The sequence below is a fragment of the Streptomyces sp. NPDC002884 genome, assembly GCF_040295245.1.
Taxonomy (GTDB): domain Bacteria; phylum Actinomycetota; class Actinomycetes; order Streptomycetales; family Streptomycetaceae; genus Streptomyces.
The window spans coordinates 337,728-394,431 of record NZ_JBEOVB010000002.1 but is presented as its reverse complement, the minus strand read 5'-3'; the positions used below and the strand labels follow the sequence as shown (position 1 = coordinate 394,431).

Genomic DNA, 56,704 nt, shown 5'->3' with positions numbered 1-56,704 from the left:
GGCTGCTCCGGCGTCGTGGCCAGTTCGTACCGCACGGGCAGCGAGCGCAGGCCGCGCATGAAGGGCGAGGAGCGCCACGGCAGTTGGTCGACGGGGAGGGCGAGGTCCAGGTGGGTGAACCGCTCGAACAGCCGGCCCACGCCGACCGCCGCGACCGTCGACGCGAGTTCGCGCGCGGGGCACTGGCGAGGGCCCGCGCCCCAGGCCAGATGCGCCCGGGTGCTGACGGTGGTGCCGGACTCCGCGTGGGCGGCGAAGACGGGGTCGGCGTGCGCCGCCGCGGAGGAGACCCACACCGGATCGCCGGCCCGGATCGTGTACTTCCCGAGCCGGGTGTCCTCGGCCGCGAAACGCGGCACGAAGTTCACCAGCGGCGGCTTGCGCATGACCACCCGGTTCATGCTCTCCCGGACCATCCCGGCGGACAGGCTGGCGCGTACGCCGCCCTCGCCCGAGATGACCTCGACCACCGTGTTGGAGATGAGGATGCCGACATGGTCGGAGGTCATGCCCAGCAGCATGAACAACTCGCGGGCGAGCTGGTCGAGCGAGAGTTCGGGATGCGCGGCCAGCAGGTACGAGGGGAAGTCCTCCCCCGGGTTCTCCAGCTTCCCCGCGGCCAGTTCGGCGAGCGCCGCCAGCAGCCGTTCCAGGGCGGGCTCCGCGTCCGGACCCGCGTCCAGTACCCGCCACATGTCCATCAGCGCGTCGTCGCCCTGCGAACCGGGGAAGCCGAGCAGATGGCTGGCCACCATCAGCGGCAGCGGGCGCGAGAACTGGGCGGACAGGTCCGCCCAGCCCGTGCCGCCGGCCTGCCCCACCAGGCTGATCAGTTCGTCGGCGTAGGCGCCGACGGCCGTCTTCAGCCGCTTGGCCTGCGGGTGGCGCGGGTCCTGGAACGGCTTGAGGGCGGCGTCCCACGCCGTCCGCAGCGGCCGGTAGCCGGGTCCGCCCTGGATCAGCACATGGTTGACCTCGAGGGACGGGCCGAGCGGCCAGTCGGCCGGCACCCGGCCCTCCGAGCGGGCCCGCCAGTTCTCCAGCCCCTTGGGCCACCCGGCGTCGTCCTGGAGCACCTCGAGCGACTCGCGGTAGCCCAGGACCAGCCAGGCGGGCACCCCCAGCAGGTCGACCGGCGCGACCGGACCGTGCTGCTGTCTGAGCCGTTCGTACACGAGCGAGGGGCGCGTCTCGTAGTCCCGGGTCAGCAGCGGTTGCGGAGTCATCGACTCCAGCCGCGCGCCGTCCAGGTCCACGGATCCGCCGTCGCCCACCTGCGATTCCATCGCTCTGCCGCCCTCCGACACTCCCCGTACCGGCGCGTCGTCATTCGGTAGCCGGAACCGGTCGGACCCTATCCCAGGACCCCGCCCGCGGTGAACGACGGGGCTCTGTCCCAACTCGGCCGCATCACGGGTCGGTTGACGCCGTCGGCTTCGGACCGTGCGGGTGTGCGCCGCCGTCGGCCTTGTCACGCCAGGACGAACCCGCGTCCCCGAGGACTCAACTCCCGCAAACAGAACGGTGATCCCTCCGGTTCGCTCCCGTGTCGCTGCCATATTCGAGAACCACTTCGGAGGTGGCTGTGACGCGCGAGGCGACAACATCCCTGGCTACGACGACGGCTGCGGCGACAGCGGCCGCGGCTACCGCGGCAAGGACCGCGACAGCGGCGAGCGCGGCGGAGCCCACCGCCGACCGCACGGCCGACCGCATCGCGGACCTGGCCCGCCGCCGGGCGCGGGCGGTGCTGCCGGGCACACCCAGGAGGCCCGGGGCCCTCGGTGCGCGGGCGCGGATCGAACGGTTGCTGGACGAGGGCTCCTTCACCGAGACCGGAGGGTTCGTCCGGGCCCGGTCCACGGGGGACGGCGCCTCCAGGCCCTACGGGGACGGGGTCGTCACCGGGTACGGCACGGTCGACGGACGGCCGGTCTGTGTGTTCGCCCAGGACTCCACGGTCTTCGGCGGCAGCATGGGCGAGGCCTTCGGCGAGAAGACCGTGGCCCTCATGGACCTCGCGCTGAAGACCGGCTGTCCGGTCGTCGGGCTCAACGACTCCGGCGGCGCCCGGATCCAGGAGGGCGTCGCCTCGCTCGCCCTCTACGCCGAGCTGGTGCGCCGCAACGTGCGGGCGTCCGGGGTCGTCCCGCAGATCTCGGTCGTCCTGGGCCCCTGCGCGGGCGGCGCCGCCTACTCGCCGGCCATCACCGACTTCACCGTGATGGTGGACGGCGTCTCGCACATGTTCGTCACCGGGCCCGACGTCATCGAGGCCGTCACCGGCGAGCGCACCACCGCCGAGGAGCTGGGCGGCGCCCGCGCGAGCAACTCCGTGAACGGCAACGCCCACTTCCTGGCCGTCGACGAGGAGGACGCCCTCGACACCGTGCGCGACCTGCTGTCGTACCTGCCCGCCAACAACCTCGGACGGCCACCGGAGTACGCGCCCGCGCCCGCCCCCGACGGGGCCCGGCTCGACACGCTGGTTCCCGACCGGACCGGACAGGCCTACGACATGGGCGACCTCCTGCACACGGTCGTCGACGACGGCGAACTGCTGCAGGTGCAGGAGCTGTTCGCGCCGAACATCATCTGCGCCCTGGCCCGGGTCGAGGGCGCCACCGTCGGGGTCGTCGCCAACCAGCCGGCGCACGCGGCCGGCGTCCTCGACATCGACGCCTCCGAGAAGGCCGCGCGGTTCGTGCGGTTCTGCGACGCGTTCGGCATCCCGCTGCTCACCTTCGCCGACGTCCCCGGCTACCTCTCCGGTGTCGGCCAGGAACAGGCCGGCATCATCCGGCGCGGCGCCAAGCTGCTGTACGCCTACGCCGAGGCGACGGTCCCGAAGATCACGGTGGTGGTGCGCAAGGCGTACGGGGGCGGCTACGCGGTGATGGGCTCCAAACACCTGGGCGCCGACCTCAACCTCGCCTGGCCCACCGCCCGTATCGCCGTCATGGGCGCGGAGGGCGCCGTCGGCGTGCTGCACCGGCGTGAACTCGCCGCGGCCGAGGATCCCGAGGCGCTGCGCGCCCGTCTCGTCGCCGCGTACGAGGCCGCCCACGGATCGCCCTACCCCGCCGCCGAACGCGGGTACGTCGACGCCGTCATCGCCCCCCGGGACACCCGTGCGCACCTGTGCCGTGCCCTGCGCGCGCTGCGCGGGAAGCGCGCCCCGATGCCGGCGCGCCGGCACGGCAACATCCCGCTCTGAACAGCGAAATCCCGCTCTGATCCGCCCGACCCGCCGGCCGAGACCACGCCGTGAGGAGCCACGCCCGATGGACAGCAGCCCCCCGCTCGCGCCCGCGTACCGGACCCTGCCCGAGTATCTGCGGCACTGGGCCGAAACCTCCCCCGACCGCAGGGCGTTCACGTTCGTCGACCACCCCGCCCCGCACTCGCGGGGCGTTCACCGCACGCTGACCTGGCGGAGTCTCGATCTGCGCGTGCGGGCGCTCGCGGCCCGGCTCGCCGAGGAGGCCGCGCCCGGGGCGCGGGTGGCGCTGCTGTGCCCGCAGGGCACGGAGTACGTCACCGCTTTCCTGGCCGCGCTGACCGCCGGGCTGGTCGCCGTACCGCTGTATCCGCCCGGCCTTCCCGGGCACGGCGACCGGCTCGCCGGGGTGCTGGCCGACGCGCGTCCCGCGGTCGTGGTGACCACGCGCCGGGCCATGGCGGAGGTGGCCGGGCTCGCCGCGCACGGGGGCGTGCCGGCCGTCGCGGTGGACCGGGTCCCCGGCCCCGCCGCGGACCGGGTCCCCGGCCCCGCCGCCCGGGACCGGCCGGTGACCGCGCCGGACCCCGGGGCGACCGCCTATCTCCAGTACACCTCCGGATCCACCCGCGCCCCGGCGGGCGTGCGGATCACGCACGCCAACGTGGTCGCCAACGCGCGCCAGGCGCTGGCCGCCTACGGCGCCGACGCGGACCCGGTGACCTGCGTGGGCTGGCTGCCGCTCTACCACGACATGGGGCTCGTGCTGAGCGTCGCGGCTCCCGTCGTACAGGGTCGCCCGTCGGTGCTCATGGACCCGGCCGCGTTCCTGTACGAGCCGGCCCGCTGGCTGCGGCTGCTCGCCGCGCATCCCCGCGCGCTGAGCGCCGCGCCCAACTTCGCCTACGACTACTGCGTCTCCGCCGTCACCGACGCGCAGAAGGCGGAGCTGCGCCTCGACGGGGTCGCCGCTTTGATCAACGGCAGTGAACCGGTCCGGCCCGGCACCGCCGACCGCTTCCACGCGGCGTTCGCCGCCCAGGGCCTCGCCGCGGACGTCCACTGTCCGTCGTACGGGCTCGCCGAGGCCACCGTCTTCGTCAGCGCCGCCCGGCCCGGCGAGCCGCTGCGCCGGTTCGCCCTCGACCGGGACGCCCTCGCCGCCGGGAAGGCCCTGCCCGCGCGGCCCGACGACGCCGACGCCGTGCAACTGGTCGGCTGCGGCACCCCGGCGGGCCAGCAGGTCCGCATCGTCGATCCGGTCTCCTTCGACTCCCTCAGCGAGGGGGAGGTCGGCGAGATCTGGGTGCGGGGCCCCAACGTGGGGCGCGGCTACTGGAACAGCGAGGCCCGGAGCCGGCGCGTCTTCGGCGCCCGGCCGGCCGGCGCCCCGGGCGGCTGGCTGCGCACCGGCGACCTGGGCACGGAGCTGGACGGACAACTGCTCGTCACCGGCCGGCTGAAGGACCTCATCGTCGTCGACGGCCGCAACCACTACCCGCAGGACGTGGAGGCCACCGTCCAGGACGCGCATCCGGCCGTACGGCGCGACCGGCTCGCCGCCTTCGGCGTTCCGGGCGACGAGGACGGCGGGGGCGACGCGGGTGAGCGCGTGGTCGTCGTGGCCGAGCACACCCGCGCCACCCGACTCGACGGGATCGACCTACCGGCCCTGGCGCGGGCCGTGCGCGCGGCCGTCTCCGCCCGGCACGGCCTGCGGCTCGCCGATGTCGTCCTCGTCGCTCCCGGTGCCGTGCCCCGGACGTCCAGCGGCAAGGTGGCGCGCGCCCTCACCCGGGCCCGGTATCTGGAGGGCGTCTTCGGGGCGGGGGCCACGCGATGAGCACCCTCGACGAGGGCGCCCTGCGCCGCCTGATCGCGGACCGGGTCACCGCCTGGAGCGGCACCGCCGGCGACGAACTGCCGGCGGACCTGCCGCTGGCCGACCTCGGCATGTCCTCGCGGGACGCGGTGGGCCTGGCCGGGGAACTGTCCCGGCTCACGGGCCGCGAACTGCCGGCGACCCTGCTCTGGTCGGCGCCCACGCTGGAAGCGCTGCTGGCCCAGCTGCGCGGACCGGCCGCAGGGCATCTGCCCGCGCCGCACCTCGCCGCGACGAACACGGGCCTTCCCCCGACAGCGCTCGACGAGCCCGTCGCCGTCATCGGGGTCGGATGCCGGCTGCCCGGCGGGGTGCGCGGCCCGGCCGACTACTGGCGGCTGCTGGTCGACGGGACCGACGCGATCGGGCCGGTCCCCGCGGACCGGTGGCGGGACTTCACCGCCTTCCCGCCCGCCGACGCGCCCCCGTACGGCGGCTACCTCGACGACATCGCCGGGTTCGACGCCGACTTCTTCCGCATCACACCGCGCGAGGCCACGGTGATGGATCCGCAGCAGCGGATGCTCCTGGAGGTCGTCCACGAGACGCTCGACCACGCCGCCGTCCCGGCCGTCTCCCTCGCCGGCACGGCCACCGGCGTCTTCGTCGGCGTCTGCGCCCCGGAGTACGGACAGCTCACCGGGGCCCGGGCCGCCGCCGTCGACCCCTGGGCCCCGGCGGGCGCGGCGCTCGGGGTGACCGCGGGCCGGCTGGCGTACGTCCTGGACACCCGCGGGCCGAGCATGGCCGTCGACACCGCCTGCTCGTCCTCCCTCGTCGCCGTGCACCACGCCTGCGTCAGCCTGCGCACCGGCGAGAGCGATCTGGCGATCGCGGCCGGGGTCAACCTGCTGCTGTCGCCCGTCGTCGGTGTCGCGTTCGCGCGGGCGGGCGCCCTCGCGCCGGACGGCCGCTGCAAGCCGTTCTCCACGGCGGCCGACGGCATCGGGCGCGGCGAGGGGTGCGCGGCGGTGCTGCTGAAACGGCTGTCCGACGCCGAGCGCGACGGCGACCGCGTCCTCGCGGTCGTGCGGGCCACCGCCGTCAACTCCGACGGCCGCTCCAACGGTCTCCTCGCGCCCAACCCGGCCGCCCAGCAGGCCCTGTTGAGCACCGCCTACGCGCGGGCCGGGCTGGCCCCGGCGCACATCGACCACGTCGAGGCGCACGGCACCGGCACCCCGCTCGGCGACCCGGTCGAGGCGGGCGCGCTCGGCGCGGTCCTGGGCCCGGGCCGCGACCCCGACCAGCCGCTGCTGCTCGGCTCCGCCAAGGGCAACCTCGGGCACCTGGAGTCCGCCGCGGGCATCGCGGGCCTGGTGAAGACGGTCCTCGCACTGCATCACGACCGCATTCCGCCGTCGCTGCACTGCGCGCACGGCACCGCCCTGGACGACGTCCGGCTGCGGGTGGTGACCGAGCCGGAGCCGTGGCCCCGCTACGGCGGCACGGCCGTCGCCGGGGTGTCGGCCTTCGGGTTCGGCGGCACCAACGCCCATGCCGTACTGGAGGAACGGCGTCCCGGCCCGCTGCCGCCGCCCCCGGCCGAGGAGCCGGCCGCCCTGCTGCACCTGCTGTCCGACGTCGACACCGAGCGGGTGAGGGACACCGCGGCCCGGCTCGCCGGCTGGCTCCGCACGCCCGCGGGAAGCGCCGCCCGTCCGGCCGATGTGGCCCGTACGCTCGCCGGACGCACCGGGCGCGGGCCGGTACGGGCCGCCGTCGTCGCCCATGCCCCGGAGGAACTGGCGGACGGGCTGGGCGCGTTGGCGCGGGGCCGGCCGCATGCGCGGGTGCTGACCGGTGACGGTGATCGCCTGGGGCGCGGCCCCGTGTGGGTGTTCTCCGGGTACGGCAGCCAGTGGCCCGGCATGGGGCGCCGTCTGCTGGCCGAGGAACCCGCCTTCGCGGCCGCCGTGGAGCGGCTCGACGCGCAGCTCGCCGACGTCTGCGGCTTCTCGCTGCACGACCGGCTGGCCTGCGGAGCACCGCTCGACCGGGTGGAGATCGCCCAACCGGTGCTGTTCGGGATGCAGTTGGCGCTGGCCGACTTGTGGCGTGCGTACGGCGTCGAGCCGGTGGCCGTGATCGGTCACTCCCTGGGCGAGGTGGCTGCCGCCGTCTGCGCGGGCGCCCTGGACGTGCCGGACGCGGCCCGGGTCGTCGCCGTGCGGGCCCGGCTGCTGAGCGGGCTGCACGGCGGCGCGATGGCCGTCGTCGATCTGGACGACGGCGAACTGGCCGGCCTGGGGGGCGAGTTCCCGGGCGTCCGGGTCGCCGTCCACTCCTCGCCCCGGCAGAAGGTCGTCACCGGGGACGAGGACTCGGTGACCCGGCTCGTGCGCCGCCTCGGGGAACAGGGCCGCGCAGCCCGGGCCATGCGGGTCGTCGGCGCGGGACACTCGCCCCAGGTGGACCCGCTGCTGCCGGAACTGACCGACGCCCTCCTGGACATCCGGGGCCGGCCCGCGCGCATCCCCGTCTACTCCACCGTCCTCGACGACCCACGCGGCGACTCCCGGTTCGACGCCGCCCACTGGGCCGCCAATCTGCGCCGGCCGGTGCGCCTGGACCGGGCCCTCGCGGCGGCCGCCGCCGACGGCCACACCGCCTTCGTCGAGATCTCGCCGCATCCGGTCCTGGCCCGGCCGGTGACCGACACGGTGCCCGGCGCACTCGCGGTGGGCACCCTGCGCCGCGACGCGGACGGCTGCGCCGGGTTCCTCACGGAGCTGGGCGCCCTGTACGCCGCCGGTCTGCCCCTGCCGCGTCCACGCGGCCGGGTCGTCGACGTGCCCGTACCGCGCTGGCGGCACACCCGGTACTGGTGGACGGACGGCCGGGCCCCGGTCGCGGCGACGGCAGCGCCGACGGGGCGATGGGCCGAGCCCGCCGCACCGGGCGTGGCGGGCGGCGGCACGGGCGTGGAGGCGGGCGGCACGGGCGAGGAGGCCGACGGAACGGGCGAGGAGGCCGGTGGTCCGGGCTCGGTCACCTCGCGGCTGAGCCACCACATCGCCGCCGTCACCGGCCACCCGGCGGCCCGCGTCACACCTGCCACGGCGCTGGCCGACCTCGGGCTGGACTCGTTGATGGCCGTCCGTGTCCGGACCGCCCTGGAACGCGAGTTCCGGGTCGAGCTGCCGCTGCGCGACCTGCTCGGCACCGCCACCGTCGACGAGGTGGCCGAGCGCATCCGGCGGTCCCTCCCCACGACAGCCCCGGCGACGGCGACCACGGGGGACGAGGAGGCGGGACCCTCTGCGCTGCGGGCCCTGCGCCGCACCGGCTCCCGGCCGCCGTTGTTCCTGTTCCACGCCGCCGGCGGCCGCGTCGACGTCTACCGCGCACTCGCCGAACGGCTCGGGGACGACCGTCCGGTGCACGGGCTGGAACGGCTGGAGGACGCCCGTACCGTGCCGGAGAAGGCGCGCCGCTACGCCGAGGCGATCACCGCCGCCCACCCCGACGGGCCCTGTCTGCTGGGTGGTTGGTCCTTCGGCGGCTTTCTCGCCCAGGAGACGGCACGACAACTCGCCGCCGCCGGACGGGCCGTGCCGCTGGTCGTGCTCATCGACTCGGTGCGGCCCCTCCTCCACCCCGGTCGCACCCCGGCCGACCGTGTCCGCGCGCACCTCACGGGCTTCGCCCGGCACGTCCGCGACACCTACGGGGTGCGGCTGCGGCTGCCGTACGACGAGCTCGTGGCGATGGACGACGACCGCGAGCGCATCGACCTCGTGCTGGCGACCCTGCGCGGGGCCGTCGAGATACCGGCGGCCGCGCTGGAGCACCAGAGGGCCTCCTACCTCGACCTGAGGGTCGGCGAGACCCACCGGCCGGGCCCTCACGACGGCCGCGTGGTCCTGTACCGGGCCACCGGACCGGCCCCGCACACCGTGCGCGACCCGGCCTACGAACGGGACGACGAGACCCTCGGCTGGGACGAGGTGTGCCCGCGTCTGACGGTCGTACCGGTCCCCGGACACCACCTCTCGCTGCTCGACCCGCCGCACGTCGACGAGATCGCCGCCCATCTGCGGCAGGTGCTCGCCGCGCCGAGCGGACCCGCTGAACCGGACTGAGGAGCCGCCATGCCGCGACACACCGCCCGACCGTCCCGACGCGCCGTCACCAGGGCCGCGGCGGCCACCGGCCTGGCCGCCCTGCTCGGCGCCACCGGCGCCACCGGACGCGCCCGGGCCACGACCCGGCTGGGGCCGCGGACCTTGGACGTGACCGTGTCCTCCCCCGCGCTGGGCCGCAACGCCCCGGTCCGGCTGATCCTGCCGTCCGGCTTCGACGCCCGGCCCACGCGGACCTACCCCGCCCTGTACCTCCTGCACGGCGCCCACGACGACTACACGTCCTGGACCCGGGAGACGGACATCGAGACCTTCAGCGAAGGCCGCGACCTGATCGTCGTCATGCCGGACGCGGGCCCCACGGGCATCCCCACCGCCTGGCGCGGCGGCCCCGACTACGAGACCTTCCAGCTCCAGGAGGTGCCGGCGCTGCTGGCCCGCGACTACCGGGCGTCCGGCGTGCGGGCCGTCGCCGGGGTCTCCACCGGAGGGTACGGCGCGATGGCGCACGCGGCCCGCCACCCGGGCACGTTCACCGCCGCGGCCTCCTACAGCGGCATCCTCGACACCACCGCCCCCGGCGTGCCCGCGCTCCTGGACGCCATCGTGGCCCGCGAGTACCTGGCCCCGCACTCGCTCTGGGGCAGCCCGCTGCTCAACGCCCTCACCTGGCGCGACTTCAACCCGCGCGCCCGGGCCGCCGGGCTGCGCGGCACTTCCCTGTACGTCTCCGGCGGCAGCGGGGTGGTCGGCGGCACCGGCGACTGGCTGCCCGAGGCGCTGGAGAGCACCCTGTGGCCCTCCGCGCACGGGTTCACCGACCTCCTCGCGCTCCTCGGCATTCCGGTCACCACCCACTACTACGCGGGAGGAGGACACAGCTGGACCTACTGGAAGCGGGAGTTCACCGCCTCGTGGCCGATGCTCGCCGGTGCGCTGGGGGTGCCGGAGTGATGTCGGTCCAGCCGGGGCACGGAACGGAGCGCAGGGGGCGTCCGTCCAACCCAGGACGTCCCCCTCGTCCCACGGGCAACGGTGCGTGGGCGAGCCTCCTCCGGGTGAAAGGAGTGTCCGTCGTGGCTGTCCCCACCCCGCGCGGCGTACCCACCGATCCCGGGACCGTCTCGGTTCCGCCCGATCTGGCCGAGCTACTGCGCGCCCGGCTGGAGGGCGTCGCCGACGAGGTGGAGGAGGAGGTCCGCCGGCAGGTGCCCGAGTACGCCAGGCCGGCCGACGGCACCTACGGCCGCAATCTCCGGGCGGGCGTGGTGCAGGCGCTCACGTTGTTCGTCGACCACATCGCAGATCCGCGCGGCCAGGGAGCCGCCATCGCCGCGACGTACTACGAACTCGGGCGCGGCGAGGCCATCGAGGGCCGCAGTCTGGACGCGTTGCAGTCCGCGTTACGGGTGGGCGGGCTGCACGCCTGGCGGCTGATGGCCGGTACGGCGGAGGAACTCGGGCTGGACTCGACGGTCGTGGCCACGCTCGGCGAACTGGCGTTCCGCACCGTGCACGAGGTCGCGGAGGCGGCGGCCGCGGGCTACGCGGAGGCTCGGTCGCACAGCACGGACGAGCTGGAACGGCGCCGCCGGCGCCTGCTGGATCTGCTGCTGGGCGACGGGCCGGCGTCCCCGGAGGCGGTGCAGGACCTGGCGCACGGCGCACGCTGGCGGGTGCCGTCGCGGGTCGCCGTCGTCACGCTGGCGGCCACCGCGGACCCGTACACGGCGGACGGACCGCCGGCGATGCCCGGGGCGCTCATGGACATGGGGGCACGGCCGCCGCGCGTGCTGGTGCCGGACCCGGAGGGCTCCGGGCGGTTCGGCGGCCGGTCGTTCCTGCTGGGCCTGCAGGGCCGGCCGGCGGCGATCGGCCCGACGGTCCCCGTCGCCGAGGCCTCGCAGTCGCTGCGCTGGGCCACGCGGGCGCTGGGGCTGATGGGCCGCGGGATCCTGCCCCGGCAGGGCGTGGTTCGATGCGCCGACCATCTGTCGACCCTGCTGCTGTACGGCGACGAGCCGCTGCTCGCCCACCTGCGGACGCGGGCCCTCGCGCCCCTCGACGCCGCTTCCGGGGGACAGCGGGCCCGGCTGGCCGAGACGCTGCTGGCCTGGCTGCTCAGCGGCAGCAACGTGCCCGACGTCGCCGCCCGGCTCCACATCCATCCGCAGACGGTCCGCTACCGCCTGCGCCAGCTGGAGAAGCTCTTCGGCGACGCCCTGCACGACCCCGACGCCCGCCTGGACCTGATCCTCGCCCTGCGCTCCGCGAACGGCTCCTGACGGTCACCGGCACCGCCCGGGCCTGTCCCACTCACCACGGAACAAAAGCGAGCGGAATTTCTGAATTCCCGTCCATAACACCCTGCAAGGGAACGCGAATACCTTCGGGACTGTCCTTTTCATCAGGTGCTTCACGCGCCCCACCCGCAAAGGATCCCCATGCTTATCCGCTTGTTCCTCGCCGCGCTCGCACTCGCCGGCGGGACCGGACTCGTCACGCTCTCGGCACCCGCCGCATCGGCCGCCGCCTGCTCGGACATCGACATCGTGGCTGCTCGCGGCACCTTCGAGCCGGGCACGCTCGGCCTGATCGTCGGCGACCCGGTGTTCTCCGCGCTCCAGAGGAAACTGACCGGAAAAAACCTGTCCAGCTATGCGGTGAACTATCCCGCCGACCTTTCCCTGACCTCGGCCGCACAGGGAAACGCGGATCTGGTGAACCACGTCAGGGCACAATCGGCGGCCTGTCCGAATCAGCGCTACATTCTCGTCGGCTATTCACAGGGCGCGAATGTCGTCGACAATTCCATCGGCATCAGCAGTGCGGGTGCGGTGGTCGGCAGCCCCATCGTCGCGACCCTCCCCACGGCGGTCGAGCCGAGGGTCGCCGCGGTCCTGCTGTTCGGCAACCCCATCCGGGCCCTCGGCAAGAGCGTCACCGGCACCTACCAGAGCCGCACCATCGACTTCTGCGCCACCGGTGACCCCGTCTGCGAGAACGGCGGCGACGACGTGCCGGCACATCTCGGCTACACCGCCGACGCCGGCGCGGCGGCCACGTTCGCCGCCGGCAAGGTCTGACCGCACCGGAACGCCGGCCCGCGGCAGGGCCCGGGAGGCGATCCTCCCGGGCCCCTCGGTCGTGCGCGACGACTGCCGGCGTGCGTGACGACTGCCGGGGAGTGCCGGCGAACCCCACGAGAGACGCCGGACACGGGTCCGGGCGACCCGTCGCCCGCGAGCACGGTGAGCGTGGGGCGGGCCGGCGGTGACACCTGAGCGGTCAGGCGTCCGTGACGGTCGCGGTGACGGGAGTGCCGATCTCGACGGTGCGGCTGACGGTGCACAACCGGTTGTGGGAGACCGCGACCGCCCGGGGCAGGATCGCGCGGGCCCGGTCGCCGGAGCCGCCTTCGGGAAAGGTGACGGAGAAGGTGACCGCGAGGCCGGTCATCCGGTTGCCGAAATCGTCGCTGATCTTGTCGCCGGTCACGGTGACGGTGAACTCGGCGGGCTCCGCGTGCCGGCCGGTGGCGACGTCGACGTCGGCGGCGGTGCAGCCGCCGATCGCCGCGAGCAGGAGCTCGACCGGGGTGAAGTCCGTACCGCCGTCGGAATCGGAGCCGGTACCGAAACCGATGGTGCCACCGCGGACGTTCGTCGCGGTGAACCGGCCTGCGCCGGTCCGCTCGATGGTGACGAGGCGCTGGGAGTCTTCGCTCATGCCGACGACACTAGTGCCGCGCACCGGGCACGCCACGCGGGCGGAAGTCCGTCACGGCGCCGCCTCGCCCCGCCCCGCCCCGCCGGGCGGCCCGGGGGACAAGGCCGACCCGAGGGGGCGCTCGGCCCGGCCCGGCGAGGGCTAGGCGCCCCGGCGCACCCGGGCGGCCGCGCGGGCCTCGGCCGCCTGACGGGCTTCGGCGGCCTTGCGGGACTCGCCACCGCGGCCGGGCCGCCCGGGGCGGGTGCCCATACCGCCGAAGGGAGCGCCGCCGCGCTTCTGACGCTCCGCGCCGGCCGGCCCGCCACCGCCGATGGGGACGCCGGAGGGGGCCTGGGCGCCGGTGATGCGGCTCAGCTCGGCCTCGCCGGAGCGGATCGGTGTGATCTGCGCCCTGATGCCCGCGTCGGAGAGCAGCCGGGCCATGTCCCGGCGCTGGCTGTGGGTGACCAGCGTGACGACACTGCCGGACTCGCCGGCCCGTGCCGTGCGGCCGCCGCGGTGCAGGTAGTCCTTGTGGTCGGCGGGCGGGTCGACGTTGACGACCAGGTCGAGGTCGTCGACGTGGATACCGCGGGCCGCGACGTTGGTCGCCACCAGCACCGTGACGCGGCCGTCCTTGAACTGGGCCAGGGTGTGGTTGCGCTGGGGCTGCGACTTGCCGCCGTGCAGCGCCGCGGCCCTGACGCCACTGCCCAGCAGGTGCCGGGTGAACTGGTCGACGGCGTGCTTGGTGTCCAGGAACATGAGCACGCGCCCTTCGCGGGCGGCGATCTCGGTGGCGGTGGCGTACTTGTCGGCGCCGTGCACCTGAAGGACGTGGTGCTCCATGGTGGTGACCGCGCCCGCCGACGGGTCGACCGAGTGGACCACCGGGTCATGGAGGTAGCGGCGGACCAGGAGGTCGATGTTGCTGTCGAGCGTGGCCGAGAAGAGCATGCGCTGGCCGTCGGGGCGCACCTGGTCCAGCAACTCGGTGACCTGCGGCATGAAGCCCATGTCGGCCATCTGGTCGGCCTCGTCGAGGACGGTGATGTCCACCCGGTCCAGGCGGCAGTCCTTGCGCTCGACGAGATCCGTGAGGCGGCCCGGAGTGGCGACGACCACCTCGGCGCCGGCCCGCAGCGCGCCGGCCTGCCTGCCGATCGACATACCGCCGACCACGGTGGCCAGCCGCAGCTTCAGCAGCCCGGCGTAGGGGGTGAGCGCGTCACTGACCTGCTGGGCCAGCTCGCGGGTGGGGACGAGGACCAGGGCCAGCGGCTTCCGCGGCTCGGCACGCCGGCCGGCCGTGCGCACCAGCAGTGCCAGGCCGAAGGCGAGCGTCTTGCCCGATCCGGTGCGCCCGCGGCCCAGGACGTCGCGGCCCGCGAGCGAGTTCGGCAGGGTGGCGGCCTGGATCGGGAACGGCTCGTCCAGGCCGTGCCCGGCGAGCATCTCCAGCAACGCGGCGGGCATGTCCAGTTCGCCGAAGGTCGCGGCGGCGGGGAGTGCGGGGGTGACGGTGACCGGGAGAGCGAACTCGGAACGGTCATTCGTGCGAGCTGAACGGTTCAAGGGAGAACCTTCCTCGACGGGGCACGCATCGAGGAATTCCCGGCAGGAGTGCGAATGAGCCGGATGAATTGCAAGCACGAGCCGAAAATGAGACTGAAAGAATTCCATCAAAATCTTCGGAATCCCTGGAAAGCAGCAAGCTGGGGCCCGCACCACGTGGTGCGGGCCCCAGCTGCCTCATACGCTTTCGCGTCAGGCGGGCGTGATGTTCTCCGCCTGCGGGCCCTTCTGGCCCTGCGTGACGTCGAAGTTCACCTTCTGGCCTTCCTGAAGCTCACGGAAGCCCTGGGTGGCGATGTTCGAGTAGTGAGCGAAAACGTCGGGGCCGCCGCCGTCCTGCTCGATGAAACCGAATCCCTTTTCCGAGTTGAACCACTTGACGGTGCCAGTAGCCATGTCACATCTCCTTCGGGGCAGTGCCCAGAGGTCCACACCGTGTGGACCCATGCGTTGCCACAATGAACCCCGTCCGGATAAGCACCGGAGATACAAAAATGCCCGGCGACCAGACAGCCGCCGAGGCACTTGAAGTTTCGGGAACCACAACTGCAACTAGCTTGAAGCCTAGCACGGTACATACAACCGCACTACCTTTCGCCCACGCGGCACCGGATCGGGCGCGCAAGCCTGTACGAAGTCAAATACACGCGAAAGGTTAATTTTCAGATTACACAAGGTTCGCTCCAGGAGAACACGACCACGGCTCGAGCCCGCCCCGGCGATCGGGTCGGCCGGTGAGCACGGCCGTGACCACCTCGGTGCGGGACCGCAGTCCGGTGCGGGCGAACAGCCGGGACAGCCGGTTGGCCACCGCGTCCTCACTGACCCGCAGCACCATGGCGATCTGACGGTTGGTGAGTCCTTCGGCGATCAGGGTGGCGAGCAGTTGCTCGTTCTCGGCGGTGGCCTGTCTGCGCCCCGGAACGGTGATCCCGGCCTCCCGCATGGCGGCCCTGGTCCGGAAGCGCGCCAGTGCGGAGCCGGTCCTCCCGAACAGTTCGTACGCCTCGTGCAGCAGCGTGGGCGGCCCGGCGCCCGCGTCGGCCGCGGTGACGAGGGTCACGGCCGTCTCGTACGGCTGACTGCGCGAGCGCGCCAGGTCCACCGCCTCCCGCAGGCCGTCCCGGGCGGTGCCGGGAGAGTCCTGCCGCAGCACGCGGGCCGACGCGAGCAGATATCTCAGCCTCGTCCTTCCGCTGCCCGTCCGGTCGGAGATCCGCGCGAGGCGTTCCAGGCAGGTCACCGCCTCGCCGGTGTGTCCCGTCTCCGCGTGCACCTCGGCGAGGGCGGCCCACAGTTCGTCGGTGCCCGCGACGTGTCCGTGGGCGTCCGCCGCGTCCAGTCCGCCCCGCAGCGTCTTCTCCGCCCCGTGCGGATCGCCGAGGGTCCGCAGCACCTCGGCCTCCACGGCGTCCAGCGAGTACTCCAACCGGCCCTCACCCCGGTCGCGCACACTGTCGATGAGGCGGCGGGCGCTGGTGGTGCGGCCCCGGGCGAGAAAGACGGCCGCGGTGCGGGCGGGAATCAGACAGCCGTCCGCCGCGGGCGTGTCGATCCGGTTGTTCGCCAGCATCCACCGGGCCTGCTCCAGTGCCTCGTCCCAGCGGCCCTCGAGGTGGCGCCAGAGGAACACGCTGTGCGGGGGCAGCGAGTCGGGGCTCAGGCCCTGGGCTGCCAGCAGGTTCTCCGCCGCGTGCAGGTCCCGGCCGCTGAGCAGCTCGTCGAACATGGTGGTGGCGAGGGCGTACACGTGCTCGGCACCCAGGTGCGGGGCCTCGGAGAGGGCCAGTGCGCGTCGGAACCGCTCCGGCCGGCCCAGCACCATCTCCGCCACGGCCCGGAAGTAGTCGGGCTTCACCCGGCCGCGGACATCAGTGGTCCACACCGGTTCCGTCCGGGCCAGCAGGTCCAGCGCCTCCTGCCACCTCGCCAGTCCGCACAGGGCCAGCACCCGGCCGGTCACCGGTGCCAGGGCGGGCAGCCGCAGTTCGTCCCACCACTCGGCCGTGGCCAGCCGGGACAGCGCCCGCCAGTCCGCGTCGTTGGCGGTCGCCGCGGTGAAGAGGTTCGCGGTGTCCTGCAGGGCCAGTGGGCCGAGGACGTCCGCCATGTTGCGCAGGATCGACTCGGCGATGGTCCGCGCCGTCCGGTAGTCGCCCGCCTGGTAGGCGGCCTTGGCGTACCGCTGAAGGGCCGGGACGCGGTCGACGGACCGCTCGACGAGGTGGCCGGCCGCCCGGCACCACCGGAGCACTCCCCTGCCCTCGGAGTCGGGATGGAGCCTTTTCGCGGCAGCCGTCAGTTCCGTCACCGCACGGTCGCGGTCGACGAGATGTCCGGCTTCCGCGATCCGGTCCGCCAGGTAGGCCACCGCGTCCGCCTCGTCGGGCAGCGCCGCCACCTGCGGTCCTGTCGCGCACCCGGTGCCCGCCGCGTCCCGGTCCGCCCACAGGGCCTCCACCGCCGTGGCGGACAGCCGGCTGCGTTCCAGCGGCCCCAGGCGCTCGCGGACGGCATGTGCCGTCAGCGCCACGACGAACGTCCAGCCGCCCGCCGCGGCGCCGTCGGGCCCGGCCTCGTCCTCGGGCCGGACGGCGACGATCTCCGCGTCGATCAGGTCGCGGATCCCGTCGCCGACCGCCTCGGCGGACAGTCCGGTCGACGTCGCGATCAGCTCCGAGGCCCGCCCGCCGAGCGGCCACAGGATGCTCAGCGCTCCGGCCACCACGCGGCCCGGTCCACTCAGCGCGTCGAGCGCTCCGACGAACCGGTCGCTGTCCGGCAGCACCGGCGCCGGCGTCCGCACCCCGACGAAGGCGTGACCGTCGGCCACCCTGATCGCGCCCTCCCGCGTCCATCCGGCGAGCAGGGCGTCGATCGCGCCGGGGACCCCGTGCGTCAGCTCCCGCACCCGCCGGGACAGACTGCTGTCGGGTGTCGCCCGCAACCGCCGCGCCACCACCGCGGTCGTCTCGTCCGGCCCGAGTCGGGGCAGCACGATCGTGTGCGCCCACGGCACGTCTCCCCGCAGGTCCGGGGCTCCGGCGGCAGCGTGGCGCGGTGACGTCCGGTCCGCGTCGTCCACGTCGTCCGCGTCGTCCGCGTCGTCTTCGTCGTCCGCGGCGCTCCGGGCACGGGAGGCCGTTTCGTCCCCGTTCCCGCCGCGCGTGTTCCGCTCGCCTCGTCCCGCGGCGGAGGCCAGCAGCCGGACTCCGGCCGGCAGCCGCGCGAAGTCGGTCCCGCGGAGCACGGCCAGCGAATCGGCGTCGGCGAGGTGGAGGTCGTCCAGCTCCACGACCACGGGCGTGGACCGCGCCAGAGCGGTGTGCAGCAGTCGGGCCATCGCGGTCCCGTCGCGCCGCTCGGCCGCGTGCAGGGCCTCGGTGACCGGCTTCGCCGCGCGCTGGTGTGCCGTGCCGGAGTGGTCCGTACCGGAGAGGTGCTCCTCCAGCGCCATGACCAGCCGCAGCGCGAGCAGCAGCGGCCGTGCGTCGTCGCCCGGCACGCAGCCCACCGCGAGCACGGACGTCCCCTCGGCGCGCAGGCGTTCGCCGAGTGCGTGCAGGAACGCGCTGCGCCCGGCTCCCCGTTCGCCCCGGACGAGCACCAGGCGTGGTCCGGCCGGATCCCCGAGGCGGTCCTGGACCTCGTCCGACTCCCGCTCGCGGCCGACCGGGCACCCGGTCGTGCGGTCGAGGCTCGCGGCCGTGCCCCCGTGGACCAGCCAGGGGCTTTCGGACGGAACAGCCATGGTCCACCGCGTTCTCTTCGACGACATGTGCGAGGCGGGCGGCACCGGACCCGACCGCGTCGAGCGTCTCCGGCGGCCCCGTGGCCGGGCCGTCAACACTGCGAGCCATTATGGCCATTTCCGTATAATCATGTTCCGTCGGGCGGTGGGTTCCGAAAGCACCGCGCCGCGAACGTTCCTGCTCCGGTCGGCCGTTCACCCGCGCAGTACCGGACCAGGAGGAGTGGGCGTGCTGGAGTGCGGGCCTGTCATCGGCAGGGACAGCGAGATCCGGGAAGTGGCCGGGACCCTGCTGTCCACCGGTGCCTCGGCGCGCACCCTGCTGCTCGTCGGCGGAGCCGGGACGGGCAAGACCGCCGTGCTGGAAGAAGCCCGGCGAGCGGCGGTCGAGGACGGCGCCACGGTCCTGCGGCTGCGCTGCGACGACGGCGGGCACCCGCCCGGCGCGGCCGCGCTGGCCGATGGCGTCCACCATGTGCTCACCAAGGTCCACGACCGCCGGAGCCCGGCCCGTACCAGTGCGATCCGCCGGATCCGGCTGCGGAACACCGGCCGGGACGGCGAGTTGACCCTGCTGGCCACCCTCGGCGAGGTGGTCGCGGACGCGGCCCGTCACCTTCCCTTCGCGCTGGTGGTCGACGACGTCGAGCGGATGCCCTCGGCGACGGCATCCGCCCTCGGCCTGCTGCTACGCGTCTTCCGTCCCGCCGGCGTGCCGATGGTGATGGCCGGCCGCCTCACCCGGCCCGGACACCCCCGAGACCCCGGACACCCCGGCCGCCCCGGAGACGACGGTGGCGACGGTGGCGACGGCGTCCGGCAGCTCGCGACGGCGGCCGACCGGCTGCTCGAACTGCCGCCGCTGCGGCCCGCCGACGTGGAGACCCTCGTGGTCCGGCGGCTCGGCCGCCCGGTCGAACCGGCGCTGGTGACGGCGGTGCTGCGGGCGCTGGGCCCGATGGCGGGCACCCCCGAGGCCGTGCTGTCGGTGCTCGACTCGATGGCGGAGCGCGGCGACTTCCTGGAACTCGACGGCCATGTGTGCCTGGTCGAGCCGGAACAGGCGCTGCGGCTCACCACGGACGTGGCCCGGCTGAGCCGGCTCTGCTGGCCGGCCGGGCCACCGGACGCCGCCGCCCTGGACGCGGCGGCCGCCGTGGCCCGCAACCTCGAGCACACCGAGATACGGCTCGACGATCTGCACCGGCTGAAGCCGGGCGGCCCACGCCGGGCCGGCCTCGTCGACCGCACCCTGACCCCGCTGGTCGGGGACGGGATCCTGACCGTGGACGAGGACCGCCGGATAGCGTTCGCCGTTCCGGCCCTCGCGGCGGCGCTGCGGGCGCTGCCCACGCGGCACGCCGTGTCGTCGCTGCACGCGCTGATCACCAGATCGCTGACCGATCGGCTGGGCGCGGAGACGGCGGGGGGCGGCTACCCCCGACTGGCCGATCACGTGGCGGCGGCCGGGGCCGAGCTGGACGACGCCCTCGCGGTGGACGTACTGCTGGCGGCGGCCCGCACGGACGCCAGGTCCGACTGGTCCCGATCGGTCCGCGCCTACTCCTGGGCGCTTCGGCGACTGCCGCCGCACGACCGCAGGACGCCCGGCGTGCTGGGCGAGTCCGCCGAGCTGAGTCTGCGGCACGCCGACCACCCCGGCGCGCTGGCGCTGGGCGCACCGCTGTTCGCCTGCCTGGACACGCCGTCCGCCGAGCGGGACCGGGAAGGTCTGGATCATGTCGCCGGGGTGTGGGCTCTGGCGGCACTGCACGAGCACCGGTGGCCGGACCCCCTCGACGCCGGACCCCGGGGCCGTGCCGTGGTGGAACGCACGCCCGCCGTGGCCGGCTTCGCGGCGCTCGTCGGTCCGTACGGACTGGGCCCGGTGACGCGCCGTCCGGATGCGGAGGACCACCGCGGCGCTGCCGCCGCCGACCCGCGGCCCCGGTCAGGACCCCTGCCCTCGGCCGCGGAACTCCGGCTGCTGGCCGGGGCCGCGGGGAGCCGCGCCGGACTGCCGGAGGTCCTGCCGCCCGACACGGACGGTGCACGGACCCTGGAAGGGCTCCGGAACGCGACCGCCCACGCGGACCTGGCCGGCGCCCTGGCCGCCGTGCTCGGGGACCGTTACACGGGCGCGGGGGACAGCACGGCCGCGCTGTACCACGTCATGGTGCGCGAGTACCTGCAAGGGGACTGGGACCGGGCCCTGGCTTCCGCCCGCCGGATCGAGGCGCGCAGCAGGACCCGCGGCAGCGCGGCCGGCCCGGCGCAGCCCGCCCGCGCGCTCGCGGCCGAGATCCACTGCGCGCGCGGGGAGCCGGGGTACGCCCGGGCGTGGCTGGAGCCGATTCCCGACACCGTGACCCACCCGCTCGTCGCCTGGGCGAGGCTGGGGCTGCGGTACTGGTCGGGCCAGGTGGAGGAGGCGCTGGAAGGGGCGCTCGACGAGGTGCGGCGGGCTCGCCGGAGCGGCCTGCTCTCGGGCATCGAGAAGGTGCTGCTGCGGTATCTGTCGTTCGCCCTGCTGGAGGCCGTGCCCTCGGCCATGGCGGAGGCGCTGGACGAACTGGAGGCGCTGGACGAGGAGGTGGGCTCCCCCATGACGCGCGAGGCGGTGCTCCTCGGCCGGGGTCTGGTGCGGCGCGACGTGGACAGCGCGCTGGCCGCTCTCCGGGCGGTGCGCGGACGGGGCGACGCGTATCTGGAACTGCTCTGCTGCCTGGGCCTGGTGGAGATCGGCGACGACTCCGAACGGTGGCTGGCCGAGGCCACGCGCGGCGCGCGGGCGCTGGGCATCGGACGCGCCACCCGTACGTCGCTCGGCCATATGACACGGCGCCGTAACCTCGTCCTGCCGAGGGTGCGTCCGGCCGAGGCGGAGTTGAGCGCGGCGGACATCGAGCTGACCGCGATGGTCAGCCATGGGGCGACCAATCGACAGATCGCGGCGCGGCTCGTGTGGAGCGAGAAGACCGTGGAGCGACGGCTGACGCGGCTGTTCCAGCGCACCGGTTGCCGCTCCCGGGTGGAGCTGGCCGCGGCCTGGCTGGACGGCAGCCTCGCCCACCGCGACCTGGTGCCGGACGGCGTGCGCGGCACGGCCGGTGGCTCGCTCCCCGTCCGTGCGCCCCGGACGCCGTCGAGCCGACGCCGCTGACACGTGCCGCGCCCCGGCCGCGGCCCGCCCGGCAGCTGTCTCCGGCCGTCGCCCGGCCGCGTCCGGTTGCGCTCCCCGCCGCACCCCGGTGCACAGCCGGTCAGCGGGTCAACCGGTCAGCCGGTCAGCGGGTCAGTCGGTCAGCGGGTCAGTCGGTCAGCGGGTCAGTCGGTCAGGAGAGGCGGGCGGCGTGGGTGTCGACGGGCAGGCCGAGTCGGCCGGTGTCGAGCGAGCCGTCGGCATTCACCTGGAAGTTCCAGTCCGCGCCGACGATGTAGCCCAGCACCAGGAGCGCGTCGGTGTCGCGCATCGCGGCGTCCCGCCATTGGTCGTCGCGGAACTGAGCGGCGGTCACCACGAAGAGGCGGCGGGCGTGCGCCTTGGCGGCCACCAGGGCGATGCTGTCCTGCCGCACGGCCTGCGGGGCCGGCGATCGCCGGTCTGGCCCCCACGGCATGTTGTCCTGGCAGGCCAGAGCCTCGTCACGGGTCGCCGCCGTGCGCAGCCGCGCCGACCGCGCGCCCAGTCCGTCGGTGACCGACGCTGTGGCCGCCGAGCCCACCAGGACGACCGTGGCGAGCAGCCCGACCGGACCCGCGATCAGTTCCGTGATGAGTGCCTGGGCCAGGCACCGGACATCGTTGTCCTCACCTGTCAGGGCGATCGCCCCCGACAGCCGTGAGAGGTCGACGAGCACCCTGTCGCCCCGATGGCGACCGAGGGTGACGGCCAGGGAGTAGGGGTGCGCGACCTCGGCGCCCCCGTCTCCCGGACCCGTCAGCTCCTTCGGTTCCACCCACCACTCCTTGCCCGAGAGGTCCGCGGTCCAGGGCGCGGGCGCGGGGGCGTCGGCACCGGCGAGCAGCAGCGTCAGCCGCTGTCCCGAGTGGATGACCGCGTGCACCTCGGGCAGCGCGCGGGCACTGTGCGCCCGCCCTTCGGCCACGGCTCGCAGGCCCAGGGCGACCGCCTCGAGTTCCTTGCGACGGGCGCTCGGTCTCGCACCACGGACCTGCCCGGGCCAGGGGTCGCGTCTGCGCAGGATCCATGCGGCGGCGGCCCCGAGCAGCACCAGGACGAGCACCACGGACAGGACAATGGACGCGATCATGCGGCCACCTTTGTACTAGAAGTTGCCAGAACTGGTCACCGGCTCTGCGGCAACACCGCCCGCGGCGCTCCGCGGTCGCATCGCCAGGGGCCCGGTGGCACCCGGGGGAAACGCGCCGCCGACCGACGGACAGCCGATGGACAGCCGATGGCAAACGTCGGAACGCGCTCTCCACGCCATCGTGGTGCTTTCCCCGCTGCCGGTGGAAGGCGAGACCGCGAACCTTGCCGGTCTGTACAGGGAGGACGGACCGGCCGCTCGCGCCAGGTTTCCCTCGGTCGGCGGACGTCGGGCCCGTGGCACGGATGTCCGGTCTTCCCCGGTGGCAGCATCGCCCTCCTGAACCTCGTGGAAAACCTGTGTGAATTGGGGGGCGCATGCCTCATCAAGTACTCGGCGAGACCGTGCGCGTGGCCATTCACGCGCCCGCCCCCCTGGTCCGCGCCGGACTGGCCGGCTTCGTCGCACTGGACCCGCGTCTGCACGAACTGCCGCAGGACAGGATCCGGGAGGCCGACGCCATCGTGGTCGCCGTGGACGTGGCGGACGCCTCCGCCCTGGACCTGCTCCACCGCCTGTGCGACAAGCCCGGCGCCCGCTTCCTCGTGGTGGTGGGCAAGAAGTGGCGGGCCGACCTGTCGGCGGCGCGGAAACGGGGCGTCCGCGCCGTCGTGTGGTGGGACTTCTGCAGCCCGGACGTCTTCGCCCGATCCGTGCGCGCGGTGGCCGGCGGCGAGGAAGGCACGCTCTCCCCCCGGCTCGCTCCCGAGGATCAGCCGACGGACTCCGAGCGGGCGGACCCTCACGCCGCCGCCTCCCGAGGGCGGGCCGTACCCAGACTGAACCCTCGTGAGGTGGACGTACTGCGCCTCATCGCCGAGGGAAAGCAGTGCGACGAGATCGCGATCGAACTCTCCTATTCCGAACGCACGGTGCGCTACATCCTGTACGGCGCGATGAAGCGGCTGCGGACGCGCAACCGTGCGCACGCCGTCTCCCGTGCCATCCGGGCCGGGCTGATCTGAGCCGCCGTCCGCGGGGGAAATCCCGTCGACAGCGGGCCGTCGCGCCCGGCAGAGTGGCCGCTCGTGACGAGCAGCGAACTGTGGACGCGCGCGACCGCCGACCGCTACGACGCCGAGGAGGGCGAGATGTCCTCGGCCGCCGTCCTCGGACCGACCCTCGACTTCCTCGCCGGACTCGCCGGCGACGGCCGGGCACTGGAATTCGCCATCGGCACCGGCCGCGTGGGTGTCCCGCTCCGGGAGCGCGGCGTGCCCGTGGTGGGCGTCGAACTGTCCGAGCACATGGCGGCGGTGCTGCGGCGCAAGATCGACGAGGACACCCTCCCGGTGGTCCTCGGGGACATGGCCACGACCGTCGTGCCCGGCGAGTTCGCCCTGGTGTACCTCGTCTACAACACCATCACGAACCTGCTCACGCAGGACGAGCAGGTCGAGTGCTTCCGCAACGCCGCACGTCACCTGTCGCCCGGCGGCCGCTTCGTCATCGAGCTGGGGGTGCCGCCGCTGCGGTTCCTGCCGCCCGGGCAGGTCGCGGTGCCGTTCGACGTCTCCGAACGGCATCTCGGCTTCGACACCTTCGACCTGGTCGAACAGATCCTCGTCTCGCACCACTTCACACGTGACGCCGACGACGGCAGGTACCGCCGCGGAGACTCCCGGCACCGGTACGCGTGGCCCGCGGAGCTCGACCTGATGGCACGGATCGCGGGACTCGAACCGGAACGGCGTGTCGCGGACTGGGACGGCGCGCCGTTCACCCAGGACTCCACGAAGCACGTCTCCGTGTGGCGCAAGCCGGCCTGACCCGCCCTCTGCCCGCCGAACCCGCCCCGACGTGTGCGGCGACGCCGACCGGTGATTGGCTGTCCCCGGTTCCGGCAGTCGATCCTTCCGGTTCCATGCGGTTCCCAACGGTTCCATGCGGTTCCATCCACAGGAGGGCCTCTTCATGACCAGTCCCCACGCACTCGAGTACAAGGTCGTCACCTTCCGCGAGTCACTGATCGGCGACGCGCTGGACAGCGACAAGCTGGAGAAGGTGCTCAACAAGCACGCCGAGGACGGCTGGGCCCTCAAGGCGATCACGTCCGCCGACGTCAAGGGCCGTATCGGCCCCGGTGCGGTCGAGGGTCTGCTCCTCACGCTGGAGCGTCCGCGCCGCTGACACCCGCGGTCCCGCCCACAGGTGCCGTTCCGCGGAAGGTCGTGGAGCGGCACCGGACCGGCCCGGCATGGCTCGGGTCCGGGTCCGGGTCCAGGTCCGGGTCCAGGTCCGGGTCCAGGTCCAGGTCCGGGTCCAGGTCCGGGTCCAGGTCCGGGTCCGGGTCCAGGTCCGGGTCCGGGTCCAGGTCCGGGTCCGGGTCCAGGTCCGGGTCCGGGTCCAGGTCCGGTCCAGATGCGGATGCCTCCGGTGTTCCGGCGGTGACACCCATGGCCAATCAGCCCTCAAAGACATGAAATGTCCTAAAGCTCCCTGTTGTATGGCTTCACGCACAACCGGAGCGAGGGAACATGGCCAACGACACCACCGGCGAACGTCCACCTGACGGGTTGAAGGCCAATGCGATCGGCTTCGTCGACGCACTCGTCATCGGGCTCAACGCCACCTCACCGGCGTACTCCCTGGCGGCGGTCATCGGTCCGATCGTGGCGCTCGTGGGCATCTACGCCCCCGGCGTGCTGGTCGCTTCGTTCGTTCCGATGCTCCTGATCGCGTCGGCGTTCTACTACCTCAACAAGGTCGACCAGGACTGCGGCACCACCTTCTCGTGGGTCACCCGGGCCATGGGGCCGTGGGCCGGATGGCTGGGCGGTTGGGCCATCACCATGACCGGAGTGCTGGTCGTCGGGTCACTGGCGGACGTGGCCGTGAGCTTCGCGCTGCTCGCCTTCGGCCTCGACAGCTGGGTCGACAACGACTTCGTGCGCCAACTGCTCGCGGTGCTGCTCATCCTCGTGATGACCGCCGTGTGCGTCGTCGGCACCGAGGTCTCCGCCAAGGTGCAGAACGTCCTCATCCTCGCCCAGGTCGTCTGCCTGCTCGCCTTCGTCGTCGTGGCGCTCTACCGCGTCTACGCGGGCACCAGCACCTTCGATTCCGTCGAACCGGCGATCGGTTGGCTCAACCCCTTCGGCGCCGGCGGATCGACGCTGACCGGAGCGCTGCTGCTGGGCGTCTTCATCTACTGGGGCTGGGAATCCGCGGTCAATCTCACCGAGGAGGTCGAGGACTCCGCCACCGCCCCCGGCAAGGCGGGCGTCTGGTCGACCATCATCCTGCTGGTGACCTACGTCTCGGTCGGCTTCGCCGTCGTGGCCTACGCCGGAACGGCCTTCCTGGCCGAGAACGCCGACGAGGAGGAGTTCATCTTCGCCCTGCTCGCCGGCAAGGTGATGGGCGGCTGGGACTGGGTCGTGCTGCTGGCGGTCTCCACCTCGGCGCTGGCGTCGACGCAGACGACGATCATCCCGGCGTCCCGCACGGCGCTGTCCATGGCACGCCGGCACGCGCTGCCCGCGCACTTCGCCCACATCCATCCGCGGTTCCGCACGCCCGACGTGAGCACCTGGTGGGTGGCCGGCATCGCCATCGCCTGGTATCTCGTCGTCAACCAGATCAGCGCCAACGCCCTGTTCGACTCGCTCACCGCGCTGTCGTTGCTGATCGCGTTCTACTACGCCCTGACCGGTGTGGCCTGCGCCGTCTACTACCGCCGCCATCTGACGGAAAGCGTCCGCCACTTCATGCTCATCGGCCTCGGTCCACTCGTCGGCGCCGGGCTGCTGGCGTGGCTCCTCGTGGAATCGGTCTCCGACATGTCCGACCCCGCGAACTCCTACACCGGCACCTCGTGGCTCGGGGTCGGCCCCCCGCTCGTCATCGGCGTCGGCATCGCCGTCGCGGGAGTGCTGCTCATGGTGCTGTGGCGGCTGAGGTCACCCGTCTTCTGGTCGGAGCGAGCAGGTGTGGCCGACCCCGATCTCGTCCACGGCGTCCACGGCGTCCCCGGCAAGGAGTCCTGAGATGACGGTTGTCCTCGGCTACGACGAGTCTCCCGGCGCGGTACGCGCCTTGCGCATCGCGATCCAGACGGCGGCCGCGTTCCGTGAGCCGCTCGTGCTGGTCTACGGCGCGGCGGCCCCGGGGTCGGGGGGCGAGGAGTACCGGGCCCACCGCGAGGCCGTCCGCGAGGCCGGACGCGTCGCCCTCGATCACGCCGTCACGGCGGCCGAGGCGGCGGGCGTGTCCACGACCGTCGAGATCATCGACCAGAAACCGGCGCAGGCGCTGATCGACGCCGCGTCACGCCACGAGGCGAGGTTCATCGTGGTGGGGAGCTGGGGCGAGAGCCCTATGCGCGGGGCGCTGCTGGGCTCGACCCCTCACAAACTCCTGCACCTGTCGACCATCCCGGTGCTCTGCGTCCCGACCGAGGAATGAGCTGCCGCACCTCACCCTCACCTCGCCCTCGCTCGCGCCCTCACCTCGCCCTCACCCTCACCCTCACCCGAGGAAGCTCAGGCGCACCTGACGGTCGGGGTTGTCCTTGTTCGTGTCCACCAGGCACACCGACTGCCATGTGCCCAGCTCCAGCCTTCCGTCCACCACCGGCAGGGTCGCGTGGGGCGGGACGAGGGCCGGGAGGACGTGGTCGCGGCCGTGGCCGGGGCTGCCGTGCCGGTGCTGCCAGCGGTCGTCGGCGGGGAGGACGGTGTGCAGGGCGGCCAGGAGGTCGTCGTCGCTTCCGGCGCCCGTCTCGATGATCGCGATCCCGGCCGTGGCGTGCGGGACGAAGACGTTCAGGAGGCCGTCGCGGCCGGCGGCCACTTCGCGCAGGAACGCCTCGCAGTCGCCGGTGAGGTCGACGACCCTCTCCCGGGAGCCTGAGGCGATGTGCAGAACTCGGGTGGTGAACGCATCTGACATGCCCCCATCCTGACCCATACGCCGGGTTCCGTACCCGATCTCACACCCGCACCGGGAAGATCCACGCCGGCCCTTCCGTTGGTAGAGGCGTGAACAACGTGCGTGAGATCGAGGTGGTCGTCATCGGCGCCGGCCAAGCGGGTCTGGCGGCCGCCCATCACCTGCGACGCACCGGTTTCGAGCCGGAGCGCGACTTCGTGGTGCTCGACCACGCCCCCGCCGCCGGGGGCGCCTGGCAGTTCCGGTGGCCCTCACTGACGTACGGCAAGGTGCACGGGATGCATGCGCTGCCCGGCATGGAGCTGACGGGCGCCGATCCCGCCCGGCCCTCGTCCGAGGTCGTCGCCGAATACTTCGCCGCCTATGAGCGCGCCTTCGACCTGCGCGTACGGCGCCCGGTCGATGTGCGGGCCGTGCGTGAGGGCACCGCGGGGCGGCTGCTCGTCGAGACCTCCGACGGCACCTGGTCCACGCGGGCCCTGATCAACGCCACCGGCACCTGGGACCGGCCGTTCTGGCCGCGCTACCCCGGCCAGGAGACCTTCCGCGGCCGGCAGCTGCACACCGCGCGGTATCCGGGTCCCGAGGCGTTCGCCGGGCTGCGGGTGGTCGTGGTGGGCGGTGGCGCGTCCGGTACCCAGCACCTGCTGGAGATCGCGCCGTACGCGGCTCGGACCACATGGGTGACGCGGCGTCCCCCCGTCTTCCGCGAGGGGCCCTTCGACGAGGGTGCGGGCCGCGCGGCCGTCGCGCTCGTGGAGGAGCGGGTACGCCAGGGACTGCCGCCGAGGAGTGTGGTGTCCGTGACGGGACTGCCGCTCAACGACGCGATCCGCCAGGGGCTCGCCGACGGGGTGCTGGACCGGCTGCCCATGTTCGACCGGATCACTCCGGACGGCGTGGAGTGGGACGACGGACGGCGGGTCGCCGCCGACGTCATCCTGTGGGCGACCGGGTTCCGGGCTGCCGTCGACCATCTCGCGCCGCTGCGGCTGCGTGAGCCGGGCGGCGGGATCCGGCTCGAGGGCACGCGCGCCGTCGCCGACCCGCGCGTCCATCTCGTCGGCTACGGGCCGTCGGCCAGCACCATCGGCGCCAACCGGGCCGGCCGTGCGGCCGTACGGGACATCAGGCGGCTGCTCGCGGGGGAGCCGGTCGCCGCCTGATGCCCTGCCAGGTCACCCGGCTGCCGCCGACTGGCTCTTGGGGCTCTTCGAGCTCGTCGGGCCTGCCGGACTCGCCGGGCTCGCCGGGCTCGCCGGACTCGTACTCGTCGGGCCCGTCGCGCTCTGCTGGTTCCGGTTGAACTCGGCCACGTTGCGCTGGTGTTCCGTGTAGCTCGCCGTGAACCGTGTGTCGCCCGGCTTGACCGTGACGAAGTACAGCCAGTCGCCCGGGGTGGGACTCACGGCCGCGCGCATCGCCTCCTCGCCGGGGTTGTCGATCGGCGTCGGCGGCAGGCCCATGCGCTGGTAGGAGTTGTAGGGGCTCTCGACGCGGGTGTCGTTCTCCGTCGTCTTCAACGTGAAGCGGTTCAGTGCGTAGTTGATGGTGGAGTCCATCTGCAACGGCATCCCGCGCTCCAGCCGGTTGAACACGACCCGGGCCACCTTGCCCATGTCGGCCCTGGTGGCGGCCTCGGCCTGCACGAGGCTGGCGATGGTGACCGCCTGATAGACGTTCATGGCGTTGTGCTGGGCGCCGGCCGCCGTCGGCGCCCCGTTGAACTTCTTGTTGGCGGTGTCGACCATGTAGGACAGCAGCGTCTGCGGCGTCGCCTTCTTGTCCAGCGGATACGTCGCCGGGAAGAGGTAGCCCTCCGGATTGCCCTCGGCGTCGTTCGGCAGCTTCAGCCCGGCCTTCGGCAACGCCTTCCTGGTGGTGCCGGCCGGCAGGGCGAGCGCCTTGTCGACGGCTTCGTAGACCTGGCTCGCGCGCCAGCCCTCCGGGATGACCAGGGTGGCCGGCTTCGGCTTCTCCTTCGGACTCTCCAGGCTCAGCAGCGGCACCGCCACGGCGGTGCCCGCCACGACGGCTCCGGTCGCGATGAGGACGAGACGGCCCCGGCGCGTCAGTCGAATCGTGCTCCGTGGCGGAGTGTTCATCTGCATGCGGGCACGGTAACCCGCATATCGTCACAAACACGGCATAACTTGCCATACTGTCATCTTGTCGGCTCCAGGCGGGCGTCCCGTCGCACCAGGGCCGCGTATCGCCCGTCGCGCTCCAACAGCTCCTCGTGCGTGCCCCGTTCGGCCACCTGGCCGGAGTCGAGGACCACGATCTGGTCGGCACCCCGAATGGTGGACAGCCGGTGGGCGATGGTGAGCGTGGTGCGGTTGGCCGAGAGCGCGTCGATGGCCTCCTGGACGGCCTGCTCCGTACGGGTGTCGAGGGCGCTGGTCGCCTCGTCGAGGATCAGCACCGGCGGGTCGCGCAGGATGGTCCGGGCGATGGCCAGCCGCTGCTTCTCGCCACCGGAGAACCGGTGGCCGCGCTCGCCGACGACCGTGTCGTAGCCGTCGGGCAGGCCGGCGATGTGGTCGTGGATCTGCGCCGCCCGCGCCGCCGCGTGCAGTTCCTCGTCGGTGGCGTCCGGCTTGGCGAAGCGCAGGTTGTCGGCGACCGTGGCGTGGAAGAGGTACGTCTCCTGCGAGACGACGCCGACCGCGCGCGCGAGGGTGTCGAAGTCGAGGTCACGGACATCGACGCCGTCGAGCGTGACCCGGCCGCCCGTCACGTCGTACAGGCGCGGCACCAGATAGCCCAGCGTGGACTTTCCGGCGCCGGTCGGGCCGACCACCGCGAGGCTGCCGCCGGCGGGGACGTCGAGGTCGATGCCGTCGAAAACGGGGCCGCCCTTGTCGTCGTACCGGAAGGCGACGTCCTCGAAGCGGATCTCGCCCTTGATCTGGTCGATACGGACCGGGTCGGCGCGCTCGGTGATGTCGATGGGGAGGTCGAGGTACTCGAAGATGCGCTGGAAGAGCGCGAGGGAGGTCTGGATCTGCACGCCGGTCGACAGGAGGCTCACGGCCGGGCGGAACAGGCCCTGCTGGAGCGAGACGAAGGCGACGATGGTGCCGAGCGAGACATCGGGGCCGCCCAACTGGAGGGCCAGACCCGCGGTCCAGTAGATGAACGCCGGCATGGCGGACATGACGATGCCGATGACGGCCATGCGCCAGCGCCCGGCCATGTTCGACCGCACCTCGAGGTCGACCAGTTGTTCGGACTCGTCGGCGAAGGACCGCGTGAGGGAGTCGGAGCGGCCCATGGTTCGGCCGAGCAGGATGCCGCTGACCGACAGCGACTCGGTGACCGTGGCGGCCATCGCGGCCATCTGCTTCTGACGCTGGGTGGTGATCTTCTTGCGTTCGTTGCCGACGCGGCGGCTGATCCACACGAACACCGGCAGCAGGAGCAGCGAGACGACGGTCAGCCGCCAGTCGAGGGCGACCATCGCGATGATGGTGGCGACCACGCTGGTGAAGTTGGAGACCAGGGAGGTGGCGGTGGAGGTGACGGTGGCCTGCATACCGCCGATGTCGTTGGCGATGCGGGACTGGACCTCGCCGGTACGGGTGCGCGTGAAGAAGGCGAGGGACATCCGCTGGAGGCGGTCGTAGACGGCCGTCCGCAGGTCGTGCATGACCCGCTGGCCGACGGTCGTGGAGATCAGGGTCTGCAGGACGCCGAAGACGCCGCCCAGGACGGCGCTGAGGATCATGCCGAGGGCGAGCAGGGTCAGCAGACCGGTGCGCCCCTCGGGGATGGCGACGTCCAGCGTCTCCTTCAGCAGGAAGGGGGTGGCCACGGTGACCAGCGAGGCGGCGGCGACCAGAACGCCGACGACCGCGAGCCGGGCACGGTAGGGCTTGAAGAGCGTGAGGATGCGGCGCACCTGCCGGGGCTGTTCGGTCGAGGTGCCGGGCGTGGGGGTCCAGTCGATGTGGTCGCGGGGCATGGCTCCTACGGAGGGTGAGACGGTGAGGACTGACGGAGCATAGCTCATTGTTACCTATACTCACAATGAACGGCGTCCTGATATTGTTCCCGTATGACCACCCCCGATTCCGACAGCCTGCTCGCCGAGCAGCTGCTGCGGCTCACGCGCCGGGTGCACCGCATCCAGAAGCACCACCTGGAGCGGAGCGGGCTCGCCGTCACCCCGGCCCAGGCCCGGTTGCTGCGCACCCTGGCGCACTGTGACTCACCGCCGCGCATGGCCGACCTCGCCGAGCGGCTCGAGGTGGTGCCCCGGGCCGTCACGACCCTGGTCGACGGGCTGGAGGGGAGCGGCAAGGTCCGGCGCGTGCCGGACCCCACCAACCGGCGGGTGATCCGGATCGAGCTCACGGAGGACGGCCGCAAGGCCCTGCGGCAGCTACGGGGCGCCCGGGTGTCCGCCGCGGAGGAGATTCTCGATCCACTGACGGACCTGGAACGCCAGGTGCTGAGCGGTCTGCTGGACGCGCTGGTGGACGGCACCCCGGACCGGACGCCGAAGCACGGACAGGGACCGGACCAAGGGCAAGGGCAAGGACGAGAGCGGGGACGAGAGCAGGGGCACGGCCGGGGGCAGGGGCACGGCTGCTGAACTCGCGAGAACGGGCCGTGGCCGCCCCTCCGTCATACGGGAGAGGCGGCCACGGCCCGTTGCGCCGGCGGCGTCCGGTCAGCCGGCCTCGGGGACGGTCTCCCCGGCGGGCCCGGCGGCGACGACCACCGGGATCCCGGCCGCCGCTTCCGGACTCTGCGAACCCCGCGACCGCTCGGTGGCCTCCGACCGCTCGGACCCCTCTGGCTTCGCGGGGCCTTCCGGCTTCGCGGGGCCTTCCGGCTTCTCGTCCGGCAGGGCGACGGTCTCGCCGTCGAGGACCTTCCTGGCCCGTTCCAGGTCCAGCGCGCCCTCCCAGCGGGAGACGGCGAAGACCGCCACACAGTTGCCGAGCAGGTTGGTGACGACGCGCATCGAGTCCATGATGCGGTCCACGCCCAGCAGCAGGGCGACGGCGCCGGCGGGGATGGCCCCCAGCGAGGAGGCGGTAGCGGACAGGGCGAGGAAGGCGGAGCCCGGGATGCCGGCCATGCCCTTGCTGGTGAGCATGAGCACCAGGATCACGGTGATCTGCTGACCCGGGCTCAGGTCCACGCCCACCGCCTGGGCGATGAACAGCGTGCCGATGGACAGGTAGAGCGAGGCGCCGTCGAGGTTGAAGGAGTAGCCGGTGGGCAGCACCAGGCCCACGGCGTCGTCGCGGGCGCCGGCCCTGCGCAGCTTCTGCATCACGCGCGGCATGACGGACTCGGTGGAGGCGGTGCCGAGCGCGAGGAGCATCTCCTCACGGATGTAGCGCAGGAACTTCCACAGACTCAGCCCGGTGACCAGCCGCAGGGCGACGGCGAGCAGCGCGATGAACAGGGCGGCGGCCGCGTAGCACAGGGCGATCAGCTTGCCGTAGGTCTCGATCACGCCCAGGCCGTAGTTGCCGATCAGGACGGCCGTCGCCCCGAACACGGCGATCGGCGCCAGCCGCATGACGAAGCCGACGATCGCGAAGATGACCTCCTGGGCCTGTTCGATGGCCGGCAGGACCTTCGGCGCCCTGGTGTGGCCGAGGTGCAGCAGCGCGGCACCGACCAGGCAGGCCAGGATGAGCACCTGCAGCAGCGAGTTCTCCGCGAAGGCGCCGATGAAACTGGTGGGCAGCGCGTTCACGACGAACTCGGTCGTCGAGGGCAGCGAACCGCCGCCCGTCTTGGCGTCGACCGCCGAGGTGTCGAGCGTGGACGGGTCGACGTTCATGCCCGAGCCCGGCTGGACGATGTTGGCGGCGAGCAGCCCGATGACCAGGGCGAACGTGCTCGCGACCTCAAACCAGACCAGGGCCTTGAGCCCGATCCGGCCGAAGGCCCTCAGGTCACCGGCCTTGGCGATGCCGACGACGACCACGCAGAACACCAGGGGCGAGATGATCGTCTTGATGAGCCGGGTGAAGCCGTCGCCGAGCGGCTGGAGATCCGTGGCCACGTCGGGCCACAGCTTCCCGACGACGATGCCGAGTACGAGCGCGCAGGCGACCTGCGCGAAGAGTGAGGTACGCAGTATGCGTGCGACGCGTCGCGGCAGGGACGGGACGGACGGCGGCACGGGCACTCCTTGGGGGGATGGCGGCACGCGGGAGCCCGATCGGGGACGGACAGGACTTCTGCGATGCGGAAAGCGGTTTCCGTAGTGATCACTGTGAAGGTGTCGTTGATCGCTCACGAGACCTGCGCGTTTCCGCTGTGTAAATCCCGCCACGAGTGACGCGTCGCACGCGTTGCGGCTCAGCAGCCTCGGTGATCCTCCGTCAGCACCCCCTGCGCCGTGGCCAGTCGCCGGTCGTAGCAGCCGGCCGAGCCGTACAGCCGGTAGCGCTCACTCGTCGCCCCGACGGCATGACGCTGGTCCCGGGGCACGCCGACGGTGAAGGTGGCATCGCCCGTGTAGGTGTCGTCGAGCCGTGACCAGGACACGCGTCGGCCGTTCCGGGTCGTCACGGAGTCGGCCCGGTCGCCGAGGGCCAGCACGGTGCGGAGCCGGTCGTCCGCGCCGAGGGTGGTGGTGCCGTTCATCGTGTAGGTCCGCTCGGTGCGCGTCGTACGGGCCGGTCCGAGGCCGTCGACGGTGACCGACTCGTCGTCCGTCCAGGAGGCGTCGAGGCCGTCCACGGTCTCACCGTCGGTCCAGCGGTGCGCGGAGGTGTTCGCGAGGACCCGGGTCACGGAGGTCCGGACGCGACCGTGCGAGGTGTCGAGATACCCGGCGACGGTCAGTCGGTGCCCGCCCTCGGTGTCGACGCGATGTTCCGTGCCGGGCGTGTAGGCGGCGGAGTCGGCGAGTTCACCCGCCGCGTGCGTGAGGAGTCCTCCGCCGACGACGGTCTTCCCCGGGTCCTGCCAGACGAGCACGTTGACGGGTGTGCTCCAGCCGCTCTGCCCCTCGGACACCCCGACGACGGACACCTCCACGCGGTGCGGACGGCCGTCGTTGAGGATCCCGGCGAAGGGGGTCAGGTCGTATTCGATCGGCTTGATGTCGAAGGCCCGGGGGCCCGGAACCACGTACCAGAGGAAGGGGTTGGACCAGCCGCCGGTCCAGACGGTCGGGAAGGGGGCGGCGATTCCGGCCAGTTGCCCGTCGACCTCGACCTGCACCTCCCGATAGGGCCCGCCGTCCGACCGGCAGGAGTAGGGCGCGGTCGCGGGGACGGTCAGGTACCAGTACTCCTCGCATCCGCCGCCGGAGCCGGTGGCGTACACCTCGGCGACGACGCGTTCGCTGTTGCGGGGCGTGGTGAGGGTCGTGCCGCCCGAGCCCTCGGCCAGGGTGAGAACGCGGTCGGGGGTGGCGGCGGCCGGTTTCCCTTCGTAGAAGGTGAGCGTCACCTTGACGTCGATCACGCCCGTATAGGTGTCGTCGACGACGTTGCCGACGAGCATCTCGACATCCCGGGCGGAGCGGAACGTCTCGGCGTAGCGGGTGACGTCCTTCTCGACGGACCACTCGATCCCGTCGGGCGACGGCTCGGGCGTCGACGTACGGAAGATCTCCACCCCGCCGACGTGCAGATAGCCGAGCCGGTCGAACTGCCGCCCCTTGACCTCGCCGTCGAGGCGCAGCACCACCTTGCTCCAGCGGTCGCCGCAGCCGTCCGGCGGGGTGTACGCGCCCCGGTACGGCGTGAAGTCGCGGAACTGCGCCTCGGCGAGGGTGACCTGACAGCTCTTGGCATGGGGCCTGGCCACGGGCGGGGCAGCCGTGAGGGGGTCGTGCCAGTCGGTGCCGAACTCGGCGGGGACGTCGACCGACGCGGACACGGACGACGGCGAGGACGAGGGTCGGGACGGCGAGGACGCGGACGACGGCGAGGACGGGAAGGGGGACGGGGTGGGTGACGGCGAGGCGTCCGCTCGTGCCGTGCCGCTCCCGAGGGCCGCGCTCGCCAGGAGGATCGCCCCCGTGAGCCCTCTGAGCATGGACATGCTAATCCGGCTTCTCATGGCCGGTGTTCTACGGGCAGTCGGCCCCTCCCCGCAATGACGCCTCCACCGCGAGGGCTACGCCTTCAGCGCGTCCCTGTCCCCCATGACCACCACGGGATGCCGAGCCGGGTCGAGAGTGCGCAGCAGGTATTCCATCGCGGCCCGGGACAGGCTGACGCAGGCCGACGTCCCGCTGCCGTGATCCATGTGCAGCCAGATCCCCCCGCCCTTCTCCTCGCCCTCGGGTCGCGCCGGGTCGTCGGGCGGAGCCCCCTTGACGCGGTTGTAGTCGATGGCGATGACGTAGTCGAAGTCGTGCCAGTGAGACCTCGCCCACCAGCGCGGCGCGGCGAAGGAGGCGGAGCGGGTGTACGGCAGCCTGGTGCCGGGATCGGCCAGGACACCGCCCGCGTCGGTGAGCGTGAACACGCCGACGGGACTGCGGTTGTCGCCGGCGTGGTGCTCGGCGGTCCAGCCCTTCTTCCCGTTGTGCCCCCGCCAGCTCCGGACGCGCTCCCAGGCCGAACCCCTCCCGGCGTAGAGCACGACGGTGGCGTCCGCGGAGTCCTTCCCGTCGCCGTACACCGCCACAACCTGGCGTGAAACAGCGGGGATCCGCCGCAGCAGCCGGTCCCCGACACCCGGCACGCCGGCCGCCGCGGCCGCGCTCGGCGAGGTCCCGCCCCTCCGGCCGGCCGCTCCCGACGTCCCGTCACTCCCCTGGTGCACGGCCGCACCTCCACACGCGGACAAGGCCGCGAGCAGGAGGCCGCAGATCACCGGCGCGGCTCCCGCGCGCCGCGCATAGCCCTGTCGCATCGGCCCATGCTCGCACCACTTACCGTGCGTCAGCGCCAGGTTCCGGACATCCGGGCCGTGTCGGACACCTGCCGGATCCGGCCGCCGCCATGGAAAACCGGTTGATTTTGACCACGCTGCGACGCGAACCTTGCACGGTTTGTTGCCGCTCCCCGCGGACCCTCCCGTTCGTCCGCCGCTCCCCCACCCCGTCTCCTTCCGCCTGCCCCGCCGAATCCTTCTCCTTCCCTTTCACCGTCTCCCCCTCCCCCTACCGCTGACTCGAGCCACTGGGACGTCATGCAGATCCAAGACCTTCCGTACCCCGACCCGGGTGTGCCGGACGCACGCTCGGGACCCCGCTTCCTGTGGTGGCTCGGCCGTAACCAGCTGGGCGGCCAGCTCAAGGCCCTGGCCTGGGGGCTGCTGCACTTCGTCGCCGTCTCGGCACAGCCGTTCTGCGTCGGGTTCGCCATCGAGGCCGTCGTGGACCGTTCCGGCACCCGGCTCGCCCTCACCGGCGGCGTGATGGCCCTGTGCGGTGCCGCCACCGCGGTCGGGGACACCTTCCTGCACCGCGCCGCCGTCACCAACTGGATCACCGCCGCCGCCCGGGTGCAGCAACTGCTCGCCCGCAAGGCCTCGCAGCTCGGCTCCGGGCTGACCCGGCGGGTCGCGGCCGGTGAGGTCGTGGCCGTCTCCACGGGCGACGTCGAGAAGATCGGCTGGCTCGTGGAGGCCGTGTCCCGCTTCACCGCCGCGGCCCTCACGGTCCTGCTGGTCTGCGTCGGTCTGGTCGTGTACCAGCCGGCGCTCGGCCTGGTGGTCGCCGTGGGCCTGCCCGTTCTCGCGCTCGCGGTGCTGCCCCTGCTGCCCCCGGCCACGCGACGGGCCGACTTCCAGCGCGAGAAGGCCGGACGCGCCACCGAACTCGCCTCGGACACCGTGGCCGGCCTGCGGGTACTGCGCGGGATCGGCGGCGAGGAACTGTTCCTCGACCGCTACCGCAGCGCCTCGCAGGAGGTCCGGCACGCGGCCGTGCGCAGCGCCCGCATGTGGTCGCTGATCAGCGCCATCCAGGTGCTGCTGCCCGGCCTGCTGCTGATCACGGTCGTCTGTTACGGCGTCCATCTGGCCCGCGAGGGCCGCATCACCGTCGGCGAACTGGTCACGGTCTACAGCTCCGTCATGGTCCTGGCCTATCCCCTCAGGCACTTCGAGGAGATCGCCATGGCCTACTCCTTCTCGCGCCCGTCGGCCAAACGCGCCGCCCGTGTGCTGTCCCTGGAGCGGGTCACCGACATCGGCGGATCGCGCGCGGCCGACGCTCCCACGGGCGACCTGTACGACCCCGCCACCGGGCTGCTCGCCCCGAGCGCCCGGCTCACCGCCGTGGTGTGCGGCGACCCGGACGCCGCCGGAGAGCTGGCGGAGCGGCTGGGCGGACATCCTCCGGAGGAGAGTCCTTCGGTACTGCTCGGCGGGGTCCCGCTGAACGAACTGCCGCTGGACTCCGCGCGCGCCTCGGTCCTCGTCCAGGACAAGGACCCGGTGCTGCTGTCCGGTTCCCTGCGCGACCTGCTCGACGTGCCCGCCTCGGGTGCGGTCGACGCGGGTGCGGCGCTGGCCGCCGCCCAGTGCGGGGACGTCCTCGACGCACTCGTGCAGGGTTCGCTGGACGCCGACGATCCGATGGACGCCCGCATCACCGAGCGCGGCCGGTCCCTCTCCGGCGGCCAGCGGCAACGGCTCGCGCTGGCCCGCTCCCTGTACACGGACCCCGAGGTCCTCGTCCTCGACGAGCCCACCTCCGCCGTGGACTCGCACACCGAGGCGCGGATCGCCGAGGGGCTGCGCGATCTGCGGGCGGGGCGCACCACGGTGGTGTTCACCTCGTCCCCCCTGCTGCTGGACCGCGCCGACCGGGTCGTGCTCGTGCACAAGGGCGAGGCCGTCGCGGTGGGCGGACACCGCGAACTGCTGCGCTCCGAGCCCCGGTACCGAGCCGTGGTGACCAGGGAGACCGACGAGGAAGCGGCGCCGCGCCACGCCCTCAGGGACGACGAGACCTCCCTGAACGGTGTGCTGAAGGACCTGGAAGACAACCGACTCGCAGAGATCGAACACGGACGGATCGAACGCGAAGAGATCGAGGAGACCGCATGATCGGCGTGGCGCCGCCCGCGTACGACCCGGCGGCACCGACGACGGCGAACACGCTGCCCGTCGGCGCCCCCGCGACCGTCCGCGCCTACGTGGCCGAACTCCTGCGCCGGCACCGCCGTGCCTTTCAGCTCCTCCTGCTCGTGAACACGGTCGCCACGGTCGCCTCGATGGTGGGTCCCTGGCTGCTCGGCGACCTCGTGGAGCGATTGTCGGAGGGCGCGCGCGAGCTCCACCTCGGGCTCATCGCCACGCTGTTCGTGCTCGCCCTGGTCGTCCAGGCCGTCTTCGTACGGCAGGTCCGGCTGCGTGGCGCGATGCTCGGCGAGCGAATGCTGGCCGATCTGCGCGAGGACTTCCTCGTCCGCTCGGTGCGGCTGCCGCCGGGCGTGCTGGAGCGCGCCGGGACGGGCGATCTGCTGTCCCGCATCACCACGGACATCGACCGGCTGGCCAACGCGATGCGCGAGGCCGTGCCCCAGCTGACGATCGGCGTGATGTGGGCGCTGCTGCTGCTCGGCGGGCTCGTCGTCACGGCGCCGCCGCTGGCGCCGGCCGTCCTGGTCGCGGTGCCCCTGCTGGTGGCCGGGTGCCGCTGGTACTTCAAGCGGGCGCCGGCCGGCTACCGCTCGGAGGCCGCCGGCTACGCCTCCGTGGCCGCCGCCCTCGCCGAGACCGTGGACGCCGGCCGCACGGTGGAGTCCCACCGGCTGGGCGAGCGCCGTATCGCGCTCTCCGAGCAGCGCATCCGGCAGTGGACCGCCTGGGAGCGCTACACCCTGTGGCTGCGGTCGGTGCTCTTCCCGGTCATCAACCTGGTGCACGTCACGGTGCTCGGCTCGGTCCTCATGCTCGGCGGGGCGTTCGTGCTGAAGGGCTGGATCGGGGTCGGTCAGCTGACGACGGGCGCGCTGCTCGCGCAGATGCTCGTCGACCCGGTGAACCTCATCCTGCGCTGGTACGACGAGCTTCAGGTGGCCCAGGTGTCGCTGGCCCGCCTGGTCGGAGTGCGTGACATCGAGCCGGACGGCGGGGACTCCGGGCTCGTGCCGGACGGGCGTGACGTACACGCCGACCGGGTCCATTTCGGCTACCGGGAGGGCGTCGACGTGCTGCGCAAGGTGACCCTGGAGGTCTCCCCCGGCACCCGGCTGGCCCTGGTCGGACCCTCGGGTGCGGGTAAGTCCACGCTGGGGCGGCTGCTCGCCGGGATCTACGCGCCGCGCGACGGCCGGATCACCCTCGGTGGCGCCGAGCTGTCGCGGATGACCGCGGAACGCGTCCGCTCCCATGTGGCGCTCGTCAACCAGGAGCACCACGTCTTCGTCGGCTCCCTGCGCGACAACCTCCGGCTCGCCCTCCCGCACGCACGACTCCGCTCGGGCGAGGAGACCTCGACGTCGACGGTCTCGGCGGTCCCGACGGTCTCCGATGATGTCGAAAACGCCGAGGACGCCGAGCTGTGGGCGGCCCTGGGCGCGGTCGACGCGGACGGCTGGGCCCGGTCCCTGGACGGGGGCCTCGACACCGAGGTCGGCTCCGGCGGTGTCGCGCTCACCCCGGCGCAGGCCCAGCAGGTCGCCCTGGCCCGGCTGGTCCTGGCCGACCCCCACACGCTGGTCCTGGACGAGGCGACCTCGCTGCTCGACCCGCGTGCCGCCCGCCACCTGGAGCGGTCCCTCGCCCGCGTCCTGGACGGCCGCACCGTGGTCGCCATCGCCCACCGCCTGCACACCGCCCACGACGCGGACGTCATCGCCGTCGTCGAGAACGGCCGCATCAGTGAGCTGGGCAGCCACACCGAGCTGGTCGCGGCGGACGGGGCGTACGCGGCGCTCTGGCGATCGTGGCACGGCTGACGACACGGCTGAGGACACAGCTGAGGAGCGGAACAGCGGTGGCAGCGGGCCGGCACCGGTGCGAGGTCTGAAAGCGCCGGTGCCTGTGCCCCGGCCTGTACCTGGGGCAGCGCCGGTGCCTGTGTCCGGGCGGGCGCCGACCCCGGTGCTCCGGCCGACCCTTGCACTCGGGGCGGCCCTGGAGCTTGGGCCGACCCCGGTGCTCGGGCCGACCCCGGTGCCTGGTCCGGTACCAGTGCCGGCGCCCGTGCCTGGTCCGGTGCCCGTGCCTGGTCCGGTGCCTGCTGCCGCCCTCTCATCGGGCAGCGACCCGCGTGCCCCGGGGACGGGAACGGCCTCGGACAGCGGCCGCCGCGCCGGGGTGGAGGCGGCCCGCCCCGGCCTTCGCGCGTGCTCTGGCGTTGCGCGCTCCCGAAGCGGGGTGGAACGCTGGATAGCGGCACCCGCGCGGAAGGCAGTCGGGATCCCTCCGGAACACACCGCGCCCGACCGGTGCCCCGTGCGGCGGCACCCCGCCGCCGACCGCGAAGAGTACGGGGCCGTCACCCCCTGGAGGTACCCGTGAACAGTGCCGACGGATGGGGGGACGACGTCTACCAGCCCGACGCGTCCGACATCCAGGAAGACTCGGGACTGCTCGACACCGAGGACACGCTGGAGAACGACGGCGTCGAGGACCCCCTCGACCGCGGCTGGTCCCCTCCGGACCGCCCCTGGGCGGTGGAGCACGACGGTGTGACCGCCGCGGAGCGCCGACAGGGCGAGAGCCTGGACCAGCGGCTCGCGGAAGAGGTCCCGGAGCCGGATGCGCCGGACGGCGACGGCCTCGGCGATTGCGACGGCACCGACGGGGAACTCCTCGACAACGAGGTCGGCTCCGCACGCTCCGGCAGGCTCGTGGCACCGGACGAGGGAGCACACGAGGACGAGGAGAGCGCACTGATCGCCACGGACGTGGGCATCGACGGCGCGGCGGCCTCCGCCGAGGAGGCCGCGATGCACATCGTCGACGAGGACGCCCTGTCCGGCTGACCGGCCAACGGCCGCCCCGCCCGTTCCCGGCCGACGGCCGCCGCCCTCTCCCTCTCCATTGCGCTCGCGTTCGCGTTCGTCACAGCCATCGCACGAGGAGCTCTCATGCAGCAGGACAAGCAGCCCGACTACCACGCGGTCGTGTTCCGCGACCGGACCGCCGGTTACGCCTTCCTGACCCGGTCCACCGCCACCAGCGAACAGACCATCGAGTGGGACGACGGCGAGACCTACCCGGTCGTGGACGTGGAGATCTCCTCCGAGAGCCACCCCTTCTTCACCGGCAAGGCGCGCACCGTGGACACGGAGGGCAGGGTCGCCCGGTTCGAGCGGCGCTACGGCGACGGCGGAGCGATGACCTGAACCGGTGCCGTCGCCAGCGTCGACGGCAGCCGTCGGCCCGCTCGTCAGATGTAGTTGAGGGCGGCCGCGCCGCCCACTCCCCCGAGCACCATGAACACGGGCATCAGCACCTTCAGCTCGACCCAGCTGCCGGCCCGGAACCGCATCACCTTCGGCGGACCGATCGGGTACCAGCGCTTGCGTCCGATCGGGATGGGCCACAGGACCGGGCAGCCCGAGACGGTCAGCGCGTCGCCGATGTCGTGGACCAGGGCGCCCAGCACGATCGGGAGCCCCAGCCACAGGTACTGCTGGCCCGGGTCCGTGAACAGCCAGTCCGAGCCGTTGCCGGGCTTGTCCAGGACACCGGCGAGGATCCAGGCGCTGGTGGCGGCCAGCAGCCACACCAGCACGTCGCTGCTGGATCCCCGGGCCGCCCGCCACAGCAGCCCCTCGATCGCCAGCACCATGTGCACGAAGAGAAGGGCCAGGACCGCCCAGCGGCCACCGGTGATCGCCAGCGCCGAGGCGCCTCCCCCGATCATGACGGCCCACAGCCAGGTGTGCGTCAGGGTCCGGTGGCCTCCGGAGCGGCGCGGGTCGCCCTGCTTCCTCGTGCCCTTGTAGACGGCGTAGGACAGCTTGTCGACGATCTCGCACAGCCAGCGCGAGACGGGTCCGAAGGCCCGCGAGATGGTGGCTGCCTTGTGGTCGAGGTCCGGGGCGAGCGCGGCTCCGGCGCAGATCAGCGCACCCGCGAGCAGGACCGGCCAGGGCATCGTGTGCCCCGCCGCGGCGGCGGCCGCACCGACGCCGAGCCAGGCGGCCGCGCCCGACAGTGAGTGTGCTGGTCCCATCATGGCCGGTGCCCGCCCTATTCCTCGAAAGTCGCTGTCCAGTTGACCGGGTGCGTTGACGCTCCGTCGGCGACACAGCGTAGCGGTCGTGATCTTCGGGCCGGCAGCCGATTCCCCCATCAGGGTCGAGGGCAGGCAAGATGGGGTCGTGACCCTCATCGATCAGTTGCCGCCGACCGCAGATCCCGACGCCCTGTACGAAGCCTTCGAGTCCTGGGCGCAGGAGCGTGGTCTGACGCTCTACCCCCACCAGGAGGAGGCGCTGATCGAGGTGGTCTCCGGGGCGAACGTGATCGTGTCGACGCCCACCGGCTCCGGCAAGAGCATGATCGCGGCGGCCGCGCACTTCGCGGCTCTCGCCCGTGACGAGGTCACTTTCTACACGGCTCCGATCAAGGCGCTGGTGTCGGAGAAGTTCTTCGAGCTGTGCAAGATCTTCGGCACGGAGAACGTCGGCATGCTGACGGGCGACGCCTCCGTGAACTCCGACGCCCCGGTCATCTGCTGCACCGCCGAGGTGCTCGCCTCGATCGCGTTGCGCGACGGCAAGAACGCGGATGTCGGCCAGGTCGTCATGGACGAGTTCCACTTCTACGCGGAGGGCGACCGCGGCTGGGCGTGGCAGATCCCCATCCTGGAACTGCCCCAGGCGCAGTTCGTGCTCATGTCGGCCACGCTCGGCGATGTGTCCTTCTTCGAGAAGGACCTCGCCCGGCGCACCGGCCGCCCCACGTCGGTGGTCCGCTCGGCGACCCGACCGGTGCCGCTGTCGTACGAGTACCGGTACACCCCGATGACGGAGACGCTCAGCGATCTGCTGGTGACGAAGCAGGCGCCCGTCTACATCGTGCACTTCACACAGGCGCAGGCGGTGGAGCGGGCTCAGGCGCTGATGAGCATCAACATGTGCTCGCGCGAGGAGAAGGAACGGATCGCCGACCTGATCGGCAACTTCCGCTTCAGCACGAAGTTCGGCCAGAACCTCTCGCGCTACGTACGGCACGGCATCGGCGTCCACCACGCCGGCATGCTGCCCAAGTACCGGCGTCTGGTGGAGAAGCTCGCCCAGGCCGGCCTGCTGAAGGTGATCTGCGGTACGGACACCCTCGGCGTGGGCGTCAACGTGCCCATCCGTACCGTGCTGTTCACGGCGCTGACCAAGTACGACGGCAACCGGGTGCGTACCCTGCGGGCCCGTGAGTTCCATCAGATCGCGGGCCGGGCCGGGCGGGCCGGCTTCGACACGGCGGGTCTGGTGGTCGCGCAGGCTCCCGAGCATGTCATCGAGAACGAGAAGGCCCTCAACAAGGCAGGCGACGACCCGAAGAAGCGTCGCAAGGTGGTGCGCAAGAAGGCGCCCGAAGGATTCGTGGGCTGGACGGAGAACACCTTCGACAAGCTCATCGAGTCCGATCCGGAGCCGCTGACGTCCCGCTTCCGGGTCACGCACACGATGCTGCTGTCGGTGATCGCCCGGCCCGGCAACGCCTTCGAGGCCATGCGGCATCTGCTCGAGGACAACCACGAGCCGCGCAAGCAGCAGCTTCGGCACATCCGGCGCGCGATCGCGATCTACCGCTCGCTGCTGGACGGCGGAGTCGTCGAGAAGCTCGACGAACCGGACGCCACGGGCCGCATCGTCCGTCTCACCGTGGACCTCCAGCAGGACTTCGCGCTGAACCAGCCGCTGTCCACCTTCGCGCTCGCCGCGTTCGAACTCCTCGACCCGGAGTCGCCCTCGTACGCGCTCGACATGGTCTCCGTCGTGGAGTCCACGCTGGACGACCCGCGTCAGATCCTGGCCGCCCAGCAGAACAAGGCGCGCGGTGAGGCGGTGGCCGCGATGAAGGCGGACGGCGTCGAGTACGAGGAGCGGATGGAGCGCCTCCAGGAGATCTCGTACCCGAAGCCCATGGAGGAGCTGCTCTTCCATGCGTACAACACCTACCGCAAGAGCCACCCGTGGGTCGGCGACCACCCGTTGTCGCCGAAGTCCGTCATCCGGGACATGTACGAGCGGGCGATGTCCTTCACCGAGCTGGTCTCCCACTACGAGCTGGCCCGCACCGAGGGCATCGTGCTGCGCTACCTGGCCGGCGCCTACAAGGCCCTCGACCACACCGTCCCGGACGACCTCAAGTCGGAGGACCTCCAGGACCTGGTGGAGTGGCTGGGCGAGATGGTGCGCCAGGTGGACTCGAGCCTGCTGGACGAGTGGGAGCAGCTCGCCAACCCGGCGGAGATGACCGCCGAGGAGGCCCAGGAGAAGGCCGACGAGGTCAAGCCGGTCACGGCCAACGCGCGGGCCTTCCGGGTCCTGGTCCGCAACGCGATGTTCCGCCGTGTCGAGCTCGCCGCTCTCGACCACGTCAACGAACTCGGCGAGCTGGACGGCGAGTCCGGTTGGGACGCCGACGCGTGGGGCGACGCGATGGACAAGTACTGGGACGAGTACGACGACCTCAGCACGGGCCCGGACGCCCGGGGCCCCAAGTTGCTCATCATCCAGGAGGAGCCGCAGAACGCACTGTGGCGCGTCCGCCAGATCTTCGACGACCCGAACGACGACCACGACTGGGGCATCAGCGCGGAGGTCGACCTCACGGCCTCCGACGCCGAGGGCCGCGCTGTCGTCCGCGTCACGGCCGTCGGCCAGTTGTGAGTACCGAAGAGGGCACAGGAGAAGCGCACCGATGACGAATCCGGCCGAGAGGCTCGTCGACCTGCTCGACCTCGAGCAGATCGAGGTCAACATCTTCCGCGGCCGCAGCCCGCAGGAGTCCCTGCAGCGGGTCTTCGGCGGGCAGGTGGCGGGCCAGGCGCTGGTCGCGGCCGGCCGGACCACCGAGGGCGACCGGCCCGTGCACTCGCTGCACGCGTACTTCCTGCGTCCGGGCCGGCCGGGCGTGCCGATCGTGTACCAGGTCGAACGGGTCCGGGACGGGCGGTCCTTCACGACCCGCCGGGTCACCGCCGTGCAGCAGGGGCGCACGATCTTCAATCTCACCGCCTCCTTTCACAAGCCTGAGGAAGGTCCCTTCGAGCACCAGCTGCCGCCGGCGCGCGAGGTCCCGGACCCGGAGTCCCTGCCGACGGTCGTCGAGGAGATCCGGAAGCATCTGGGCGAGCTGCCCGAGCAGTTGGAGCGGATGGCGCGCCGTCAGCCCTTCGACATCCGGTACGCGGACCGGTTGCGCTGGAGCGCCGAGGACGTCAAGGAGGCCGAACCGCGCAGCGCGGTGTGGATGCGCGCGGTCGGGCCGCTCGGCGACGATCCGCTCGTCCACACCTGCGCGCTCACGTACGCCAGCGACATGACTCTCCTGGACGCCGTCCGCCTTCCGGTCGAGCCGTTGTGGGGTCCGCGGAACTTCGACATGGCGTCGCTGGACCACGCGATGTGGTTCCATCGGCCGTTCCGCGCGGACGAGTGGTTCCTGTACGACCAGGAGTCGCCGATCGCCACCGGCGGACGCGGGCTGGCCCGCGGGCGGATCTACGACCTGGAGGGACGCCTGCTGGTGTCCGTCGTCCAGGAGGGGCTGTTCCGGGCGCTGTAGATCCGGCGCGTCACCAGGCTCCGGGCGTCAGCCGCTCCGGCGGCGTAGCCGGTTCAGCAGACCGCGGGTCGGCCGGTCGGGCTCTTCGGGCGCGCCCGGGGGCATGGCCGGGGGCGTCGGGACCGGCTTGGGGAAGGGCCGTGGCGCGGGCTGCTCGGCTCGTGCCTCGTCCAGGGTGCGAGCCAGGTCGTACCCGAGCCAGTCGATCTCGTCGGGATCGTCGGCCGTCATGATCTTCTCCACGAGGTGCGCGGCCGGTGTGCCGGGCGTTCCGTGGGCGGGCGGTCCCGGCCGGAACCTGTTCAGGTGGGAGCGTTCGTAGGGGTCCTCGACGATCTCCGCGACCTTCAGAGGGCCGAGGAACCCGGCGAGGACTCCGGCGCGTTGCCAGGGGCCGTCGGCCTGTCGGTGCAGGAAGCCCAGGTGGCGGCCCCGCCAGTTCCGGGGCCGAAGGTCGACGCCCGCGGCAAGTTGGCTCCGCAGCACCTCGGGTGTGCGACCGCTCAGCAGGAAGGCGTTGGTCCCGTCGGCGGCGAACTGTTCGAGTTCGTCGGCGAGATAGAGCCAGACGACGACCCGATAGCGATTCAGGTAGAACCTGACCGGCACCACCAGTCCCAGCCGCGCGAGGCGGGTGAACCGGGCCGGGGGCACGCCCATGACGGCGGCACCCTCGGTGGTCCCCACGGCCAGCACGCTCGCGCGCAGTGTCTCGGGGAAGCCGGGGTCCGAGCGCAGACGTTCGATCTCCTCCCGGGCCACCCGACGGCCCCCTCCGCCTTCGTCGGGCACGGTCCTGATGCGCCCGAGGTGCACGGCGAGATCGAACTCGCTTCGCTTCAGATCCAGTTCCCGCGCTGCCCGGCTCGGCGCGCAGGAAACGGAGTGTGGTCGCGTGACGGTGTTGCCGGACATGGTCGTCTCCCCCGTGGAGTGAAGTGGAGTGAAGCAGGCCCGCACGGTCCGCGGTGGCCTCGGAAAAAACCGTAGCCGGAATCGCCGACATCGACGTGAGCCTGTGGATAACTCCACGGAGGAAGGTGAAACAGCAGGTCAGAGGTCTTCCAGCGGTGCGCGGTCGGGCTGCCGGGCGTCCACGGTGAGGTGCTCTCCGACCCGGTTGACGAGCAGGGTCATCTCGTAGGCGATCTGGCCCATGTCGGCGTCCGCCCCGCTGAGCACGCACAGACAGCTGCCGGTGCCCGCGGCGGTGACGAACAGCACCGCGTCATCGAACTCGATCATCGTCTGGCGCACGCGGCCCGCGCTGAAGTGACGCCCCGACCCCTTGGCCAGGCTGTGCAGTCCGGACGAGACGGCGGCGAGGTGCTCCGCGTCCTCCCGGGGCAGTCCCGCGCTCGCACCCGCCACCAGCCCGTCGTTGGACAGGACCAGTGCGTGCCGTACATGGTCGACGCGCTCGGTCAGGTCGTCCAACAGCCAGCCCAGCCCCTGGTTCTGCGCCATGTCCCGCTCCCCGTGTGACATTCCCCGTGTGACCCTCCGCGTCGTCGGAGAATCTGCCCGCCAGCCTTCCGCAGGAGCGGCCGCGGGAGCAAGGAGGATGGCGGCATGGCACAGAAGATGACCGATGAGGAATGGCGGGCCTTCGTCGCGGACGGAACCCGCACCGGAAAGCTGTCCACCGTACGGGCCGACGGAAGTCCGCATGTGGCGCCGATCTGGTTCCTGCTCGACGGGGACGAGGTGGTGTTCAACACCGGCAAGGACACGGTGAAGGGTCGCAATCTGGCGCGGGACGGCCGGGTCGCCCTGTGTGTGGACGACGACCGGCCGCCCTTCGACTACGTGGTGCTGCGGGGCCGGGCCCGCGTCTCGGAGGATCTCGACGAGGTCCGGCACTGGGCGGCTCGTATCGCGGCGCGGTACATGGGTGAGGAGCGCGCCGAGGAGTTCGGCGCCCGGAACGGGGTTCCGGGCGAACTGCTCGTGCGTGTCGCCATCGACAAGGTCCTGGCGCAGAAGGCCGTCGCGGGCTGACGGGGCCGAGGCCGGCCAGGTCAGCCCACGGAGTCGAGCAGCCGGGCGGTGTGCATCCGCCCGGCGTACTCGACCAGCCGGATCAGCACCTCCTTCCCCGAGTCGCGGTCACGGGCGTCGCACAGGACTACGGGGGTGCCGCCGTCGAGGTCGAGGGCGCGCGAGACGTCCTCGGCGCCGTAGGTGCGCGTGCCCACGAAGCAGTTGACGGCGACCACGAACGGGATGTGCCGGTGCTCGAAGTAGTCGACCGCGGGGAAGCAGTCCTCCAGACGCCGGGTGTCGGCGAGGACCACCGCGCCCAGGGCCCCCTGGGACAGTTCGTCCCACAGGAACCAGAAGCGGTCCTGCCCGGGGGTGCCGAACAGATAGAGGGAGAGGCCGGAACGGATGGTGATCCGGCCGAAGTCCATGGCGACGGTCGTCGTGACCTTCTGGTCCACGCCGTCGGTGTCGTCCACCGACTGTCCCGCTTCACTGAGCAGTTCCTCGGTACGCAGCGGCTTGATCTCACTGACCGCGCCCACCATGGTGGTCTTGCCCACGCCGAACCCGCCGGCGACCAGTATCTTCAACGCCAGGGGGGTCGTGTCGCCGCCCGTGGTGTCGGAGTCTTCGGTGACCATGGATCACTTCTCTCGGGAGTGTCGGCAACGGTCGAGGTCGGTACGGCGGTGCCGTGGCCCGACGCGGCGGTCGCGCGGGGTCTCGGCGCCGGAGTGCGAAGTCAGCATCATGACAACCAGGGCCCCTTTCCGAGGGGTTCGACCGCTATCTGCCCGATGTGACCGACTCTTGCGCGTTCGGTGTCCGAAGGCGCGCACGAGTCGGTGTGCGGTGGTTCCGTACGCGCCCGGGTGCGTCTGATGGTTCATCTACAGCGCTCGCAGCCCCTCGATCACCTCGCGCAGGATCCGTTCGTCGGGCAACTGCGCGGGCGGGACCGGGCGGCTGACGGTGACACAGCCGAGTTCCAACAGGTCGCCGAGGAGCACCCGTACCACTCCCACGGGAAGGTCCGCGCCCGCCGAGAGTTCGGCGACGGACTGGGTCTCCGGGCGGCAGAGCCCTATGAGGGCACGGTGTTCCGGTCCGAGCGCCATGCCGTCCGTGCCCGGCGCGCTCGGATCCAGGGTGACCAGGGCGATCAGGTCGAAGCGCACTCCGGTGGGTCCCGGTTTCGTGCGCCCGCCCGTCATGGCGTACGGGCGGACGAGCGGTCCGGCCTCGTTGTCGTACCACTGGCTGCCCAGCTCGCGGGGGGTGCCGGTCATGTCCTCGGTCATCTGCGTGGGTCGCTCTCTGGCCTCATCCGGCGGCGGGCGGGCGCGCGGAGAGCCGTGGCGCGCTGTACAGGTGCTCTCCTACGCGCTTGACCAGCCGCGCCATCTCGTAGGCGACCAGGCCGATGTCGGCGGTCACCGCGGTGAGGACGGCGAGGCAGGAGCCGTCGCCCGCGGCCGCCACGAACAGGAAGCCGTCGTCCATCTCCACCATGGTCTGGCGCACTCCGCCGGCGCCGAAATGCCGGCCCGCGCCCTTGGCGAGGCTGTGGAAGCCGGAGGCGACGGCGGCGAGATGCTCGGCGTCCTCCCTCCTGAGGTCGGTCGAGGCACCGACGGCGAGTCCGTCGTTGGACAGCACCACGGCGTGCCGTACCTCGCTCACGCGCATCACCAAGTCGTCCAGCAACCAGTCGAGTTCGCCGGACCGCTGGCCCGACCTCGTGCTCGGGTCCTGGATCATCTGGGGTCTCCTTCGCTGCTGTCACTGCCCGGTTCGGGTTCCGGGGCGGCTCCGTGGCCGGGCTGCCTGCCGCCGCCCCGTGCCCAGCCCTTCCGGTACGCGGACATCCGGTCCCGTACGAGCTCGGGGGTGCGCTCTTCGTCTGCGCGCGGGCCGGACGGCCGGGCCGGTTCCTCGGCGAGTGGCCTGCGCAGTTGGGGGGCGAGGTTGGCCTGCCGTACCCGGCGCGGGAGGTCGTCCGATCCTTCGGCGTCGTCCGGGGGGCGGTGCAGGCGCAAGGCGGTGACTCCGGGAGGCGGGGGGTCGGCTGCCGCCGGTCCGGCGGCGTCCACGGGAGCGGTGGTTCGCACGGGAGCGGCTCGTACCGGCGCGGCTCGTACGGGAGCCACCAGCGCGGGACGGTCGGCGGAGGCGGGAACGGCATCCTGGCGCCGGTCGGCGGTGTGCCGGTCCGCGGCGGACACGCGCGCGTACACGCGTTCCGCGGGCTGCGGCTCGGCCTCCGCCACCTCACGGGCGGAACGTTCCGGCTTGCCGCTGTGCAGCAGCGCCGTCGGCAGCAGGACCACCGCGGTGGTGCCGCCGTAGGGCGAGGTCCGCAGATGGACCTTGATGCCGTGGCGGGCCGCGAGCCTGCTGACCACGAACAGGCCGAGCTGGTCGCTGTCGAACAGGTCGAGCGCCTCGGACTGCGCGATGCGCCGGTTGGCCTCGGTAAAGGTCTCCTTGCCCATGCCCAGGCCCCGGTCCTCGACCTCCACGGCGTAGCCGTTGCCCACGGGTTCACCGGTGACCCGCACGCGCGTGTGCGGGGGCGAGAACTGGGCGGCGTTCTCCACGAGTTCGGCGAGCAGGTGGGTGAGGTCGGCGACGGCGGTGCCGATGACGGCTGCCTCCGGGAGCTGCCGTACCTCCACGCGCGCGTAGTCCTCGACCTCGGAGACGGCGGCACGGATCACGTTGGTGAGGGACACCGGCATGCGCCAGGCCCGGCCGGGCGCCGCCCCGGAGAGGATGATCAGGCTCTCCGCGTGGCGCCGCATGCGGGTGGTGAGGTGGTCGAGCCGGAAGAGGTCGCTCAGCTCGTTCGGGTCGTCGGAACGGCGCTCCATGCTGTCCAGGAGGCTGAGCTGACGGTGGACGAGGACCTGGCTGCGGCGGGCGAGGTTGACGAACACCCCGGAGATGCCGCTGGCGAGTTCGGCGCGTTCCACGGCGGCCCGCAGCGCCGCGCGGTGCACGGTGTCCAGGGCCTCGGCGACCTGGCCGGTCTCGTCCTCGGACGGAGGTCCCGGCGGCGCTTCGGCGCGGACGTCGATCTCCTCCCCCGCGCGTAGCTTCCGCATGGCCTCCGGGAGCTTGCGCCGGGCGATCTCCAGGGCGCTGTTGCGCAGACTGACCAGTTCGACGACGAGGCCGCGGCCGATGCGCACGGAGATGACGAGCGAGGCGACGACGGCTGCGAGGCCCAGCAGGACGGCGGCGCCGGCCGAGGTGAGCAGACCGCGGGTGAACGGGTCTGCGCGGTCGGCGACGCCACGTCCGGCGTCCGCCTCGATCGTCCGCATCGCGTTCTGCACGCGCGCGTGCGCCTTGTCCCAGACGTCCGCGGGTGCGGCGGCGATCGCCTTCACGCCGGGCCCGCCGACGAGGGCCTTGTCCTCGGCTGCGTACAGGTCCGCGTAGGCGCTGCCGCCGGCGAGGCGCTGCCAGGCGGTGCGTTCGGGCCCGCGCAGGTCGGCGACGGCCGATTCCGTCAGGACGCGGCGGGTGTCGACGGCGCCGGTGAAGAGCCGCAGGCGCTCTCCGTCGAGTCGTCCGGCGAGGCGCGCACCGGCGAGCACGACGCCTTCCTGGGCCAGCGCCTCTCCCGCGCGGGAGAACTCGAGCAGCACGCGCGCGTCCGAGCCGAGTTCGGCGTCCTGGACGCCGGAGAGGGCGCCGCCGACCGAGAAGGCCGCCGAGATCGTGCTCGTGTACCGGCCGTACGTCACCTCCCAGCCGGCGTTGCCGTCGAGGACCGCGGTCCGCAGCGCGGTGAGCCCCTCGGCCCCGGAGACGAACGCCTCGAGCCGCTGGGCCACCCCCGTGGGCAGTTCCTGGCCGTCGGCGACGGTGCTGTCGTCACCGAGGCGCAGCCGGCCCACCGCGCGGTCCGTGCGTTCCGCGAGCGTCTTCAGGTCGCCGGCCTGCCCGGGAGCGGGGTCGGTCGCGTACCGCACGGCGGCCGCACGCTCGGTCTGGAGAGCGGCCACCGCGGCGGCCACGGGGGCACGGACCTGGGAGTCCACGCGCTGCAACTGGCGCAGTCCGGACACGTTCTGGGCGGTGCTGACGGTGGCGTACGCCCACAGGGCGAGCAGGGAGACGACCGGCACCATCAGCAGGCAGACGATCTTGGCGCGCACGGTGCGCGGCCTGATGCGCCAGCGCTCCGCGCGCGGGGGTATCGCGTCCGCCGGTGTGTCGATCTGCTCGTCCGGGCCCTCGTCGGCGGGGGGTCCGGCGTGGGCGCGGCGCCCGCGTGTGGGGGGCGGCGCGTCGGCGCCTGCCGTGGGGGTCCTACGGGGTGTACGCATGGCCTCCTCGCTCTGAAGGGGATGGGGGGCGGACCGGCCGCGTCAGGCGGGCCGGGCCTGCTGTCGGACGGCGAGGCCGTCCTCCGGTTGCTGGGCCGAGGCCGACGCCTCGCGCTCCCCCGTGGTGGGCGAGAGCGCGACGAAGGCCGAGGTCAGGAAGAGATAGGAGCCGAGGCCGACCGCGAGGGGGAAGATGAACTGCATCGCCGTGGCCCCGGGCAGCGCCTCACCGGAGGGTGTGACGTGGACGCTCACGGCGAACATCGCGGTGTAGTGCATGCTGCTCACCGCCGCACCCATGACGAGGGAGGCGAGGGTGACCGCGATCGGCGAGCTGATGTTGAGCGCCGCCCAGAGGGCCGCGGTCGCCGCGACGACGGCGATCACGACGGACAGTCCGACGCGGACGGGGTCGTAGGTCACGTCGGCGTGCAGCCGGACGGCGGCCATGCCCAGGTAGTGCATGCTGGCCACCCCCAGGCCGGTGGTGAGTCCGCCGATCAGCAACGCGCGCGTGCGGTCCCGGCTGTAGCCGACGGCGAAGACGCCGGCGCAGACGACGACCATGGCGACGAGAAGGCTGAGCACGGTCAGCGGAACGTCGTAGCGGATGTCGGTGCCGCTGACGGCGAAGCCGAGCATGGCAACGAAGTGCATGGTCCAGATTCCGGTGCCGATCGCCGAGGCGGCGGTGATCAGCCAGTTGCGGCGCGAGCGTCCGGTGGCGCCGAGCGCGCGCACGGTGCAGCGCAGCCCGAGGGCGGCGCCGACGCAGGCCATCACGTACGACAGCGCGGGGGTCAGCCAGCCGAAGGCGGCGTGGTCCAGGTGTCCCATGGCCACGGGAGGCTAGTCGGGGCACAGGAGCACAAAGGGGGCGCATTTCGAAAGGTGTTGAAATGTGGCGCAGTAGTGCACCGGAACGATCGGGTCACGCTCGAACGTGTGCACCGAGGCGTCGTCCGTGTCGGTGAGGGATCATGCGGAGCATGAGCGACGACCACACACACGTTCAGGAGTTCTTCGGCGCACGGGCCGCGGACTGGGACAGCCGCTTCCCGGACGACGGTCCCGCCTACGCCGCCGCGGTCGGCCACCTCGGCCTGCGCCCGGGAGACCGTGTGCTGGACGCGGGCTGCGGCACCGGGAGGGCCCTGACGCCGCTGCGTGCGGCCGTGGGGCCGTCAGGAGTGGTCGTCGGGGCGGATCTGACTCCGGACATGCTCGCGGCCGCCGTACGGGCCGGACGCGACGGTGCCGGGCGACTGATGCTCGCCGACGTGACCGCGCTTCCCTTTCGCTCCTCGTCGCTGGACGCCGTGTTCGCGGCGGGCCTCGTCGCCCACCTGCCCCGGCCGGCCGAGAACCTGCGGGAACTGGCACGGGTGGTACGCCCAGGCGGCACGCTGGCGCTGTTCCACCCGATCGGCAGGGCGGCGCTCGCAACCCGCCAGGGGCGGCAACTCACACCGGAGGACCTGCGCGCGGAACCCAATCTCCGCCCGATGCTGGCCGGTTCGGGCTGGCGCATGACCTCCTATGCCGACGAGGACGCCCGCTTCCTGGCCCTCGCCGTCCGCGAGGCCTGAGGGCTCACGCCTCCCCGGCGACCGCCCGCACGAAGGCGTCGGTCTCGCGCATCACCGGATCGGACCCGCGCCCGAGCCCGACCGCGGCGCGATGCAGAGCCCGCGGCTTCGGCCGGCAGCATCGTCGCGGCCCATCCGCACCGTCCCCCTTCTGCCGACGGAACTCCAACCCTAGGTTGAACAGCGGAAGATGAACGATCGGTCGGGGCGACGCAGGGGGAAGGCGGTCGGCATGTTCGGCAAGGCTTACGGGAGAGTCCGCGACGCGATGCGCGCGCGGTCGCGTCCGGGTGCGGGTGCGGGTGCGGAAGGGCGTTCCGACAAGGAGTCGCGTGACGGTGGGAAACGGAAACGCACCCACAATCTGTTCGAGGCCGCCGCCGCGTACGTCTCGGCGAGCGCGGAGGACGATCAGGAGAGGATCGACGAAGCGGCGGGCTGGGTGTCGCCGGAGGCCCTGTCCTTCGGGGTCAACGAACTGGCCTGTCGCGCGGTCATCGCGCTCGCCCGGGAGCGCGACGAGTCGCCCCGTACCGTGGCTCGTGCGCTCCTCGGACTGCCGCCTGCGTGACGCATCCAACGGCCGGGGGTGGTCGATTCGCCCCGTCCGACCGGAAAGCCGCAGCTCCGGGTGTGTCGGGGAGTCGTGACAAGCGGCTTCCCGCCGCACTAGGGTGCGCGCCGTTGGACAAACCTATGGGGAGGCTGGGATGGCTGGGACGGACGAGGACGCCGTCGCCGCCGCGGACGATGCGCTCTATGTGCTCACGGCGGTACTGCTGACGCCGGCGAAGTTCCCGAGCGCGCTGGGCGACGACTACCCGGAGGCCTGTGCGGCGCTCGGCCTCCCGCCGCTCGCCGACGGGTACGGACTGGTGCTGGGCCAGGACGGCGAGGGCGCGCGGTGGACGGTCGTCATCGACGACGTGTCGCTGGTGGCCGTGGCCATCGCGTCGTGGGACTGCGGGATGGAGTACGACCTGTCGCCCGGCGAGCGGACGGTCGTCGCCGCCCTGCCCGGCTGGCCGCTGGCGGTCGCCGTCGCGGCCCCCGGCGTGCCAGCGCCGCACGATCCCGCCGCCGAGATCGCGGACGGCCCCGCGCTGACGCCGCCGGACACGACCACCTGGGGTCCGGCCCAGCGCCGGCTGGGGGCCGACGAGATCGCCCTCCAGTGGGCCCTGTGGCGTGAGCAGATCGACGACGCGGACTTCGCGCGCCCTCAAGCGGGCACGGCCGCGGACGCGGGAGACAGCGCCGACGACACCGACACCGACACCGGCCAGGGGGTCCGGGACGGCGAGCCGCGCGGGTCCGACACCGCCGACCGGTCCGACACCGCCGACCGGTCCGACTCGGCCGGCGGGGCCGAGAAGGGCACGGCGGAGGGCCACAGAGGCATCCGCCGCGTCCTCGCCGAGGTGCGCGCCTACGTGGACGCCCCACCTCCGCTGGGGCGCGTCCGTTCGTCGTTCGCTCCCGGTGACGCGCGTACCCTGCGCGCCGACGGCCCCGGCTGGTCGCTGGTGGCCAGGACCGACGACATCGCGTTCGTCCTGCTCGACGACGAGCCCGGCGAGGTGCTGCCGGTCGGTCGCGGACCCGAGCTGCCCGGGCTCCTCGAAGCGCTGGACAGAATGGCCGTACGGCCGCTCTGAGGGCTCACAGCAGCCCTCTGCGCGGCCGTTGGACGCCCGTCCACGGGCCCGGGCGGCTGGATGTGCGGGAGGACGGGGACCGCGACGCGGTCCCCGTCACTCAGCGGCCGAGCTCCTTGCGTGTGACACGGCGCAGCCTGCGCCGCTGAGCGGGATCCAGCGTGAGGTAGGCCGCCGCCGGAACCCCCAGGACGATCAGCAGGGCAGCCCACCAGGGCAGCCAGATCAGCAACAGCAGTCCGACCGCCACACCCCCTGCGGCGATCTTCGCGTTCTTCGACATGTGCGTCGCCTCCTTCGCGGCCACTGCCGCTCTCTGCCATGAAAACGGCTTCGCGCCGCCCGCGGTTCCGGATACGACCCTGAGACGTCCCTGAGGTACTGCCCCGAGACACCCCTGAGAACGCGCACTCCAGGGGGCGGACCGGACCGATCCGGACCGGGTGCGCGTTTCCCGTCGAAGTGTTGTACCCTCGGCGACCCCGCCCCTGGTAGTCAAGTTTGAGGAGCAGTTTCATCGCCGTACAGAGGGTTCTCGTGGAGACACCGTTCGACATCTCCGAACTGGCACGTCGCTCCGCCGTGTTCGTGCCCGGTACTCCGTCTCGCGCCGACGGCGTCGCCTTCTGGAGACCCGACGACGCGCTTCCCGCCGTAGCGGGCCTGCGGACGGAGGACCTGCCTGTCGTTCTGCCTGCCGGCGCCGGTGTGGCGCTCGCGCGCGTATCCGCCGTTCTGCTGCCGGTGGAGGAGGCACTGCCTGTCCTCACCCACGCGCGTGCCGTGCCGGACGGACACCGGGCCGCCGCGTTCTGGGGTGCGGCCGCCCTGCTGGCCCTGAGGTGTGTGGCGCGCGGTCTCCTGCTGCCCGGCCTGTCGCCGGAGGACCACGACGCCTGGCGGATCGGCCCGACGGCTCCGGAGGACCTCGAGCAGGTGCGCCGGCTGGCCGCCTCCATGCCGCCCGAGGCACACGCCGTGCCGGTGGACGAAACCTTGCCGCTGCGCCTTCCCGACCCCGAGCGGCTGCTGCGCGCC

48 protein-coding genes (2 of these 48 only partly in view) are annotated in these 56,704 nt (G+C 72.6%); 26 read left to right on the top strand and 22 right to left on the bottom strand.

From position 1 onward, the window contains the following. On the bottom strand, positions 1-1,286 hold the 5' portion of the coding sequence (locus ABT070_RS06125; RefSeq protein WP_351755345.1) for a cytochrome P450. Its footprint begins 115 nt before the window's first position; the window shows 1,286 of its 1,401 coding nt (coding positions 1-1,286); the start codon lies at positions 1,284-1,286; the stop codon falls past the left edge of the window. 428 nt (positions 1,287-1,714) lie between these two features. On the opposite strand from ABT070_RS06125, the gene ABT070_RS06120 reads away from it, so the two are divergent. The 6 genes from ABT070_RS06120 (at position 1,715) to ABT070_RS06095 (ending at position 12,273) form a co-directional block, all read left to right on the top strand. Beyond that, positions 1,715-3,217 carry an acyl-CoA carboxylase subunit beta gene (locus ABT070_RS06120; RefSeq protein WP_351755982.1) on the top strand — a complete coding sequence of 501 codons (1,503 nt, stop codon included), beginning with the start codon at positions 1,715-1,717 and terminating at the stop codon, positions 3,215-3,217. A 67-nt stretch (positions 3,218-3,284) separates the two neighbouring features. Continuing rightward, entirely contained in the window at positions 3,285-5,063 is a 1,779-nt protein-coding gene (locus tag ABT070_RS06115) for a fatty acyl-AMP ligase (protein ID WP_351755342.1), read from the top strand. Then, positions 5,060-9,187, top strand: a complete 4,128-nt coding sequence (locus ABT070_RS06110) for an acyltransferase domain-containing protein (RefSeq protein ID WP_351755339.1) — start codon at positions 5,060-5,062, stop codon at positions 9,185-9,187. Before ABT070_RS06115 ends, ABT070_RS06110 begins: the two co-directional genes overlap by 4 nt. 9 nt (positions 9,188-9,196) lie before the next feature. Continuing rightward, positions 9,197-10,141: an alpha/beta hydrolase gene (locus ABT070_RS06105; RefSeq protein WP_351755336.1), complete on the top strand. Its 945-nt coding sequence runs from the start codon at positions 9,197-9,199 to the stop codon at positions 10,139-10,141. Between the two features lie 122 nt (positions 10,142-10,263). Further along, entirely contained in the window at positions 10,264-11,472 is a 1,209-nt protein-coding gene (locus ABT070_RS06100) for a PucR family transcriptional regulator (protein ID WP_351755333.1), read from the top strand. A gap of 159 nt (positions 11,473-11,631) precedes the next feature. Beyond that, positions 11,632-12,273, top strand: coding sequence for a cutinase family protein (locus ABT070_RS06095; RefSeq protein ID WP_351755979.1), 642 nt, complete (start codon positions 11,632-11,634; stop codon positions 12,271-12,273). Between the two features lie 202 nt (positions 12,274-12,475). Here ABT070_RS06095 and ABT070_RS06090 read toward each other — a convergent pair whose 3' ends face one another. Further along, positions 12,476-12,916 (bottom strand): OsmC family protein, encoded by a 441-nt coding sequence (locus tag ABT070_RS06090; RefSeq protein WP_351755330.1) that lies wholly within the window; start codon positions 12,914-12,916, stop codon positions 12,476-12,478. Between ABT070_RS06090 and ABT070_RS06085 the strand changes: the two genes are divergently transcribed. Further along, positions 12,915-13,061 (top strand): hypothetical protein, encoded by a 147-nt coding sequence (locus ABT070_RS06085; RefSeq protein WP_351755327.1) that lies wholly within the window; start codon positions 12,915-12,917, stop codon positions 13,059-13,061. The genes ABT070_RS06090 and ABT070_RS06085 overlap by 2 nt on opposite strands. On the opposite strand, the gene ABT070_RS06080 is transcribed toward ABT070_RS06085, so the two are convergent. From ABT070_RS06080 to ABT070_RS06070, 3 genes are all read right to left on the bottom strand, one after another. After that, positions 13,058-14,473, bottom strand: a complete 1,416-nt coding sequence (locus ABT070_RS06080) for a DEAD/DEAH box helicase (protein ID WP_351755324.1) — start codon at positions 14,471-14,473, stop codon at positions 13,058-13,060. The two genes, ABT070_RS06085 and ABT070_RS06080, sit on opposite strands and share 4 nt — an antisense overlap. Before the next feature lie 192 nt (positions 14,474-14,665). Then, entirely contained in the window at positions 14,666-14,869 is a 204-nt protein-coding gene (locus ABT070_RS06075) for a cold-shock protein (protein ID WP_020125862.1), read from the bottom strand. A 271-nt stretch (positions 14,870-15,140) separates the two neighbouring features. After that, a complete protein-coding gene (locus ABT070_RS06070; RefSeq protein WP_351755320.1) occupies positions 15,141-18,224 on the bottom strand; it encodes an AAA family ATPase in 3,084 nt (1,027 codons plus the stop codon). A 229-nt stretch (positions 18,225-18,453) separates the two neighbouring features. On the opposite strand from ABT070_RS06070, the gene ABT070_RS06065 reads away from it, so the two are divergent. Further along, complete coding sequence (locus ABT070_RS06065) at positions 18,454-21,387, top strand: helix-turn-helix transcriptional regulator (RefSeq protein ID WP_351755317.1); 2,934 nt, start codon at positions 18,454-18,456, stop codon at positions 21,385-21,387. Positions 21,388-21,559: 172 nt separating this feature from the next. Here ABT070_RS06065 and ABT070_RS06060 read toward each other — a convergent pair whose 3' ends face one another. Continuing rightward, positions 21,560-22,498 carry a hypothetical protein gene (locus tag ABT070_RS06060; RefSeq protein ID WP_351755314.1) on the bottom strand — a complete coding sequence of 313 codons (939 nt, stop codon included), beginning with the start codon at positions 22,496-22,498 and terminating at the stop codon, positions 21,560-21,562. Between the two features lie 377 nt (positions 22,499-22,875). On the opposite strand from ABT070_RS06060, the gene ABT070_RS06055 reads away from it, so the two are divergent. The 3 genes from ABT070_RS06055 (at position 22,876) to ABT070_RS06045 (ending at position 24,688) form a co-directional block, all read left to right on the top strand. Beyond that, positions 22,876-23,523, top strand: a complete 648-nt coding sequence (locus ABT070_RS06055) for a helix-turn-helix transcriptional regulator (protein WP_351755311.1) — start codon at positions 22,876-22,878, stop codon at positions 23,521-23,523. Positions 23,524-23,586: 63 nt separating this feature from the next. Then, entirely contained in the window at positions 23,587-24,327 is a 741-nt protein-coding gene (locus ABT070_RS06050) for a class I SAM-dependent DNA methyltransferase (protein ID WP_351755308.1), read from the top strand. Between the two features lie 145 nt (positions 24,328-24,472). Beyond that, entirely contained in the window at positions 24,473-24,688 is a 216-nt protein-coding gene (locus tag ABT070_RS06045) for a DUF4177 domain-containing protein (RefSeq protein WP_351755306.1), read from the top strand. Here ABT070_RS06045 and ABT070_RS06040 read toward each other — a convergent pair. After that, positions 24,663-24,956, bottom strand: coding sequence for a hypothetical protein (locus ABT070_RS06040; protein ID WP_351755303.1), 294 nt, complete (start codon positions 24,954-24,956; stop codon positions 24,663-24,665). The genes ABT070_RS06045 and ABT070_RS06040 overlap by 26 nt on opposite strands. Positions 24,957-25,035: 79 nt before the next feature. On the opposite strand from ABT070_RS06040, the gene ABT070_RS06035 reads away from it, so the two are divergent. Together ABT070_RS06035 and ABT070_RS06030 are read left to right on the top strand one after the other, a co-directional pair. Next, entirely contained in the window at positions 25,036-26,547 is a 1,512-nt protein-coding gene (locus ABT070_RS06035; protein WP_351755300.1) for an APC family permease, read from the top strand. 1 nt (position 26,548) lies between these two features. Next, positions 26,549-26,965: a universal stress protein gene (locus ABT070_RS06030; protein WP_351755298.1), complete on the top strand. Its 417-nt coding sequence runs from the start codon at positions 26,549-26,551 to the stop codon at positions 26,963-26,965. Positions 26,966-27,028: 63 nt separating this feature from the next. Here the strand turns inward: ABT070_RS06030 and ABT070_RS06025 are convergent, their stop codons facing one another. Then, the gene (locus tag ABT070_RS06025; RefSeq protein WP_351755295.1) at positions 27,029-27,451 is read right to left on the bottom strand and encodes a secondary thiamine-phosphate synthase enzyme YjbQ; all 423 of its coding nucleotides are present in this window, start codon (positions 27,449-27,451) and stop codon (positions 27,029-27,031) included. 89 nt (positions 27,452-27,540) lie between these two features. On the opposite strand from ABT070_RS06025, the gene ABT070_RS06020 reads away from it, so the two are divergent. Then, positions 27,541-28,617, top strand: coding sequence for an NAD(P)-binding domain-containing protein (locus tag ABT070_RS06020; RefSeq protein WP_351755292.1), 1,077 nt, complete (start codon positions 27,541-27,543; stop codon positions 28,615-28,617). A 12-nt stretch (positions 28,618-28,629) separates the two neighbouring features. On the opposite strand, the gene mltG is transcribed toward ABT070_RS06020, so the two are convergent. Both mltG and ABT070_RS06010 read right to left on the bottom strand, forming a co-directional pair. Next, positions 28,630-29,562: an endolytic transglycosylase MltG gene (gene mltG / locus ABT070_RS06015; protein WP_351755289.1), complete on the bottom strand. Its 933-nt coding sequence runs from the start codon at positions 29,560-29,562 to the stop codon at positions 28,630-28,632. A 53-nt stretch (positions 29,563-29,615) separates the two neighbouring features. Then, on the bottom strand, positions 29,616-31,418 hold the full coding sequence (locus tag ABT070_RS06010) for an ABC transporter ATP-binding protein (RefSeq protein WP_351755286.1): 1,803 nt from the start codon (positions 31,416-31,418) through the stop codon (positions 29,616-29,618). A gap of 93 nt (positions 31,419-31,511) precedes the next feature. Between ABT070_RS06010 and ABT070_RS06005 the strand changes: the two genes are divergently transcribed. Then, positions 31,512-32,051 (top strand): MarR family winged helix-turn-helix transcriptional regulator, encoded by a 540-nt coding sequence (locus ABT070_RS06005; RefSeq protein WP_351755283.1) that lies wholly within the window; start codon positions 31,512-31,514, stop codon positions 32,049-32,051. A 78-nt stretch (positions 32,052-32,129) separates the two neighbouring features. Here ABT070_RS06005 and ABT070_RS06000 read toward each other — a convergent pair whose 3' ends face one another. From ABT070_RS06000 to ABT070_RS05990, 3 genes are all read right to left on the bottom strand, one after another. After that, a complete protein-coding gene (locus tag ABT070_RS06000; protein ID WP_351755280.1) occupies positions 32,130-33,605 on the bottom strand; it encodes a cation:dicarboxylate symporter family transporter in 1,476 nt (491 codons plus the stop codon). 179 nt (positions 33,606-33,784) lie between these two features. Next, entirely contained in the window at positions 33,785-35,317 is a 1,533-nt protein-coding gene (locus ABT070_RS05995) for a peptide-N4-asparagine amidase (RefSeq protein WP_451099840.1), read from the bottom strand. Positions 35,318-35,557: 240 nt separating this feature from the next. Continuing rightward, complete coding sequence (locus tag ABT070_RS05990) at positions 35,558-36,301, bottom strand: L,D-transpeptidase family protein (protein ID WP_351755278.1); 744 nt, start codon at positions 36,299-36,301, stop codon at positions 35,558-35,560. Positions 36,302-36,580: 279 nt separating this feature from the next. On the opposite strand from ABT070_RS05990, the gene ABT070_RS05985 reads away from it, so the two are divergent. The 4 genes from ABT070_RS05985 (at position 36,581) to ABT070_RS05970 (ending at position 41,697) form a co-directional block, all read left to right on the top strand. Then, the gene (locus tag ABT070_RS05985) at positions 36,581-38,446 is read left to right on the top strand and encodes an ABC transporter transmembrane domain-containing protein (RefSeq protein WP_351755275.1); all 1,866 of its coding nucleotides are present in this window, start codon (positions 36,581-36,583) and stop codon (positions 38,444-38,446) included. Continuing rightward, the gene (locus ABT070_RS05980; protein ID WP_351755272.1) at positions 38,443-40,302 is read left to right on the top strand and encodes an ABC transporter ATP-binding protein; all 1,860 of its coding nucleotides are present in this window, start codon (positions 38,443-38,445) and stop codon (positions 40,300-40,302) included. The genes ABT070_RS05985 and ABT070_RS05980 overlap by 4 nt, the downstream gene beginning before the upstream one ends. A 561-nt stretch (positions 40,303-40,863) precedes the next feature. After that, positions 40,864-41,334: a DUF5709 domain-containing protein gene (locus ABT070_RS05975; RefSeq protein ID WP_351755269.1), complete on the top strand. Its 471-nt coding sequence runs from the start codon at positions 40,864-40,866 to the stop codon at positions 41,332-41,334. 105 nt (positions 41,335-41,439) lie between these two features. Next, positions 41,440-41,697, top strand: coding sequence for a type B 50S ribosomal protein L31 (locus ABT070_RS05970; RefSeq protein ID WP_351755266.1), 258 nt, complete (start codon positions 41,440-41,442; stop codon positions 41,695-41,697). A gap of 44 nt (positions 41,698-41,741) precedes the next feature. Here the strand turns inward: ABT070_RS05970 and ABT070_RS05965 are convergent, their stop codons facing one another. Further along, positions 41,742-42,536 (bottom strand): metal-dependent hydrolase, encoded by a 795-nt coding sequence (locus ABT070_RS05965; RefSeq protein ID WP_351755263.1) that lies wholly within the window; start codon positions 42,534-42,536, stop codon positions 41,742-41,744. A gap of 145 nt (positions 42,537-42,681) precedes the next feature. Here ABT070_RS05965 and ABT070_RS05960 point away from each other — a divergent pair, with 145 nt between their 5' ends. Continuing rightward, positions 42,682-45,195 carry a DEAD/DEAH box helicase gene (locus tag ABT070_RS05960; protein ID WP_351755260.1) on the top strand — a complete coding sequence of 838 codons (2,514 nt, stop codon included), beginning with the start codon at positions 42,682-42,684 and terminating at the stop codon, positions 45,193-45,195. Between the two features lie 31 nt (positions 45,196-45,226). Continuing rightward, the gene (locus tag ABT070_RS05955) at positions 45,227-46,093 is read left to right on the top strand and encodes an acyl-CoA thioesterase (protein ID WP_054240563.1); all 867 of its coding nucleotides are present in this window, start codon (positions 45,227-45,229) and stop codon (positions 46,091-46,093) included. Positions 46,094-46,120: 27 nt separating this feature from the next. Here the strand turns inward: ABT070_RS05955 and ABT070_RS05950 are convergent, their stop codons facing one another. After that, the gene (locus ABT070_RS05950) at positions 46,121-47,008 is read right to left on the bottom strand and encodes a DUF6397 family protein (RefSeq protein ID WP_351755257.1); all 888 of its coding nucleotides are present in this window, start codon (positions 47,006-47,008) and stop codon (positions 46,121-46,123) included. Positions 47,009-47,146: 138 nt separating this feature from the next. Then, entirely contained in the window at positions 47,147-47,560 is a 414-nt protein-coding gene (locus tag ABT070_RS05945; RefSeq protein WP_351755254.1) for a roadblock/LC7 domain-containing protein, read from the bottom strand. Between the two features lie 105 nt (positions 47,561-47,665). Here ABT070_RS05945 and ABT070_RS05940 point away from each other — a divergent pair, with 105 nt between their 5' ends. Beyond that, complete coding sequence (locus tag ABT070_RS05940; RefSeq protein ID WP_351755251.1) at positions 47,666-48,094, top strand: PPOX class F420-dependent oxidoreductase; 429 nt, start codon at positions 47,666-47,668, stop codon at positions 48,092-48,094. A 20-nt stretch (positions 48,095-48,114) separates the two neighbouring features. Here the strand turns inward: ABT070_RS05940 and ABT070_RS05935 are convergent, their stop codons facing one another. The 5 genes from ABT070_RS05935 to ABT070_RS05915 form a co-directional block, all read right to left on the bottom strand. After that, a complete protein-coding gene (locus ABT070_RS05935; protein WP_351755249.1) occupies positions 48,115-48,720 on the bottom strand; it encodes a GTP-binding protein in 606 nt (201 codons plus the stop codon). A 249-nt stretch (positions 48,721-48,969) separates the two neighbouring features. Continuing rightward, positions 48,970-49,380, bottom strand: coding sequence for a DUF742 domain-containing protein (locus ABT070_RS05930; RefSeq protein WP_351755247.1), 411 nt, complete (start codon positions 49,378-49,380; stop codon positions 48,970-48,972). Positions 49,381-49,402: 22 nt separating this feature from the next. Next, positions 49,403-49,840, bottom strand: a complete 438-nt coding sequence (locus ABT070_RS05925) for a roadblock/LC7 domain-containing protein (protein WP_351755244.1) — start codon at positions 49,838-49,840, stop codon at positions 49,403-49,405. Then, positions 49,837-52,419 carry a sensor histidine kinase gene (locus ABT070_RS05920; RefSeq protein ID WP_351755241.1) on the bottom strand — a complete coding sequence of 861 codons (2,583 nt, stop codon included), beginning with the start codon at positions 52,417-52,419 and terminating at the stop codon, positions 49,837-49,839. Before ABT070_RS05920 ends, ABT070_RS05925 begins: the two co-directional genes overlap by 4 nt. A gap of 42 nt (positions 52,420-52,461) precedes the next feature. After that, complete coding sequence (locus tag ABT070_RS05915) at positions 52,462-53,256, bottom strand: MHYT domain-containing protein (protein WP_351755238.1); 795 nt, start codon at positions 53,254-53,256, stop codon at positions 52,462-52,464. 152 nt (positions 53,257-53,408) lie between these two features. Between ABT070_RS05915 and ABT070_RS05910 the strand changes: the two genes are divergently transcribed. The 3 genes from ABT070_RS05910 (at position 53,409) to ABT070_RS05900 (ending at position 55,666) form a co-directional block, all read left to right on the top strand. Continuing rightward, on the top strand, positions 53,409-54,008 hold the full coding sequence (locus tag ABT070_RS05910; RefSeq protein ID WP_351755236.1) for a class I SAM-dependent methyltransferase: 600 nt from the start codon (positions 53,409-53,411) through the stop codon (positions 54,006-54,008). 232 nt (positions 54,009-54,240) lie between these two features. Then, positions 54,241-54,579 (top strand): hypothetical protein, encoded by a 339-nt coding sequence (locus ABT070_RS05905; protein ID WP_351755233.1) that lies wholly within the window; start codon positions 54,241-54,243, stop codon positions 54,577-54,579. Between the two features lie 139 nt (positions 54,580-54,718). Continuing rightward, on the top strand, positions 54,719-55,666 hold the full coding sequence (locus ABT070_RS05900) for a hypothetical protein (RefSeq protein ID WP_351755230.1): 948 nt from the start codon (positions 54,719-54,721) through the stop codon (positions 55,664-55,666). A gap of 100 nt (positions 55,667-55,766) precedes the next feature. Here the strand turns inward: ABT070_RS05900 and ABT070_RS05895 are convergent, their stop codons facing one another. After that, positions 55,767-55,949: a tail-anchor membrane protein gene (locus ABT070_RS05895; RefSeq protein ID WP_266506007.1), complete on the bottom strand. Its 183-nt coding sequence runs from the start codon at positions 55,947-55,949 to the stop codon at positions 55,767-55,769. Positions 55,950-56,203: 254 nt separating this feature from the next. Between ABT070_RS05895 and ABT070_RS05890 the strand changes: the two genes are divergently transcribed. Continuing rightward, positions 56,204-56,704 carry the beginning of an SCO1167/SCO6262 family helicase gene (locus ABT070_RS05890; protein WP_351755227.1) on the top strand. Its footprint extends 2,364 nt past the window's final position, so 501 of the gene's 2,865 nt are visible here — the first part of the coding sequence; it begins with the start codon at positions 56,204-56,206; its stop codon lies beyond the right edge, outside the window.

What these genes read in the sequence shown, in the direction of transcription:
- ABT070_RS06115 (WP_351755342.1), top strand. Translation starts at nt 3,285, where the DNA reads ATGGACAGCAGCCCCCCGCTCGCGCCCGCGTACCGGACCCTGCCCGAG.
- ABT070_RS06095 (WP_351755979.1), top strand. Translation starts at nt 11,632, where the DNA reads ATGCTTATCCGCTTGTTCCTCGCCGCGCTCGCACTCGCCGGCGGGACC.
- ABT070_RS06085 (WP_351755327.1), top strand. Translation starts at nt 12,915, where the DNA reads ATGCCGACGACACTAGTGCCGCGCACCGGGCACGCCACGCGGGCGGAA.
- ABT070_RS06075 (WP_020125862.1), bottom strand. Translation starts at nt 14,869, where the DNA reads ATGGCTACTGGCACCGTCAAGTGGTTCAACTCGGAAAAGGGATTCGGT.
- ABT070_RS06090 (WP_351755330.1), bottom strand. Translation starts at nt 12,916, where the DNA reads ATGAGCGAAGACTCCCAGCGCCTCGTCACCATCGAGCGGACCGGCGCA.
- ABT070_RS06060 (WP_351755314.1), bottom strand. Translation starts at nt 22,498, where the DNA reads ATGATCGCGTCCATTGTCCTGTCCGTGGTGCTCGTCCTGGTGCTGCTC.
- ABT070_RS06035 (WP_351755300.1), top strand. Translation starts at nt 25,036, where the DNA reads ATGGCCAACGACACCACCGGCGAACGTCCACCTGACGGGTTGAAGGCC.
- ABT070_RS05930 (WP_351755247.1), bottom strand. Translation starts at nt 49,380, where the DNA reads ATGACCGAGGACATGACCGGCACCCCCCGCGAGCTGGGCAGCCAGTGG.
- ABT070_RS05895 (WP_266506007.1), bottom strand. Translation starts at nt 55,949, where the DNA reads ATGTCGAAGAACGCGAAGATCGCCGCAGGGGGTGTGGCGGTCGGACTG.
- ABT070_RS05910 (WP_351755236.1), top strand. Translation starts at nt 53,409, where the DNA reads ATGAGCGACGACCACACACACGTTCAGGAGTTCTTCGGCGCACGGGCC.
- ABT070_RS06070 (WP_351755320.1), bottom strand. Translation starts at nt 18,224, where the DNA reads ATGGCTGTTCCGTCCGAAAGCCCCTGGCTGGTCCACGGGGGCACGGCC.
- ABT070_RS06040 (WP_351755303.1), bottom strand. Translation starts at nt 24,956, where the DNA reads ATGGGTGTCACCGCCGGAACACCGGAGGCATCCGCATCTGGACCGGAC.
- ABT070_RS05955 (WP_054240563.1), top strand. Translation starts at nt 45,227, where the DNA reads ATGACGAATCCGGCCGAGAGGCTCGTCGACCTGCTCGACCTCGAGCAG.
- ABT070_RS05905 (WP_351755233.1), top strand. Translation starts at nt 54,241, where the DNA reads ATGTTCGGCAAGGCTTACGGGAGAGTCCGCGACGCGATGCGCGCGCGG.
- ABT070_RS05945 (WP_351755254.1), bottom strand. Translation starts at nt 47,560, where the DNA reads ATGGCGCAGAACCAGGGGCTGGGCTGGCTGTTGGACGACCTGACCGAG.
- ABT070_RS05935 (WP_351755249.1), bottom strand. Translation starts at nt 48,720, where the DNA reads ATGGTCACCGAAGACTCCGACACCACGGGCGGCGACACGACCCCCCTG.
- ABT070_RS06105 (WP_351755336.1), top strand. Translation starts at nt 9,197, where the DNA reads ATGCCGCGACACACCGCCCGACCGTCCCGACGCGCCGTCACCAGGGCC.
- ABT070_RS05900 (WP_351755230.1), top strand. Translation starts at nt 54,719, where the DNA reads ATGGCTGGGACGGACGAGGACGCCGTCGCCGCCGCGGACGATGCGCTC.
- ABT070_RS05915 (WP_351755238.1), bottom strand. Translation starts at nt 53,256, where the DNA reads ATGGGACACCTGGACCACGCCGCCTTCGGCTGGCTGACCCCCGCGCTG.
- ABT070_RS05965 (WP_351755263.1), bottom strand. Translation starts at nt 42,536, where the DNA reads ATGATGGGACCAGCACACTCACTGTCGGGCGCGGCCGCCTGGCTCGGC.
- ABT070_RS05985 (WP_351755275.1), top strand. Translation starts at nt 36,581, where the DNA reads ATGCAGATCCAAGACCTTCCGTACCCCGACCCGGGTGTGCCGGACGCA.
- ABT070_RS05950 (WP_351755257.1), bottom strand. Translation starts at nt 47,008, where the DNA reads ATGTCCGGCAACACCGTCACGCGACCACACTCCGTTTCCTGCGCGCCG.
- ABT070_RS06045 (WP_351755306.1), top strand. Translation starts at nt 24,473, where the DNA reads ATGACCAGTCCCCACGCACTCGAGTACAAGGTCGTCACCTTCCGCGAG.
- ABT070_RS05970 (WP_351755266.1), top strand. Translation starts at nt 41,440, where the DNA reads ATGCAGCAGGACAAGCAGCCCGACTACCACGCGGTCGTGTTCCGCGAC.
- ABT070_RS06010 (WP_351755286.1), bottom strand. Translation starts at nt 31,418, where the DNA reads ATGCCCCGCGACCACATCGACTGGACCCCCACGCCCGGCACCTCGACC.
- ABT070_RS06030 (WP_351755298.1), top strand. Translation starts at nt 26,549, where the DNA reads ATGACGGTTGTCCTCGGCTACGACGAGTCTCCCGGCGCGGTACGCGCC.
- ABT070_RS06055 (WP_351755311.1), top strand. Translation starts at nt 22,876, where the DNA reads ATGCCTCATCAAGTACTCGGCGAGACCGTGCGCGTGGCCATTCACGCG.
- ABT070_RS06025 (WP_351755295.1), bottom strand. Translation starts at nt 27,451, where the DNA reads ATGTCAGATGCGTTCACCACCCGAGTTCTGCACATCGCCTCAGGCTCC.
- mltG (WP_351755289.1), bottom strand. Translation starts at nt 29,562, where the DNA reads ATGCAGATGAACACTCCGCCACGGAGCACGATTCGACTGACGCGCCGG.
- ABT070_RS05980 (WP_351755272.1), top strand. Translation starts at nt 38,443, where the DNA reads ATGATCGGCGTGGCGCCGCCCGCGTACGACCCGGCGGCACCGACGACG.
- ABT070_RS06005 (WP_351755283.1), top strand. Translation starts at nt 31,512, where the DNA reads ATGACCACCCCCGATTCCGACAGCCTGCTCGCCGAGCAGCTGCTGCGG.
- ABT070_RS05920 (WP_351755241.1), bottom strand. Translation starts at nt 52,419, where the DNA reads ATGCGTACACCCCGTAGGACCCCCACGGCAGGCGCCGACGCGCCGCCC.
- ABT070_RS05990 (WP_351755278.1), bottom strand. Translation starts at nt 36,301, where the DNA reads ATGCGACAGGGCTATGCGCGGCGCGCGGGAGCCGCGCCGGTGATCTGC.
- ABT070_RS05925 (WP_351755244.1), bottom strand. Translation starts at nt 49,840, where the DNA reads ATGATCCAGGACCCGAGCACGAGGTCGGGCCAGCGGTCCGGCGAACTC.
- ABT070_RS05940 (WP_351755251.1), top strand. Translation starts at nt 47,666, where the DNA reads ATGGCACAGAAGATGACCGATGAGGAATGGCGGGCCTTCGTCGCGGAC.
- ABT070_RS06110 (WP_351755339.1), top strand. Translation starts at nt 5,060, where the DNA reads ATGAGCACCCTCGACGAGGGCGCCCTGCGCCGCCTGATCGCGGACCGG.